This window comes from Niveibacterium sp. (assembly GCF_041909475.1).
Classification (GTDB): domain Bacteria; phylum Pseudomonadota; class Gammaproteobacteria; order Burkholderiales; family Rhodocyclaceae; genus Niveibacterium.
This window is the reverse complement of the sequence record NZ_JAYRDJ010000021.1, coordinates 1-54,200: the sequence shown is the minus strand read 5'-3', so window position 1 is coordinate 54,200 and position 54,200 is coordinate 1. Positions and strand designations below refer to the sequence as shown.

59 protein-coding genes (1 of these 59 running past the window's edge) are annotated in these 54,200 nt (G+C 66.2%); 35 read left to right on the top strand and 24 right to left on the bottom strand.

All coding sequences use genetic code 11. The annotated features are described in order from the left end of the window. On the bottom strand, nt 1-958 hold the 5' portion of the coding sequence (locus tag ACE3P0_RS14355) for an AmpG family muropeptide MFS transporter (RefSeq protein ID WP_374403377.1). 383 nt of this gene lie to the left of the window's left edge; only the first 958 of its 1,341 coding nucleotides appear in the window; its start codon is at nt 956-958; its stop codon lies beyond the left edge, outside the window. A gap of 304 nt (nt 959-1,262) precedes the next feature. Here ACE3P0_RS14355 and ACE3P0_RS14350 point away from each other — a divergent pair, with 304 nt between their 5' ends. From ACE3P0_RS14350 to ACE3P0_RS14340, 3 genes are all read left to right on the top strand, one after another. Next, a complete protein-coding gene (locus tag ACE3P0_RS14350; protein WP_374403376.1) occupies nt 1,263-3,305 on the top strand; it encodes a ribonucleoside triphosphate reductase in 2,043 nt (680 codons plus the stop codon). Between the two features lie 37 nt (nt 3,306-3,342). Beyond that, on the top strand, nt 3,343-3,534 hold the full coding sequence (nrdD, locus tag ACE3P0_RS14345) for an anaerobic ribonucleoside-triphosphate reductase (RefSeq protein ID WP_183636134.1): 192 nt from the start codon (nt 3,343-3,345) through the stop codon (nt 3,532-3,534). A 68-nt stretch (nt 3,535-3,602) separates the two neighbouring features. Continuing rightward, nucleotides 3,603-4,331, top strand: a complete 729-nt coding sequence (locus ACE3P0_RS14340; protein WP_374403375.1) for an anaerobic ribonucleoside-triphosphate reductase activating protein — start codon at nt 3,603-3,605, stop codon at nt 4,329-4,331. A gap of 51 nt (nt 4,332-4,382) precedes the next feature. On the opposite strand, the gene ACE3P0_RS14335 is transcribed toward ACE3P0_RS14340, so the two are convergent. Together ACE3P0_RS14335 and ACE3P0_RS14330 are read right to left on the bottom strand one after the other, a co-directional pair. After that, a complete protein-coding gene (locus ACE3P0_RS14335; protein ID WP_374403374.1) occupies nt 4,383-5,807 on the bottom strand; it encodes a carbonic anhydrase in 1,425 nt (474 codons plus the stop codon). Between the two features lie 78 nt (nt 5,808-5,885). Next, nucleotides 5,886-6,749, bottom strand: coding sequence for a DMT family transporter (locus ACE3P0_RS14330; RefSeq protein WP_374403373.1), 864 nt, complete (start codon nt 6,747-6,749; stop codon nt 5,886-5,888). Nucleotides 6,750-6,822: 73 nt separating this feature from the next. On the opposite strand from ACE3P0_RS14330, the gene ACE3P0_RS14325 reads away from it, so the two are divergent. After that, the gene (locus tag ACE3P0_RS14325; RefSeq protein ID WP_374403370.1) at nt 6,823-7,512 is read left to right on the top strand and encodes a Crp/Fnr family transcriptional regulator; all 690 of its coding nucleotides are present in this window, start codon (nt 6,823-6,825) and stop codon (nt 7,510-7,512) included. Here ACE3P0_RS14325 and ACE3P0_RS14320 read toward each other — a convergent pair. Genes ACE3P0_RS14320 through ACE3P0_RS14310 form a run of 3 tightly spaced genes read right to left on the bottom strand, consistent with a single transcriptional unit; the run spans nt 7,500 to nt 9,457 of the window. Next, a complete protein-coding gene (locus tag ACE3P0_RS14320; RefSeq protein WP_374403369.1) occupies nt 7,500-8,777 on the bottom strand; it encodes a hypothetical protein in 1,278 nt (425 codons plus the stop codon). The genes ACE3P0_RS14325 and ACE3P0_RS14320 overlap by 13 nt on opposite strands. Before the next feature lie 6 nt (nt 8,778-8,783). Further along, nucleotides 8,784-9,005, bottom strand: coding sequence for a DUF2249 domain-containing protein (locus tag ACE3P0_RS14315; protein ID WP_374403367.1), 222 nt, complete (start codon nt 9,003-9,005; stop codon nt 8,784-8,786). Then, nucleotides 9,002-9,457, bottom strand: a complete 456-nt coding sequence (locus tag ACE3P0_RS14310; protein ID WP_374403366.1) for a hemerythrin domain-containing protein — start codon at nt 9,455-9,457, stop codon at nt 9,002-9,004. Before ACE3P0_RS14310 ends, ACE3P0_RS14315 begins: the two co-directional genes overlap by 4 nt. Before the next feature lie 188 nt (nt 9,458-9,645). On the opposite strand from ACE3P0_RS14310, the gene ACE3P0_RS14305 reads away from it, so the two are divergent. The 5 genes from ACE3P0_RS14305 (at nt 9,646) to ACE3P0_RS14285 (ending at nt 13,434) form a co-directional block, all read left to right on the top strand. Beyond that, a complete protein-coding gene (locus tag ACE3P0_RS14305) occupies nt 9,646-10,071 on the top strand; it encodes a cytochrome c (protein ID WP_172203302.1) in 426 nt (141 codons plus the stop codon). Between the two features lie 12 nt (nt 10,072-10,083). Beyond that, a complete protein-coding gene (locus ACE3P0_RS14300) occupies nt 10,084-11,472 on the top strand; it encodes a cbb3-type cytochrome c oxidase subunit I (protein WP_374403364.1) in 1,389 nt (462 codons plus the stop codon). 284 nt (nt 11,473-11,756) lie between these two features. After that, nucleotides 11,757-12,371, top strand: a complete 615-nt coding sequence (locus ACE3P0_RS14295) for a cytochrome c oxidase subunit 3 (protein ID WP_374403363.1) — start codon at nt 11,757-11,759, stop codon at nt 12,369-12,371. Further along, nucleotides 12,368-12,682, top strand: a complete 315-nt coding sequence (locus ACE3P0_RS14290) for a cytochrome C oxidase subunit IV family protein (protein ID WP_374403361.1) — start codon at nt 12,368-12,370, stop codon at nt 12,680-12,682. Before ACE3P0_RS14295 ends, ACE3P0_RS14290 begins: the two co-directional genes overlap by 4 nt. 65 nt (nt 12,683-12,747) lie before the next feature. Then, nucleotides 12,748-13,434: an alpha/beta hydrolase gene (locus tag ACE3P0_RS14285; RefSeq protein ID WP_374403360.1), complete on the top strand. Its 687-nt coding sequence runs from the start codon at nt 12,748-12,750 to the stop codon at nt 13,432-13,434. Between the two features lie 49 nt (nt 13,435-13,483). On the opposite strand, the gene ACE3P0_RS14280 is transcribed toward ACE3P0_RS14285, so the two are convergent. From ACE3P0_RS14280 to ACE3P0_RS14265, 4 genes are read right to left on the bottom strand one after another with little or no spacing between them, the layout of a single operon-like run. After that, nucleotides 13,484-14,479, bottom strand: coding sequence for a TIGR00266 family protein (locus ACE3P0_RS14280; protein ID WP_374403359.1), 996 nt, complete (start codon nt 14,477-14,479; stop codon nt 13,484-13,486). A 17-nt stretch (nt 14,480-14,496) separates the two neighbouring features. Then, complete coding sequence (locus ACE3P0_RS14275) at nt 14,497-15,177, bottom strand: TIGR00266 family protein (protein ID WP_374403358.1); 681 nt, start codon at nt 15,175-15,177, stop codon at nt 14,497-14,499. Nucleotides 15,178-15,188: 11 nt separating this feature from the next. After that, a complete protein-coding gene (locus ACE3P0_RS14270) occupies nt 15,189-15,851 on the bottom strand; it encodes a TIGR00266 family protein (protein WP_374403357.1) in 663 nt (220 codons plus the stop codon). Further along, nucleotides 15,826-17,022: a M48 family metallopeptidase gene (locus ACE3P0_RS14265; protein ID WP_374403356.1), complete on the bottom strand. Its 1,197-nt coding sequence runs from the start codon at nt 17,020-17,022 to the stop codon at nt 15,826-15,828. Before ACE3P0_RS14265 ends, ACE3P0_RS14270 begins: the two co-directional genes overlap by 26 nt. Before the next feature lie 444 nt (nt 17,023-17,466). Here ACE3P0_RS14265 and ACE3P0_RS14260 point away from each other — a divergent pair, with 444 nt between their 5' ends. The 5 genes from ACE3P0_RS14260 (at nt 17,467) to ACE3P0_RS14240 (ending at nt 22,598) form a co-directional block, all read left to right on the top strand. Then, nucleotides 17,467-18,273 (top strand): PEP-CTERM sorting domain-containing protein, encoded by an 807-nt coding sequence (locus ACE3P0_RS14260; RefSeq protein WP_374403355.1) that lies wholly within the window; start codon nt 17,467-17,469, stop codon nt 18,271-18,273. Between the two features lie 88 nt (nt 18,274-18,361). Further along, nucleotides 18,362-19,177, top strand: coding sequence for a CbbQ/NirQ/NorQ/GpvN family protein (locus ACE3P0_RS14255; RefSeq protein ID WP_374403353.1), 816 nt, complete (start codon nt 18,362-18,364; stop codon nt 19,175-19,177). After that, a complete protein-coding gene (locus tag ACE3P0_RS14250) occupies nt 19,170-19,556 on the top strand; it encodes a hypothetical protein (protein WP_374403352.1) in 387 nt (128 codons plus the stop codon). Before ACE3P0_RS14255 ends, ACE3P0_RS14250 begins: the two co-directional genes overlap by 8 nt. A gap of 6 nt (nt 19,557-19,562) precedes the next feature. Beyond that, nucleotides 19,563-20,606, top strand: a complete 1,044-nt coding sequence (locus tag ACE3P0_RS14245; protein ID WP_374403350.1) for a 4Fe-4S binding protein — start codon at nt 19,563-19,565, stop codon at nt 20,604-20,606. Nucleotides 20,607-20,609: 3 nt separating this feature from the next. Continuing rightward, nucleotides 20,610-22,598 carry a nitric oxide reductase activation protein NorD gene (locus ACE3P0_RS14240; RefSeq protein WP_374403349.1) on the top strand — a complete coding sequence of 663 codons (1,989 nt, stop codon included), beginning with the start codon at nt 20,610-20,612 and terminating at the stop codon, nt 22,596-22,598. A 294-nt stretch (nt 22,599-22,892) separates the two neighbouring features. Here ACE3P0_RS14240 and ACE3P0_RS14235 read toward each other — a convergent pair whose 3' ends face one another. After that, entirely contained in the window at nt 22,893-23,723 is an 831-nt protein-coding gene (locus ACE3P0_RS14235; RefSeq protein WP_374403348.1) for a hypothetical protein, read from the bottom strand. A 168-nt stretch (nt 23,724-23,891) separates the two neighbouring features. Next, nucleotides 23,892-24,590, bottom strand: coding sequence for a glutathione S-transferase N-terminal domain-containing protein (locus ACE3P0_RS14230; RefSeq protein WP_374403347.1), 699 nt, complete (start codon nt 24,588-24,590; stop codon nt 23,892-23,894). Nucleotides 24,591-24,763: 173 nt separating this feature from the next. Here ACE3P0_RS14230 and ACE3P0_RS14225 point away from each other — a divergent pair, with 173 nt between their 5' ends. From ACE3P0_RS14225 to ACE3P0_RS14190, 8 genes are all read left to right on the top strand, one after another. Further along, on the top strand, nt 24,764-25,180 hold the full coding sequence (locus ACE3P0_RS14225) for a YciI family protein (RefSeq protein WP_374403346.1): 417 nt from the start codon (nt 24,764-24,766) through the stop codon (nt 25,178-25,180). A gap of 88 nt (nt 25,181-25,268) precedes the next feature. Next, the gene (locus ACE3P0_RS14220) at nt 25,269-25,754 is read left to right on the top strand and encodes a VOC family protein (RefSeq protein ID WP_374403345.1); all 486 of its coding nucleotides are present in this window, start codon (nt 25,269-25,271) and stop codon (nt 25,752-25,754) included. An 11-nt stretch (nt 25,755-25,765) separates the two neighbouring features. Then, nucleotides 25,766-26,122: a YciI family protein gene (locus ACE3P0_RS14215; protein WP_374403344.1), complete on the top strand. Its 357-nt coding sequence runs from the start codon at nt 25,766-25,768 to the stop codon at nt 26,120-26,122. Between the two features lie 37 nt (nt 26,123-26,159). Further along, complete coding sequence (locus tag ACE3P0_RS14210) at nt 26,160-26,327, top strand: hypothetical protein (RefSeq protein ID WP_374403342.1); 168 nt, start codon at nt 26,160-26,162, stop codon at nt 26,325-26,327. 6 nt (nt 26,328-26,333) lie between these two features. Continuing rightward, entirely contained in the window at nt 26,334-27,623 is a 1,290-nt protein-coding gene (locus ACE3P0_RS14205; RefSeq protein WP_374403341.1) for an RNA polymerase sigma factor, read from the top strand. A 112-nt stretch (nt 27,624-27,735) separates the two neighbouring features. After that, nucleotides 27,736-29,169, top strand: coding sequence for an alkaline phosphatase (locus tag ACE3P0_RS14200; protein ID WP_374403340.1), 1,434 nt, complete (start codon nt 27,736-27,738; stop codon nt 29,167-29,169). A 29-nt stretch (nt 29,170-29,198) separates the two neighbouring features. Then, entirely contained in the window at nt 29,199-30,575 is a 1,377-nt protein-coding gene (locus tag ACE3P0_RS14195; protein WP_374403339.1) for an alkaline phosphatase, read from the top strand. Between the two features lie 171 nt (nt 30,576-30,746). Continuing rightward, nucleotides 30,747-31,436 (top strand): hypothetical protein, encoded by a 690-nt coding sequence (locus tag ACE3P0_RS14190; RefSeq protein WP_374403338.1) that lies wholly within the window; start codon nt 30,747-30,749, stop codon nt 31,434-31,436. Nucleotides 31,437-31,473: 37 nt separating this feature from the next. Here ACE3P0_RS14190 and ACE3P0_RS14185 read toward each other — a convergent pair whose 3' ends face one another. Further along, a complete protein-coding gene (locus tag ACE3P0_RS14185) occupies nt 31,474-33,486 on the bottom strand; it encodes a methyl-accepting chemotaxis protein (protein WP_374403337.1) in 2,013 nt (670 codons plus the stop codon). 262 nt (nt 33,487-33,748) lie between these two features. Here ACE3P0_RS14185 and ACE3P0_RS14180 point away from each other — a divergent pair, with 262 nt between their 5' ends. Together ACE3P0_RS14180 and ACE3P0_RS14175 are read left to right on the top strand one after the other, a co-directional pair. After that, nucleotides 33,749-34,474, top strand: a complete 726-nt coding sequence (locus ACE3P0_RS14180; RefSeq protein WP_374403399.1) for a uracil-DNA glycosylase family protein — start codon at nt 33,749-33,751, stop codon at nt 34,472-34,474. 84 nt (nt 34,475-34,558) lie between these two features. Beyond that, nucleotides 34,559-35,017 (top strand): acyl-CoA thioesterase, encoded by a 459-nt coding sequence (locus tag ACE3P0_RS14175; protein WP_374403336.1) that lies wholly within the window; start codon nt 34,559-34,561, stop codon nt 35,015-35,017. Between the two features lie 23 nt (nt 35,018-35,040). Here ACE3P0_RS14175 and ACE3P0_RS14170 read toward each other — a convergent pair whose 3' ends face one another. Both ACE3P0_RS14170 and ACE3P0_RS14165 read right to left on the bottom strand, forming a co-directional pair. Then, nucleotides 35,041-36,438: an ATP-binding protein gene (locus ACE3P0_RS14170; protein ID WP_374403335.1), complete on the bottom strand. Its 1,398-nt coding sequence runs from the start codon at nt 36,436-36,438 to the stop codon at nt 35,041-35,043. Beyond that, complete coding sequence (locus ACE3P0_RS14165) at nt 36,435-37,100, bottom strand: winged helix-turn-helix domain-containing protein (RefSeq protein ID WP_374403334.1); 666 nt, start codon at nt 37,098-37,100, stop codon at nt 36,435-36,437. Before ACE3P0_RS14165 ends, ACE3P0_RS14170 begins: the two co-directional genes overlap by 4 nt. 102 nt (nt 37,101-37,202) lie before the next feature. On the opposite strand from ACE3P0_RS14165, the gene ACE3P0_RS14160 reads away from it, so the two are divergent. The 5 genes from ACE3P0_RS14160 to ACE3P0_RS14140 all read left to right on the top strand — a co-directional run bounded on the left by ACE3P0_RS14160 (nt 37,203) and on the right by ACE3P0_RS14140 (nt 41,907). Further along, the gene (locus ACE3P0_RS14160; RefSeq protein ID WP_374403333.1) at nt 37,203-37,610 is read left to right on the top strand and encodes a DUF1924 domain-containing protein; all 408 of its coding nucleotides are present in this window, start codon (nt 37,203-37,205) and stop codon (nt 37,608-37,610) included. A 1-nt stretch (nt 37,611) separates the two neighbouring features. Next, a complete protein-coding gene (locus ACE3P0_RS14155) occupies nt 37,612-38,085 on the top strand; it encodes a diheme cytochrome c (RefSeq protein ID WP_374403331.1) in 474 nt (157 codons plus the stop codon). Nucleotides 38,086-38,101: 16 nt separating this feature from the next. Next, nucleotides 38,102-38,719 carry a cytochrome b/b6 domain-containing protein gene (locus ACE3P0_RS14150; RefSeq protein WP_374403330.1) on the top strand — a complete coding sequence of 206 codons (618 nt, stop codon included), beginning with the start codon at nt 38,102-38,104 and terminating at the stop codon, nt 38,717-38,719. Nucleotides 38,720-38,824: 105 nt separating this feature from the next. Then, nucleotides 38,825-40,552, top strand: coding sequence for a DUF1800 family protein (locus ACE3P0_RS14145; protein ID WP_374403329.1), 1,728 nt, complete (start codon nt 38,825-38,827; stop codon nt 40,550-40,552). Next, the gene (locus tag ACE3P0_RS14140; protein WP_374403328.1) at nt 40,549-41,907 is read left to right on the top strand and encodes a DUF1501 domain-containing protein; all 1,359 of its coding nucleotides are present in this window, start codon (nt 40,549-40,551) and stop codon (nt 41,905-41,907) included. Before ACE3P0_RS14145 ends, ACE3P0_RS14140 begins: the two co-directional genes overlap by 4 nt. Before the next feature lie 27 nt (nt 41,908-41,934). On the opposite strand, the gene ACE3P0_RS14135 is transcribed toward ACE3P0_RS14140, so the two are convergent. From ACE3P0_RS14135 to ACE3P0_RS14095, 9 genes are all read right to left on the bottom strand, one after another. Next, a complete protein-coding gene (locus ACE3P0_RS14135) occupies nt 41,935-42,498 on the bottom strand; it encodes a DUF1415 domain-containing protein (protein ID WP_374403327.1) in 564 nt (187 codons plus the stop codon). Beyond that, on the bottom strand, nt 42,499-43,059 hold the full coding sequence (locus ACE3P0_RS14130; RefSeq protein ID WP_374403326.1) for a hypoxanthine-guanine phosphoribosyltransferase: 561 nt from the start codon (nt 43,057-43,059) through the stop codon (nt 42,499-42,501). A 28-nt stretch (nt 43,060-43,087) separates the two neighbouring features. After that, entirely contained in the window at nt 43,088-43,630 is a 543-nt protein-coding gene (locus tag ACE3P0_RS14125) for an adenine phosphoribosyltransferase (RefSeq protein ID WP_172203339.1), read from the bottom strand. Nucleotides 43,631-43,768: 138 nt separating this feature from the next. Beyond that, nucleotides 43,769-45,781 carry a diguanylate cyclase gene (locus ACE3P0_RS14120; protein WP_374403325.1) on the bottom strand — a complete coding sequence of 671 codons (2,013 nt, stop codon included), beginning with the start codon at nt 45,779-45,781 and terminating at the stop codon, nt 43,769-43,771. 124 nt (nt 45,782-45,905) lie between these two features. Then, complete coding sequence (locus ACE3P0_RS14115) at nt 45,906-47,195, bottom strand: NCS2 family permease (RefSeq protein WP_374403323.1); 1,290 nt, start codon at nt 47,193-47,195, stop codon at nt 45,906-45,908. Between the two features lie 124 nt (nt 47,196-47,319). Next, complete coding sequence (locus ACE3P0_RS14110) at nt 47,320-47,640, bottom strand: YqjK family protein (RefSeq protein ID WP_374403322.1); 321 nt, start codon at nt 47,638-47,640, stop codon at nt 47,320-47,322. Beyond that, nucleotides 47,640-48,026: a phage holin family protein gene (locus ACE3P0_RS14105; protein ID WP_374403321.1), complete on the bottom strand. Its 387-nt coding sequence runs from the start codon at nt 48,024-48,026 to the stop codon at nt 47,640-47,642. The genes ACE3P0_RS14110 and ACE3P0_RS14105 overlap by 1 nt, the downstream gene beginning before the upstream one ends. Nucleotides 48,027-48,067: 41 nt before the next feature. After that, nucleotides 48,068-48,379, bottom strand: a complete 312-nt coding sequence (locus ACE3P0_RS14100) for a YqjD family protein (protein ID WP_374403319.1) — start codon at nt 48,377-48,379, stop codon at nt 48,068-48,070. 96 nt (nt 48,380-48,475) lie between these two features. Further along, a complete protein-coding gene (locus ACE3P0_RS14095) occupies nt 48,476-49,276 on the bottom strand; it encodes an exodeoxyribonuclease III (protein WP_374403318.1) in 801 nt (266 codons plus the stop codon). Nucleotides 49,277-49,353: 77 nt separating this feature from the next. On the opposite strand from ACE3P0_RS14095, the gene pyrE reads away from it, so the two are divergent. From pyrE to ACE3P0_RS14065, 6 genes are all read left to right on the top strand, one after another. Further along, nucleotides 49,354-50,001: an orotate phosphoribosyltransferase gene (gene pyrE / locus ACE3P0_RS14090; RefSeq protein WP_374403317.1), complete on the top strand. Its 648-nt coding sequence runs from the start codon at nt 49,354-49,356 to the stop codon at nt 49,999-50,001. A 61-nt stretch (nt 50,002-50,062) separates the two neighbouring features. Next, the gene (locus tag ACE3P0_RS14085) at nt 50,063-50,614 is read left to right on the top strand and encodes a hypothetical protein (RefSeq protein WP_374403316.1); all 552 of its coding nucleotides are present in this window, start codon (nt 50,063-50,065) and stop codon (nt 50,612-50,614) included. A gap of 72 nt (nt 50,615-50,686) precedes the next feature. Next, nucleotides 50,687-51,949 (top strand): hypothetical protein, encoded by a 1,263-nt coding sequence (locus ACE3P0_RS14080; RefSeq protein WP_374403315.1) that lies wholly within the window; start codon nt 50,687-50,689, stop codon nt 51,947-51,949. 28 nt (nt 51,950-51,977) lie between these two features. After that, a complete protein-coding gene (locus ACE3P0_RS14075) occupies nt 51,978-52,379 on the top strand; it encodes a hypothetical protein (protein ID WP_374403314.1) in 402 nt (133 codons plus the stop codon). A gap of 63 nt (nt 52,380-52,442) precedes the next feature. Next, nucleotides 52,443-53,708, top strand: coding sequence for a hypothetical protein (locus ACE3P0_RS14070; protein WP_374403313.1), 1,266 nt, complete (start codon nt 52,443-52,445; stop codon nt 53,706-53,708). Continuing rightward, entirely contained in the window at nt 53,674-54,147 is a 474-nt protein-coding gene (locus ACE3P0_RS14065; protein ID WP_374403312.1) for a hypothetical protein, read from the top strand. The genes ACE3P0_RS14070 and ACE3P0_RS14065 overlap by 35 nt, the downstream gene beginning before the upstream one ends. Nucleotides 54,148-54,200 lie beyond the last annotated feature (53 nt).

The following is a 54,200-nucleotide window of genomic DNA, read 5'->3' as shown; positions in this document are numbered from 1 at the left end:
CCGGGCCAAGCCATGCGAGCCAGGCGAAACCGAGAATCGCAACCGCCTGCGCCACACCGAACACCCACAGCGCGCGGTTGATGCCAAGCCGGATCATCCATACGCCGCCGAGCAGCCCTCCCGCCACGCTGCACCACAGGCCCGCGTTCTTCGCGACGATGCCGATATCCGTCTTGGTGAAGCCCATCTCCAGATAGAACGGCGTCGCGAGCGCCGTGGCGAGTGAGTCGCCAAGCTTGTAGAAGAAGATGAAACCCAGCACCAGTACCGCGCTGCGCCAGCCATGCCGCTGCATGAAGTCATGGAAGGGTTCGACCACGGCGTCGCGCAAGGTCCGCGGGGCGGAGCGCGCCGCTGCCGGTTCGCTCACCACGAGCGAAAGCAATGCGCCGGGGATCAGGAAGGCGGCGGTGATCGCGAAGACCTCGAACCACGGCAGATGGTCGGCCAGGAACAGCGACAGCGAGCCAGGCACAAGGCCGGCGATCTTGTAGGCGTTGACGAACACCGCGTTGCCGAAGCCCAGTTCCGACTCGGCCAGCAGCTCGCGACGGTAGGCATCGATCGCGATGTCCTGCGTCGCGGACAGGAAGGCGACCAGCGCCGCCAACGCGACGACCGCCGTCAGATTCGCCACCGGATTGAGCGAACCTAGCGCCACGACTGCGCCGATCAAGGCGAGCTGCGACAGCAACATCCAGCCGCGTCGCCGGCCCAGACCCGGCACGCCGAAGCGGTCGGCGAATGGCGCCCAGAGGAATTTCCAGGTGTAGGGGAACTGAACCAGCGCAAAGGCGCCGATGGCCTTCAGCGAAAGCCCTTCTGTCTTCAGCCACGCGGGCACCAGATTGAAGAGCAGGAACAGCGGCAGACCGGAACTGAAGCCGAGCACGATGCAGATCAGCATCTTGCGGGTCAGCAGGGTCTTCCAGATCGACGGAGCGGGCGAGGTATCCATGAACGAATTAGAGCATGGCGCGCACGCGATGCTGGTGTGTGCAAGTGAATCGCGGCCAGGGTCGGGCAGCACCCGCGCGGGAGGGGCCTCTGCCCGCCTCAACGACCGCCGCAGATCACGGACGCCCCACCACCTCATGCGCACCGCATGCAACCGTATGACGTCGCCCCGCAAGCCGGGAAAACGCGCCGATTGACCGCCATCAAGTGCTGACGTCATTTCGGGCGACGACGGGTTTCCTCCTCGACGCATACGACCTATAGTGCGACACACCGCAAAACAACACTATAGGTAGTGCATCAACATGAGCACCCTGTTACCCGCATCGCAGCCGCTTCTCGGCGCATTGCCGGCGCAAGTCCTCAAGCGCGACGGGCGGACGCTACCCTTCGACGTCGCGAAAATCCGCAAAGCCATCGTTGCCGCCGGCGCCGCATCGGGCGAATTCGAGGCCGGCGAAGCAGCGCGGCTGACGGCCACCGTGGGCAAGGTGATCGCGCATCGCTTCCATGGTGAGACGCCGACGATCGAAGCGATCCAGGACATCGTCGAGCAGGTGCTGGTGGCGGCGGATTGGTTCGCCACGGCGCGCGCCTACATCGTCTACCGCGAGCAACGCGCCAAGCTGCGCACCGACCGCCGTGCAGTGGTGGACGCAATCGGTTCGATCAACGAATACCTGTCGCAAAGCGACTGGCGGGTGCGCGCCAACGCCAACCAGGGCTACTCGCTGGGCGGGCTGATCCTCAATGTCTCGGGCAAGGTGATCGCCAACTACTGGCTCAACCATGTCTATCCGCCCGAAGTCGGCGAAGCGCACAAGCAGGGCGATGTGCACATCCACGATCTGGACATGCTGGCCGGCTACTGCGCGGGCTGGTCGCTGCGCACGCTGCTGCAGGAAGGGCTCAACGGCGTGCCGGGCAAGGTCGAATCGACGCCGCCCAAACACCTGCGCAGCGCGGTGGGGCAGATCGTGAACTTCTTCGGCACGCTGCAGAACGAATGGGCCGGCGCGCAGGCCTTCAGTTCCTTCGACACCTACCTCGCCGCCTATGTGCGCCGCGACGCGCTGGGCTACGACGAAGTGCGCCAGTCGATGCAGGAGCTGGTCTATAACCTCAACGTGCCCTCGCGCTGGGGCACGCAGACGCCCTTCACGAACCTGACTTTCGATTGGGTCTGCCCGGACGACCTGAAGGAGCAGATTCCCTACATTGCCGGCGAGGAGATGCCCTTCGCCTACGGCGATCTGCAGGCCGAGATGGACCTGATCAACCGCGCCTTCATCGACGTGATGATGGAAGGCGACGCGAAGGGCCGCGCCTTCACCTTCCCGATACCGACCTACAACATCACGCCGGAATTCGACTGGGATCACGCCAACTGCGTGCCGCTGTTCGAGATGACGGCCAAATACGGCCTGCCCTATTTCCAGAACTTCGTGAACAGCGAGCTGAAGCCGAACATGGTGCGTTCGATGTGCTGCCGCCTGCAGCTCGATCTGCGCGAACTCCTGAAACGTGGCAACGGGCTTTTTGGCTCGGCCGAACAGACCGGCTCGCTCGGCGTAGTGACGATCAACTGCGCACGCTTGGGCTACCTGCACCGCGGCGACGAAGCGGCGCTTTTCGCACGCGTCGACGAATTGGTCGAACTCGCGCGCACCAGCCTCGAGATCAAGCGCAAGGTGATCCAGCGCCACATGGACGACGGCCTCTTCCCCTACACCCGCCGCTATCTGGGCACGCTGCGCAATCACTTCTCGACCATCGGCATCAATGGCGTGAACGAGATGATCCGCAACTTCAGCGACAACGCCGAGGACATCACCACGCCGGCGGGCGAAGCGCTGGCCTTGAAACTGCTCGACCACCTGCGCACACGCATGAGCCAGATCCAGGAAGAGACCGGGCACCTCTACAACCTGGAAGCGACGCCCGCCGAGGGCACGACCTACCGCTTCGCTAAGGAGGATCGCAAGCGCTGGCCCGAGATCCTGCAGGCCGGCACCGAGGACCACCCGTACTACACCAACTCGACGCAGCTGCCGGTCGGCTTTACCGGCGACCCCTTCGAAGCACTGGAGCGCCAGGAGGCGATGCAGTCGAAGTACACCGGCGGCACCGTGCTGCACCTGTATCTGGGCGAACGCATCGACTCCGCCGAGGCCTGCAAACAACTGGTGCGCCGCTCTCTCGAACGCTTCCGCGTGCCCTACATCACCATCTCGCCGACCTTCTCGATCTGCCCCAAGCACGGCTACATCGCCGGCGAACACAAGTTCTGCCCCAAGTGCGATGACGAGCTGCTGGCGAAGAAGCGCGTCGCGTCGGCGATGCACTGAAACACACCGTCTTGAGCCCACACCCGAGGAGCGACCGATGATTCATGAAACCCGTACCGAACGTTTTGCCAGCCACCCCGAACTCGATGACAGCGAGCGCCAGCCCTGTGAGATCTGGACACGCGTGATGGGCTATCACCGCCCGGTCGCGTCCTTCAACCGCGGCAAGCAGGGCGAGTTCTACGAGCGCCAGTACTTCCGCGAAACGGCCTGCTGCGGCAAGGTCTGAGCGATACGCCGATGCGGGCGGCCAACTAGACTCTGGCCCCCGCTCCGCGGCAGGCGCATCCGAAACCGATGACTTCGCACGACGACCTCCCCCGCCCGCCCTGGCAGCAAAGTATCCAGGTCGGCGGTTTCAATCCGTTTTCCACCGTCGATTGGCCCGGCAAGCTCGCGGCCGTGGTGTTCCTGCGCGGCTGCCCGTGGCGCTGCGGCTACTGTCACAACCCGGAACTACAGACGCGCACCGGCCCCGCGCCAATCGCGTGGGACGACGTTGAGGCCCAGCTCGTGCGTCGGCGCGGTTTCATCGACGGCGTGGTGTTCTCGGGCGGCGAACCCACCGCAGACCGTGCGCTGCCGGACGCCATTGCGCGGGTTCGGCAGCTCGGCCTCGCGGTGGGGCTGCACACCGGCGGCGCCTACCCGGAACGGCTGCAAGCCTTGCTTCCGCTGCTCGACTGGGTGGGCTTCGATCTGAAGACCGACCCCGGCGAATACCAAACGGTTACTGGCGTCTCGGGCAGCGGCAGTCGTGCCTGGGCTTCAGCCAGCGCCGTCGCCACATCCGAGGTTGCGCACGAATTCCGGCTCACCTATCACGGCGCGCTGGTGTCACCAGCCGCAGCCCAGCGCGTAGCGCAGCTCAGCGCGCACCTCGGCGTTGAGAACTTCGCGCTGCAGGCCTTCCGCGCCGAGGGCTGCGAGCAAGCGTGGTTGGCGCGCGACGCTGCCCTGCCAGACGAGCTGGTCGCTCGTATTGCGCCGCTGTTTCCCCACTTCAATCTGCGCAGCGCCAGCTAACGCCGCGAAAAAAAGCCCGCACTCGCGGGCTTATTTCGGTGGCAGCGCGCCTCAGCGCGATTCCTTGATGATGCGATCGCCCGCCTGTTGAATCGGCCGCGCGTTGTTGCGGTAGAAGCGCGAGAAGATCGCGATCTGCTCCGGCGACACCTGCACCGGTTGCTTCATCACCATCCACAGCACGCCTTCGGTGCAGGGTGGCGTCGTCAATGAACCCATGTAGGTGATGTAGCCGCGGTCGACCGGCAGCAGATCCGCCGGGTTGATCGCCACGGCAGGCTGGTAGGACTCGTTCTTTTCCAGCGGCAGGTTGTTCCACAGCGTCTGGATCACCGGATGCGCAGTGCCGCGATCGAGCAGCACCGCGATCACCGCAAGCTTGCCGTCCAGATCCTTGTGCACCAGATGCACCACCATGTCGAAGGCGCGGCCGTCGATCCGCTCCTCCGCCGGGCGGTGGAAGTGGAACTGCTGCAGCTCGTAGGTCTTGCCCATCACCGTGATGTTGAGCCCTGGCCCGACGGTGACCTGGATCGTGTGGCCGTTGTCGACGATGCGGAAATAACTCGGCTTGTAGTCGACCTTGATCGGTTCGAGATCAACCTTGATGCCGTCGCGGACATCGATCGGCGACTGGCGGGCGCCGCTCGCACAGGTTGCGAATTCGGGCTTCATGCGGCCCCAGTTCTGCGGCCCGGTCTCGCCCTCGTAGCTCCAGTGCGCATGCGGATTCATCGCCGGCGCCGCCATCTGAACCGGTGGCGCGTCATGGCTTGCTGGCGGTGGTGCCGGGCGCCGCGGCGGCGGGCGGTAGTAGCGTGGCGCCATCGTTGGCGGAGGCGGCGGTGCCGCCTCGGCGTGCGCCGGCTCGGCCGCTTTCGGTGCCGGCTTGGGCGGCAACTGGATCAGCGGCTTGCCGCCGGTGATTGGTTTTTCTGCGGGCGGTTCGGGATGCGCTTCTTCCTTCACCATCTGCAGGTCGGCATGTTGCACCGGCGCGCTCGGCGCAGTGATCCGGGGCGCCGGCGCCATCTGGCTGCGCGCACGCGCTTCCGCCGCTTCGGCGATTTTGGCCAGTTGCTGCAGGGATGCCGGTTTGCAGACTTCCTTGAAGAAGCGGTCGTCCAGCGTGCCGGGCTGGATCGCGATCGGTTTCTGCGTCGCGGCCGGCTCTTCGCGGATCGTCAGGCCCGCACGGTCGAGATACACCCGCTTGACGGTAAGGAAGGTCTGGCTGCGGCAGTCGTAGCGGTTGAGCGCCTTGATCGTCTTGTAGCCGGCCGCTTCCACCTCTTCATCGGTGAGCACCACCCGGCCCCAGGCCACCTTGGTGCCGGCGTCCGAATCCAGCACGCTGGCGCGATCGAGATCGACGCTGCGCCCCTTTTCGCGCGCAACATGCAGCCAGTCCGCCGCCAGCGCGCTCGATGTCGCGGCAAGGCCCAGCAGTGACAGGCAGAAAACAGCGATACGCATGGTGCGACTCCGGCAAACCCTCTACCGGTATTTTCGGCCGCGCCGGCCAATGCTTGAGCGGGATCGCCGCCGCACGCGCTATTCGCGTACCACCAGCACGCCCGCCACGAGGATCAGTGCGCCGCCAACCAGCGTGCCGGGCCCCAGCGGCTGGCCGAGAAAAGCCACGCCGGCCAACGCCGTAACAACCGGTTCGAAGGTCGACAAGGTCGCCGCGCGGGTCGGGCCAAGGCGGCGCAAGCCGGCGAGAAAGCTGCTGACACCGAGCACGGTGGACACCAGCGCCAGCGCGACGACGCCCGCCCAGCCCTGCACTGTGTGCGGCCAGCGCAAACCTTCCGGCAGCGTCAGCAGCGCCATCGCGAGGCAGGCTGCACTGCTGACCACCGCGGCCTGTGCCAGCGCTGGCACGCCATGCGGCACGCGTCGCCCGGCCAGCGTGTAGAGCGCGTACATCAGGCCGGAAGCCACGCCAAGCGCTACGCCCAAGGGCTTCGCGCCGCTCGCGTAGCCGATCGTCAGCGCGCAGCCGCACAGCGCACAGCTCAGCGCGAGCAGGCGGCGGCGATCCGGCCGTTCGCCGTGCAGCAGCCAGGCCAGCACGGTGACGAAAGCCGGGTACAAGTACAGCAGCAGCGCCACTACCACCGCAGGCGCCAGCGTCAGCGCGGTGAAGTAGCACAGCGCAAGTCCGGCATAGCCCAGCGCCCCCATGCCGGCCAGCACCCACAAGGCGCGCCCGCGCGGCACGCCGAGGCCACGCGCGGCGACGATGCCCCACAGGATCAGCGCCGCCAGCGCAAAACGCAGCGTCAGCAAGTCCGCCGGGCGCAGGCCCTCGCGCCAGCCGTACGCGCTGAACAAGGGCATCAGACCGAAACACGCCGCGGCGAGCAGGATCAACAGCACGCCGCCGAAGCGGTCGCGGGTGGGCGATGACATCGAGAAAGCTTCCTGTTTTCGGTGAGGTGGTGCGCTAGTATTCTGCCTTTCCCGCACCGTGATCCCAATTCACATGGAAACCCGTCGCAAGGCCGATATCAACGGACTGCTTTCCCGCCTGCCGCTGTTCGCCCAGGTCGAACCGGAAACCATTGCCACGCTGGCCGCCAACACCGTGGAAGTGAGGCTGGAGAAAGGCAAGCTGCTGTTCCAGCAGGGGGATGCCGCCGATGGCTTCTATGTGGTCGTCTACGGCCAGGTGAAGCTGGGCTTCGCGGCGCAATCCGGCCACGAGAAGGTGATCGAGATCCTCGGCCCGCAGCAGAGCTTTGGCGAAGCGGTGATGTTCATGGGCCGGCCCTACCCGGTATTCGCGCAAGCCTTGTCCGACACGCTGCTGCTGCACATTCCGGGCGACCCGATCTTCTCGCTGATCGAGCGCAACGGCAGCTTCGCGCGCCGCATGCTCGCCGGCCTTTCGATGCGGCTGCACACGCTGGTGCAGGACGTCGAATCCTACTCGCTGCGTTCATCCACCCAGCGGCTGATCGGCTACCTGCTGCGCAACGCGGACGAAGCGGACGGCAACACCGCCGAGATCGATCTGGAAACCAGCAAGCAGGTGCTCGCCTCGCGTCTGAACCTGACGCCCGAGACCTTCTCGCGCATCCTGCACGCGCTGTCCGAATCGAAGCTGATCTCGGTAAACGGCAAGCACATCACGATTCATGACGTCGCAAAGCTCAACGCTTACGAAGGCTGAGCAGCCGCCTTCGCGCGCTTGAGGCGGGTACGGCGGAAGGCCAGCGCAAAGCCCCAGACGTTGCCGGCAAAGCTCAACTGCGCCAGCAACAGGCAGGCCCCGGCAATGCGCGCCAACGCAGGCCACAGCACCGCCACCCCAAGCGCACACACCGCGGCGAGCTGCAGGTAGGCCTGCCAGCGCAAGCGGCGCTCGCCCGGCGGTGCCTCAAGCCTCGCACCCAGCCCGAGCGCGGCAAGATGCAGCGTCGCGAGGAAGGGCAGGATCTTCAACAGCATCGCGCCGATTACGCCGCTGAACACACCGATCGCCAGCACCACCCCGAGCGCCATCGCCGCGCGCTCCGACAGCCAGCCGTCGCCGCCGAACAAGGCCACCGCAAGCAACAGCGCGGCGATCACCAGCGCCGCCATCGCACTGCGCCAGCCGCTGCCGGCGGCATCGCTACGGGTACGGCGCCGCTGCTGGAACAACCGCAGCGTCAGCAGGGCAAAACCCAGCGCGAACGCGGCAATGCCGAGCCCGAGCCATCGCGCCAGATCGATGGCACCGACCAGCGCCGCCGCGCTGATCGTGCCCAGCAGCACCGGCAGTGCTGCAGCCGCCAGTGACAGCGCCGTGACCGGATACGGTGGCGTGATGTAGAACATCGGCACCACCAGCACCGCGACGCCGGCCACCAGCGGCAAGGCCCAGCCCGCCAGTGCCCACAGCGCATGCAGATTGACCAGCGTGACGAAGTGCGAGCCGGCGCCGTGTTCGAGCTGGTGTGCGAGGGCAAAGCCGAGCGCGATGGCCATCGCGAGCCCCGCCACCGCCACGCGCATCAGGCGGCGCGCAGGGTCGCGTGCGGTAGCGCGCAGCAGCCCGGGCGCAATCGCGACGACGAACACGCCGCACGCCGCCGCCAGCAGCGCGGCACCGATGCCGGTGAGGTGACGGCCGGGCAACATGAAACCGGTGATCAGCAGCACCGCGCCGATCACGCTGGCCGGGTGCACCACCGCGGCGAGCAGGCGCGGCCGCGGCACCATGCTGCCGGCCGCCACCGGCAGCACCTGGAACAGCGCGCCGAGCATCGCCTGCAACATCAACCCTGCCGTGAAGCAATGCAGCGCCGCCACCGCGTGCGGGTGCCAGCGGCTGGCGAGCACCGTGTCGGGGTGGATCAGCAGCAGCAGCGCGCCGGCAATGCCGAACAGCGGCGCTCCGACGAAGAAGCGCAGCGGTACCGACAGCGGCGGTGCGTCGCGCACTTCCAGCATGGTGGCTCAGGCGTGGCGAATGTGGATCGACACCGTGCCGTCTTCACCAAACTCGGTGCGGTGAGTGAATCCGTTCTGCTTGAGGATGCCGTACAGCGGCACCGGTTCGCGGTAGAGCAGCAGCACCGCCTCTTCGCCTCGCGGCAGCGTGTCGAGCGCTTCGAGGATCAGGTGCAGGGGTTGCGGCGGTTCAAGGCCGCGTGCGTCGACGATGCGAGGGGCGTTCATTGTGGAATCTCCGGCGTTCCAAGGCGGGCGATCGCATCGGCCACGACTTGCGGATGGGCGCTGAGCACCTGGTCGCACATCGGGTAGAGGATCTGCTCCTCCTTCATGTTGTGGGCTTGCATGATCGAGAACAGCGTGTCGGCAAGGCTGCCCGCCTCGTCGAAATCGCCCGCCATGATCAGGCGACGTACATCCTCGCACAGCCCGAGCATCTCGCCATGCTCGCTGCGCATCACCGCGCTGGGGCCGGCCGACATGCCGGTGGCGGCCTCGAAGGCCGGAAAGATCACGTCCTCTTCGGCGCGAAAGTGTGCATCGAGCAGCAGATGGAAGCGCGCGAAGGCGTCCGCGGCCTGAGTTTGTGCGCGCTGCGCAATCGCCTGCTCGGCACGAGCGAAGACGTCGTCGCAAGCACGGTGGTCCGCCGCAAAATGTTCGATCACGCTCGCCATGACAAGGTCCTTTCAGTCGTGGCGCCCAGTGTCGCGGCGCGGCACCGTCGGCGGCCTTGACTCGCATCAACGCCGCGGCCGCCGCGGCAACGCGGGTGGCCGCTTGATTGCAATCAATGTCGCCGACCGACCCGGATCACGAGAATGCGCCCACCTTGCAAGCTGCATCCACAAAGGGGAGACGCACCATGAGCGGAGGACTATCGACCTCGATGGCGCGGAACGTTTTCTACGGCGGAACGGCGTTCTTCGCCTTCCTGTTCATTGCCTTGACCGTAGATACCAACCGCACATTGCCCAAGCGCGATAACAGCGCAAACATCACGCCGGCCGTCGCGCATGGCAAGAAACTCTGGGAGACCAACAACTGCATCGGCTGCCACAGCCTGCTTGGCGAGGGCGCCTACTTCGCGCCGGAACTGGGCAACGTCTACAAGCGTCGTGGCCCCGAGTTCATCAAGGCCTGGATCAAGGGCCAGCCGACCGGTGCGCCGGGCCGGCGCCAGATGCCGAACTTCCATCTGTCCGACAAGGACCTCGACGACATGGTCGAATTCCTCAAGTACAGCTCTGAAATCAACACGGCGAAGTGGCCGCCGAACATCGAAGGTTGAGGAGAGCGCACCATGCAATACAAATCTCAAGCGGTTGCGAAACCCTACTTCATCGCGGCGATCGGACTCTTCGTTGCGCAGATCCTGTTCGGCCTGGTGATGGGCCTGCAGTACGTCGTGGGTGACTTCCTGTTCCCGGCGATCCCGTTCAACGTCGCGCGCATGGTCCACACCAACGCGCTGATCGTGTGGTTGCTGATGGGCTTCATGGGTTCGGCCTACTACCTCGTACCTGAAGAAGCGGAGACCGAGCTGCACAGCCCGAAGCTGGCGCTGGCGCTGTTCTGGATCTTCCTCGTCGCGGCTGCGCTGACCGTACTCGGCTACCTGATGGTGCCGTACGCAACGCTCGCCAAGATCACCGGCAACGACCTGCTGCCGACGATGGGGCGCGAGTTCCTCGAACAACCGACGATCACCAAGATCGGCATCGTCGTCGTCGCGCTGGGCTTCCTGTTCAACCTGACCATGACCTTCCTGAAAGGCCGCAAGACCGCGATTTCCAGCATCCTGCTGCTGGGTCTGTGGGGCCTCGCGGTGATGTTCCTGTTCTCGTTCTACAACCCGGACAACCTGGTCAAGGACAAGTACTACTGGTGGTTCGTGGTGCACCTGTGGGTGGAAGGCGTGTGGGAGCTGATCCTCGGCGCAATCCTCGCCTTCGTGCTGATCAAGGTCACCGGCGTCGACCGCGAGGTGATCGAGAAGTGGCTGTACGTGATCATCACGCTGACGCTGATCTCCGGCATCCTCGGCACCGGCCACCACTTCTACTGGATCGGCGCGCCGGAATACTGGCAGTGGATCGGCAGCGTGTTCTCGGCGCTGGAACCGATTCCGTTCTTCGCGATGACCGTGTTCGCCTTCAACATCGTCAACAAGCGTCGCCGCGAGCATCCGAACAAGGCGGCCGTGCTGTGGGCGCTGGGCACCAGCGTGATGGCCTTCCTCGGCGCGGGTGTGTGGGGCTTCCTGCACACACTGGCACCGGTGAACTACTACACCCACGGCACACAGATCACCGCGGCGCACGGCCACATGGCCTTCTACGGCGCCTACGTGATGGTGGTGCTGACGATGATCAGCTACGCGATGCCGGTGATCCGCGGCCGTGCGGCCAACAGCGAACGCTCGCAGGTGCTGGAGATGTGGAGCTTCTGGCTGATGACGATCGCGATGGTCTTCATCACGCTGTTCCTCACCGCCGCGGGCATCCTGCAGGTGTATCTGCAGCGCTTCTCCGACACCCCGCAACCCTTCATGGCGGTGCAGGAGAAGATCGCGCTGTTCTACTGGCTGCGCGAATTCACCGGCCTCGTGTTCCTGCTGGGTCTGGTGCTCTACATCGCGAGCTTCTTCGTGAAGCCGTCGCCGCAAACGGCTCTGGCTTCCCAGCATTGAGTGAGCGAAGTGAGAACTGCCTGCGCGCCGCGCAGGCGCCTGGTGAAGGGTGAAGCGCCGGCCACGAGCGGCAAGCTCGCTGGCGCTACGCGATAGAGGAAGGGCTGAATAAGTGAGCGAGACGGATGCAGCGCAAGGCGCGGCGCGCGCAGCGACCAAGACATGTCAAGTGGATAGGCGCGGGAGCGAGCACGCCGCAACGCCGCGATGCGCCGTCGCAGCCACTTATTCGGACCTGACCTAAAGGAGGCGCGGGCGGCCCCCGGTGTCGCCCGCGATATCGAATGTCTGTAGTGGATCTTTGCCCGGCCCCCGCGCCGGGCTTCTTTTTCCGCAAGGCGCGCGAAGCGCACCCGCCGGGCGACCTCGCGGTGTGGATCTTCATCCTCGCCGAGTTGCTGGTGTTTGCGGTGCTCTTCGTCGCCTACGCCTTCGCGCGCGCATCCGACCGCACGCTGTTCGACGCGATGCAGGCCGGGCTGGATCGCCGCGGCGGCGCGATCAACACCGTGCTGCTGATCAGCGCAAGCTGGTGCGTGGTGCGCGCGGTGCGCAGCGTGAACGCCGCACGCCTTGCCGCCGCAAGCCGCTGGCTGATCGCGGCCCTGGTGGGCGGCAGCGGTTTCGTGATCGTGAAACTGCATGAATACGCCACGGTGTTCGGGCAGGGCTATTCGCTGTCGTCCGACCGCTTCCACATGTTCTACATCGGCCTGACCTTCTTCCACTTCATGCATGTACTGCTGGGCATGGTGGTGCTCGTCGTGCTGGTGCTGCAAACCCGCCGCGGCGCCTATCGCAGCGGGCACATGAACGGGCTGGAGAGCGGCGCGGCCTACTGGCACATGGTGGACCTGGTATGGATCGTCCTCTTCCCCCTGGTGTACGTACTGCGATGAAAACACCTTCCATCCATCGCGAGGACGTCGCCTTCGCAGTGCTGCTGCTCGCCACGCTGGTGACCTACGCGCTCGGCGAGTGGGACGGCAAGTACCGCGAAGTCTGCCGCAGCGGGCATGTGATGATCGTCAGCGCGCAAGGCGCCGTGGCCGTCGTGCTCGCGCTCGTCACCCTCGTCAAGGGCACACTGGTCGCGCGCGAATTCATGGTGCTGCGCCACGTCAGCCTGCGCTGGCAAGCTGCGGTGATCGGCTGGCTGTTGCTGGTGATCGCACTGATTGCCTTGGGCTGGCACGCGGGCCTGCGCTGAAGTGTCGCCGTGCTTCAGCAACACGGTAAGCTCTCGGCCAATGCCAACTTGAGCAAGCCGCAACCATGACCAACGTTCTCCCTACCCTCGAAGTGGAAACCGCGCCCGACGCCGACTTCTCGGTGATCTGGCTGCATGGCCTCGGGGCCGATGGCAGCGATTTCGAGCCGGTGGTGCCGGAACTGGGGCTGCCGGGCAGCGCGAAGATCCGCTTCGTGTTTCCGCATGCGCCGGTGATTCCGGTGACCTGCAATGGCGGCTACCTGATGCGGGCGTGGTACGACATCAAGTATCTGGATGGCAGCACCCGCGATGTGGACGAGGCCGGCGTGCGTGCATCCTGCGATGCGGTGCGGGCCTTGATCACCGGCGAGAACGCGCGCGGCGTGCCGACGCACCGCATCGTGCTGGCCGGCTTCTCGCAGGGTGGCGCGATCGCCTACACCGCGGCGTTGTCGCACCCGGAAACGCTGGCCGGCGTGATCGCGCTCTCGACCTATCTGCCCGCGCGCCAGTTGCTGCTCGATTCGCTCAGCGAGGCGAACCGCTCGACGCCGATCTTCGCCGCGCATGGCACGCAGGACGATGTGGTTGGGTTGCGACTTGGCGAAGCGGCGCGTGACACCTTGCAGGCTGAGGGCTACGCAGTGGAATGGCGCACCTATCCGATGCGACACTCGGTTTGCCTCGATGAGATCCGCGCGATCGGCACGTGGCTCACGACGCGCTGGCAGACCGCACAGCGCGCCTGAATCGCGCGCGAGAAGACAGGGCGGGGTCGCCCCCGCCCGCACGGCCAGCTCAGTCCGCGCTCTTCGCCTTACGGAACTGCTGCGCCCAGGTCAGCAGCGCGCCGGAAGTGCGCGTCTGGATCCACACGCGGCCCTTGCCGCGGAAGCGGCAGACGAAGCCTTCGCCAGAGAAGAACAGCGACTTGTAGCCGCCGAACTTTTCCACGCTGTAGTTGAGCCCCTCGGTGAAGGCGACGATGTTGCCGGTATCGACGACGTATTCGCCATCCACATCCTTCGCGATCATGCCGCCGTAGGTGTTGAACCACAGGTCGCCGGTGCCCGAGGCGCGGATCAGGAAGAAGCTCTCACCCGAGAAGAAGCCCTTCGTGAAGCCCTGCCACTTGCTCTCGATCGTGACATCCGGGTCGCAGGCGACGAAGGCGCCGTTCTGCAGGTAGATTACATCGCCGTTCAGGTACACATGGCCCAGATCGCCCGGCGCACCGGGTGCGATGCCGATTTCGCCCGGCACTTTCTCGGCGCTGAACTCGTTGATGAAGATCGATTCGCCGGTGATGAAACGCCCCAGCCCGCCGCCAAGCTTGGTCTTCATGCGGATGTGGGTGTCCATCGTCGCCATCGCCGAGGCTTCCACCTTGATCGTGTGGTTGGCCGGCAGCTTCACGGTCAGGAAGGCGAAGTCCGGCGCACCTTCGATCGTGAATTTGAAGCCGGGCTGCTCCGCTTCGGGCGCCACCACGGCGGCCGGCATAACCGGTGCGGCCGATGCCTGCGCCACCGGCACGGGTGCAGCAGCCGGCACCGGACTCGGCGCCACGGCCGCTTGCATCGGCTCGGCCGCGCTCGTCAGCCCCATCTTCAGCAAGGCATCGCAATAGCGCTGCGCGGTGGCCTGGTCGAGATCGACCTTGATCGTGCGCGGCAACACCGCCAGCAACTCGGCCGCCTTTTCCGGCGTGATCTTGAAGGCCGTCGCGAAGGCCGCGCGTGCAGCGGCCTGGTCGGCCTGCGCGTAACCGGTCACGCTCACTTTGAATGACATCTCGTGTCCCCTTCCTGTTACTTGCGCGGCTTGAGCGTCGGGCGCAGCGACATGCCGAAGCTGCCCGGGTTGTGCGACTGGCACCACACGGTGCCACGCCCCTTGAACTTGCAGACGAGGCCTTCGCCACCCAGCATCGAATGCAGCCAGCTCTTGCCCGCCTTGGTCAGCGAGAACTCCAGCGTTTCCTGGAAGGCGACGATGTGGCCGGTGTCGACGATATGTTCGCCGTCGACCTCGATCGGATAGATCGCCCCAAAGGAACTCAGCACCACCTTGCCGCGCCCGGAGAGCTTGAGCCAGAACAGGCTCTCGCCCGACAGCAGATTCTTGAAACCCTGCCAGGTGGTATCGATCTCGACGCCCTGCTCGCAGGCGACGAAGGAGCCGGCCTGCACCAGCAGCGCATCACCATCGAGCGTGTAATCCATCATGTCGCCAGCGAGCGCGGTGCCCAGCACCACTTCGCCCGGGCCACTGCGCGCGGTGAAATGGTTGAGGAAGAAGGATTCGCCGCCGAACAGGCGCTTGGCAGCCTTCAGCAGACCGCCCTTGCCGCGTTTGTGCGTGGTGGTTTCGATATCGAGCTGGCCGCTCATTGCGATCATCGCGCCCGATTCGGTGGTGCAGCTCTCGCCTGCGGCAAGCAGCAGCGTCGCCGCGGTATTGCCGGGGCGATGGATGAATTCGACTTGCATGCGCGCCTCGCTCAGCTCAGTTTCGGGTTGATCCAGCCGGTAAGGCCGGAGAGGCTGCGCGTCTGGATCACCACGCGGCCCTTGCCGCTGACGCGCGTGACGAGGCCTTCGCCGCCGAACAGGCTGGAGAAGATGCCGCCGGCCAGCTGCAGACGCAGCTTGATGCCCGGTTCGTAGGCAACAAGGTGGCTGTTGTCGACGATGTACTCACCGTCGATCTCCTTATCCAGCAGCGCACCGTAAGCGCCGTACCACAGCGTGCCGCTGCCCTTCACGACGGTGCGGAACAGGCCGTCGCCGGCAATCCACGACACGAAGCCGGCAAAACCGACGCCCAGCTTGAGCCCTTCGGTGCTCGCGAGATACGCGCCGGGTTGCAGGTAGAAGGTGTCGTTGTGCAGTTCCAGCGCACGGATGCCGCCCGGCGTCGGCTGCACCAGCGTCAGCGAGCGCGGCGCCTTCGTGGTGTTCTTGAAGACGTTGACGAACAGCGTCTCGCCGGCGAGGTACTTGCGCAGCAAGCCTGCGAAGAAGCCACCGTTGAAGCGCGCCTGCAGGTCGAGATCCGCCGACATGCTGCTCATCGCGTCGGATTCGGCGACCACGCTGTCGCCGGGCGCGAGCGTCAGGTCGACATAGGAAAAAGCATCACTGCCGCGGATTTCCGCTTTCATCGTCGTCTTTCGTCGTAGTTGTACTTACAAACTGTTGAACTTGCGCCTTCAGCGCCGCAAAGGCCGCGCGGTCGTCGCGCCAGGGGCTTGCCGGCAGCTTCGCCAGCCGCGCCTGCAGCGTGGCGATGCGCTCGTCGGTGTCGGGGTGGGTGCCGAGGTAGGCCATTGCGCCACGCGCGGCACTCTGTGCATCGGCGTCGCCCAGTTGCTTGAGCTGTCTGCGCTCTTCTTCGCGAATCGCGCCGAAGAAGCCGATCAGGCCAGCGGGGTTGATCTGCGCGCGCGTCAGCAGGTCGAAGCCGGCGCGGTCGGCCTCGCGTTCGAAGTCGCGCGAATACTTCTGGTTGATCAGCATCGGTGCCGCACCGGCGACCGCGGCAATCAGGCCGGAGGCATCGCCAATCAGCGCCTGCGCCACCGCATACACGCCAACGCTCTTGATCACCGAACGCAGGCCGTGCTGTTCGGTCACGTGCGAGATCTCGTGCGCCAGCACGCCCTGCAGTTGATCCGGCGACGCCGCCTTCAGAATCAGGCCCGAATGGATCACCACTTCCCCGCCGGGCAGCGCGAAGGCATTGAGGCTGGGGTCGTTTATCACATGGAAGTGATAGCGGTAGCGGCTGCCGGCCTGCGCCACCAGCGGGGCGACGAGGGGCTGCAGCAGCGCATCGGCGGCCTTGTCCGGCATGAAGGTCTTCTGCACGCGGAACTGCTTGATCGCGGTGTCGCCGAGCGACTGTTCCCAGTCCGCCGGCAGGCGCCGCGCCACCACCGCGCTGAGGCCGTCGAGCGACAGGTAGAGCGCGAGCGGCAGCAGCAGGATCAGCGCCAGCACTGCCGCAAGGCTGCCCCAGCCGAGCAGGCGACGCTTGCTGCGGTGTCGCCGCAAGTGCTGCACCGCCGGGTGATCGGCCAGCGCAGGGTGCGTCAGCAGCGCGTGGTCGCTGGTGTAGAACTGCCAGGCCGGCAGCGCCGGGTGGGTGAGGAAGATCAGGCGGTCGCTGGCGCCGCCCAGGCTCAGCTGTAGCCCTTCCAGCGGCAGGTCCACGGCCTGGCCGCCGCCGTTGAAGTGAAGCCGCGCGGCGTCTACGGCCAGTTGCCCGCCGCTGCGCCCGCCGGGCAGTTGCTCGTTGAAGGCTTGCGCTTCGAATGCGCGATCGGGGCTCATCGGGGGAATGGCTTCTCGGTCATCCATAGGTTGTGCCGCGCGCTCGGCCGGCTTGGCAGCCGCGGCGAGAGCACGACAGCTCTTGTGGCAGCACCTTAGAACAAGCGCGGCGAAATCGCAGCGGGCGCGCCGCCTGGGGCGTGCTCAATTTGGGCAAACGCAGGCGATTCCCTGGCGCACGCAGGCAAATCGACAAATTTATCGAAGTCGCATTTTCTTACAGCTTATAGGCTTTGGAAATTACCACCGATCAAGCCGACCAACGGTCGTCCCGACTCCGCCAGGGTTTTTACGTGGCAAATTTCACGGAAGCGGGATCGGAATGTGAATTCGTTCCTGTCGACAAATTTGCCAAATACATTCATGCATTTGCGGCGATCGTCAGATTTGCGGTACTGGCACGTTTGCTGCTCATACAGCGCATCACTTTCAGGTGGATACGCCATGTCTTTCCGACCCGTCGCCCTGCTGTGCCTCGCGCTCGTGTCTCACTCTGCCGCCGCCTACGTCATCGACGGTAATCTGCAATCCGACTGGTCGATCAACAAGGCGACCATGACGCCCGGCGCGAGCGTCAAGGGCTACACGGTCGAGGACTGGACGCGTAACGGCAGCGGCTACCTGACCCCGGGCTACGGCGGGCAGGCCTACGACGCGGAAGCGCTGTATGTCGATTACGACGCCACTTACCTCTACCTCGGCCTGATCACCGGGCTCGACCCGGCGACCCGCATGGGCAACAACACCTACGCGCCGGGCGATTTCCTGATCGACTTTGGCCGCGACGGCAAATTCGAATACGGCTTCACCACCACCGCGATCAAGAACGCCAACGGCAGCCTGTACCGCCCGACGATCCAGGTCGGCTCGCTGTATCGCGTCGGCGACGCTGCGAACGGCTGGTACTTCGGTTTGTGGGATAACCAGAACACCGCGTACGCACACGGGCGCGACCCGGTTGCCGTGAAGGCCGGCACCCAAGTTGGCAGCGGTCAGATCGCCATCAGCGGCCCGGTCACCGGCTACGGCCAGTACAGCAGCGACACGCACTACATGATCGAAGCCGCGATTCCGCGTGCGCTGTTCGGCGCCGACTGGGGCCTGCCCTTCGATGTGCAGTGGTCGATGCTGTGCGGCAACGACGTGATCAAGGCCGACCCGCCGCTGCCGACGCCCGAGCCGATGAGCTTGGCACTCGTCGGTAGCGCGCTCGGCGCACTGGCGCTAAGCCGCCGTCGGCGCGCCACGTAAGGCAGCATCGCGGCCGATTCTCGATCGCGCACGGCGGCCGCCGTGCGCAAATTGCCGCGAATCAAGGAAGCACCGGGGCGCGCAGCCGATGCTGCGCCTCATGAACGCACGCATCGAAACGGAAGCCACGCTTCCCTACTACGCCCCCAGCGGCGACGAGGTCGCACTCTTCGAGCAGGCCTGGCGCAACCGTTTGCCGGTGCTGATCAAGGGCCCGACGGGCTGCGGCAAGACACGCTTCGTCGCGCACATGGCCGCAAAACTGGGGCTGCCGCTCTACACCGTTGCCTGCCACGATGATCTGTCGGCCGCCGATCTGGTCGGCCGCCACCTGATCGGCGACGGCAAGACCGTGTGGTGTGATGGCCCGCTGACCCGCGCGGTGCGCGAAGGCGGCATCTGCTACCTCGACGAAGTGGTCGAGGCGCGCAAGGACACCACCGTGGTGCTGCACCCGCTCGCAGACGATCGCCGCGTGCTGCCGATCGAGCGCACCGGCGAGCAGCTCGAAGCACCGCCCGGCTTCATGCTGGTGGTGTCGTACAACCCCGGTTACCAGAACTTCCTCAAGAGCCTGAAGCCTTCGACGCGGCAGCGCTTCGTCAGCCTCGCCTTCGACTTCCCGGCCGCCGAGCGCGAGGTCGGCATCCTGACTGGCGAAACGGCCTGCGATCCGATGCTCGCGCACCGCCTGGTCTTGATCGCCGGCAGCCTGCGCACGCTGAAGGATGTCGACCTTGAAGAAGCCGTGTCGACACGCCTGCTGGTCTACGCCGCACGCCTGATCGGCGCCGGCGTCGCGCCGCTGGTGGCCTGCCGCGCCGCGATCGTCGAAAGCCTGACGGACGACCGCGAAATCGCCGGGGCCCTGATGGAAGTCGTCGCCGCCACGTTTGGTGTCTGAGCCCAACGTGCCGATGCGCGACGCCGACGACCCCCGCCCGCTCGCCGTCGCCGCCGAGGCGCTGTACCTGATCAACCTGATGCTCGCGCCCGGCCTCGCCTTCCTCGTGCTCGCGTGGCTCTGGTGGCGCCGGCGCGCCGGTGCACATCCGGTCGCGCGGGTGCATCTGGAGCAGGCCTTTCGCGTCAGCCTGGTCGGCGGCGCGCTGATCTTCACCACGCTGGTGATCGGTGCGATCGGCGGCTTTCACGGCCCCGGCGTGTGGGTCGTCGTGATCCTGTACTTCACGGTGGTCCATTCATCGCTGATCCTGCTTGGCGTCGTCGGCCTCGTCAAAGCGATCAACCGCGAAGCCTGGCGCTACCCGCTGGTCGGCTGATACGCCATGTCCGCACCCGCCACCACGCCACGCCGCGTGATCCCCATCGCCAGTGCCAACGCGCCGCGCCGGCAGCACCTGCAGGCACGCCGCACGCTGTTTCAGGCCGGTTTCTTTGTGTTGTTCATCCTCGCGCCGGTGTTCAACCTGCTGCGTTATGACCTCATTGCCGGCCATGCCTGGTTCCTCGGCATGCCCTGGCACATTGGACTGGACGACTTCGCTGCCGGCCGCATCGATGCCGCAGAGGCCGCCACGCAGGTGGTGCTGAAACTGCTGCTGCCTATCCTTGCCACCGCCGCCCTGGTGCTCGGCGTAGCCTGGCGCTGGGGGCGGCTCTATTGCGGCTGGCTGTGCCCGCACTTCTCGGTGGTCGAAACGGTAAATCGGCTGATGCGCCGCGCCAGCGGCAAGCACAGCGTGTGGGACGCCCACCCCGGCCCGCTGCTGCACGACGGCGGCGAGCGCTGGCTGATCCGCCCGAACGGCAGCACCGAGCGGCTCGACGCCCGCTGGTGGTGTGTCGTCGTGCCCTTCGCAGTCGGCTTTGCCTTCATCTGGGCAGTCGTGCTGCTGACCTACCTGCTGCCGCCTTTCGAGATCTATCACAACCTCCTCAGCGGCGCGCTCACCCGCAACCAGGCGCTCTTCATCGGCGTGGCGACGCTGGTGCTGAGCGGTGAATTCCTCTTCGCACGGCATCTGTTCTGCCGCTACGGCTGCGCGGTCGGCATGCTGCAAAGCGTGGCCTGGATCGCCAACCGCCGCGCGATGGTGGTTGGCTTCGCACGCGAGCGCGCCGCCGATTGCGCCACCTGCCCGCAAACGCTGGGCGCCGGTGAAACCGCCTGCGCCGACGTTTGCCCGATGCGGCTGAACCCGCGCGATCTAAAGCGCCGCATGTTCGCCTGCACGCAGTGCGCGCAGTGCGTCGTCGCCTGCGATGCGATACAAGCCGACAACCCGCAGGGCAGCCTGCTCGAATGGACCAGCGGCAAGGCCGCCGCCCGCCGCGAAGGCGGCTTTGCCCACGAGAAACACCGGGAGTAGTCGATGGAAGAAGTCGTAGGCGCCGCATGGCACCGCTTCATCACCCGAATCGCGAACCGCAGCTACCCCGCAGCCGCGGTGCAGCTCGACGAGATCACCACGCTTGCCGGGCCGCTGCTGCGCGCCTTCGGCGGCGAACCGGGGCTACGCGTCGCGGCCGCCGGCGAAACCCGCCACAGCGCGCGGCGCAGCCTGCTCCAACGCGTCGCTGCAAGCGGCGACAAGACGATTCACACCGCGCTCGACAACGAAACGCTGCGCCTGCCCGAAACGATCGCGCTGTTCCCCGATCGCGCGCGCAACCGCGAGCTCTACCTGTGGCTGATCGCACTGGCCGGTGAAGTCAGCCGCACGGGCGGCCACGAAGGACCACCGCAACAGCCCAACGCAGCAACTACGCCCGATCTGGCGCCGCCGCCCTCGCTGTGGGCGCGCGCACGCGACGTCGCCCGCGCACTGGTGCTCAAACGCCCGCTCGAATGGGACAAGGCCGATACGCGCACCCACGCCGCGCGCGATGCCTGGCTGCAGCTGAACCAGCACGCGGTAGCCGCGGTACTCGCGCGCTACCCCGGCCTCGCCTCACGCTACGGCCGCCTGGTCGATGCGCACCTCGCGCAGCGCCCAGACCCCACCGCGCTGCCGGCCGACGAGGCCGCCGCCGAACGTGCGATCCGCAGCGCGCTCGCTGCGCCCGGCAGCATCAGCCAGTTGCCCGCCGCGACGCGCGACCCACACCCGGTGCCGCTGTGGCTGATGCCCGCACTCGACAGCCCGCCCCCGCAGCCGCTGCAGGGCGAAACGGAGGCCGACACCGCAGACGGCGGCGAAACCAAGGCGGAAGTGCGCGAACGCAAACAAGCGCGGCGCGAGGAATTGCCGGACGGTCGCGACGGCTTCGTGCTGCCCTTCCGCGCCGAAAGCCTGCTCTCCTGGGCGGAGTATGTGCGGGTCAACCGCGCCACCGACGAAGGTGATGAAGACGCTGCCGGCGCGGCGCGCGAGATGGATACGCTGGCCGTTGCGCGCGGTGGCGAAACCTCCACCGCCAAGGTCCGCTTCGATCTGGATCTGCCCGCCGCCGCGCAGGACGACCTGCCGCTCGGCCCCGGCATCGCATTCCCCGAATGGGACTGGAAGCGCCGCGCCTTGGTCGACGACCGCGTACGCGTGCAGCCGATGCGCGCCCGCGACGCGCACAACACCGAACTGCCCGAACCGCTGCGCCGCGCCGCGCGCCGGCTGCGCGCCCAGTTCTCTGCGCTGGCGCCACAGCGGCGCTGGCTGCGCGGCCAGCAGGACGGCCCCGAGCTGGACCTCGACGCCCTCGTGCGCTGGCAGGCCGAACGCGCCGCCGGCTGCGTGCAGCCCGAACCCGGTGTGTACGCCGCTCCGGTGCGCGCCGCGCGCGACCTCGCCTGCCTCGTGATGGCCGATCTGTCGCTCTCCACCGATGCGCATGTCAGCGACACCCACAAAGTCGTGGACGTGGTGCGCGAAAGCCTGCTGCTGATGGGCGAAGCGCTCAGCGCCACCGGCGACCCGTTCGCCTTCTACGGCTTCTCGTCACTCAAGCGCAACCATGTGCGGGTGCATACGATCAAGGAATTCGACGAGGCTTACGACGGCGCCGCGCGCGGCCGCGTGCAGGCACTCAAGCCCGGCTACTACACCCGCATGGGCGCCGCGCTGCGCTTCGCCACCAAGGTGCTTGGCGAACGCCCCAACGCAATGCGGCTGCTGTTGCTGCTGACTGACGGCAAACCGAACGACATCGACCACTACGAAGGCCGTTTCGCGATCGAAGACACCGCCGCCGCCGTGCGCGAAGCCCACCGCGCCGGCCTGCGCCCCTTCTGCGTAACGATCGACCGCGAAGGCGCCGACTACCTCCCCCACCTCTTCGGCCCGCACGGTTTCGTCGTGATCCGCGATCCACAGGAGCTACCGCAGCGCTTGCCGCAGCTGTATGCCCAGCTCACCGCGGGTTGAAGGCAGACAACGCGGAGCATTGCGCCGTCGCGGTTTACCGAGTCAGCTGAGCGCGTCGGAATGCACTCAGAACCCACAAAAGCAAGGGGAACCTGCAGTGAACGTGCTTCCCTGCTGAGTCTCGCCGGGTTGGTGTGAATTCCGGGGCAGATAACCTTCGGGTCAGGGCACCGCCGACCACGATGCAAGTCGTGACCAACCGGTCGTATCGGGTCTTTCCTACCACGAGCCGGCCCCGTCGATGAAGGCTCAAGGGAAAACCAAAGGTCAAGGCGACCGATATGTCGCAGCAAACTAGAGTTGGTCTGCTGTTCCGGTCGGAAGCCCAACCCCAACGGCCCGAAAGCCGACCCGACACCCTCCAACTCGTAACCCGTTCGCGAGATCCAGCCCCAAGAACGTTACAGTCCGCCGATTAGGGCCATCACCCGGCTCGATGACTGGTAGCACATGAAAGCCATCAGAGGATGCAACACCGATCTGCACATGACCACCAACATCGTCCTGAATGTTGTCATGCACCATTGCAGCAAGCGTCGTAAGGACGCCAGGATCTGAATGTGTGGCTGCGAGCTGGGAGTGTAAATCTAGGAAGGCCCTCTCTCCGCTACCAAGAAGATGAAAGCGACCGGGTTCGAGCAGCAGTTGCCCGATGACCATCCGCAGAGTGCCATCCGTCTTGTTCGGAGCGATTGCAAAGCCCCGATATTCTCGCGCGACGGGGCAAAAACCAAAGATCAACGCCTCGAACACGACATCTCGGTTCTGGCGGCTCGACATGTCTCGGATGGTGGTCTCACCAATTGAGCGTAGAAGCTCGGCTACCGCCTCAACAGGCACGGAGTACATGCCTTCAGACTCATCGAGGAGATTCTGCGTGCAAGCTGTCAGCACAGCGTGGGAGCTGACAGCAGCAAGAGTCGAGCCGGCGAAAGCGAATCCGAGGCTGTGTCGGTGAACAACGTCAAACTTTGGCCCCCCGACATGCTTGTGGCACAGGATGGGGACCGGAAGGATCTTTGATGCAGCATCTGTTAGCGCAGCAAAGTTGCCAGTGACCCGTGCGTCGGAAGCACACCAGAGTTCCTGATAGCGTTCTCGGTACCACAGCGCAACGATCGTCATCGCTCTACCTGTATCGTCGTAGGACGTAGAGCTTGTCGCCGCTGTCTGCTCTCCGTCTTTGTGTAGGACACTCTTGATTGGCTCGCGAAGCGTCGGTCAACATCGGCGGCGGAAGCCAGTCACAATCGGCGTGACACTCGGCCTCCTCCGAATCACTTCGCGAATCATTCAAGCAGGAACCACCAACCCACGCACCACTGCCGGCCTTGCCAAAAAAGCATCCAGCACACGGCGCACGTTGGCGAAGCGTTCGAACTCGACCAGTTCGCCAGCGCCGTAGAAGCCGATCAGGTTGCGTACCCAGGGCAGGATCGCGATGTCGGCGATCGTATATTCGTCGCCCATGACCCAGTCGCGCCCGGCGAGGCGTTCGTCGAGCACCTTGAGCAGGCGTTTCGACTCGGCCACGTAGCGGTCGCGCGGGCGCTTGTCCTCGTAGTCCTTGCCGGCGAATTTGTGGAAGAAACCGAGCTGGCCGAACATCGGGCCGACGCCGCCCATCTGGAACATCAGCCACTGCAGCGTTTCGTAGCGCGCGGCGAGGTCATCCGGCATCAGCTGGCCGGATTTCGCGGCGAGGTAGATCAGGATCGCGCCGGATTCGAACAGTGCCAGCGGCTTACCGCCGGGGCCGTCCGGGTCGAGGATGGCCGGGATCTTGTTGTTCGGGTTGAGCGACAGGAACTCGGGCGACATCTGGTCGTTGGTCTCGAAGCTGACCTTGTGGGCTTCATACGCGAGGCCGGTTTCTTCCAGGGCGATCGACACCTTCACGCCGTTGGGTGTCGCCAGCGAATAGAGCTGGATGCGGTCGGGATGCCGGGCGGGCCATTTGCGGGTGATGGCGAACTGGCTGAGGTCGTTCATGGGAATTCCTTGATGCGGGGATCGAGGCGTTCAAGTTTGCCACGGGCGGACACGCCCTTGCAGGAACCGGCTCTCCGTTCCGCGGGCGATGTCGCAAATGTCGATTTCGCCACCGTTCGTACGTCGTAGGGGTGTACCCGGCGCGCCGTGTCGGGACTGACCCGGAGCCCGACATGCGCTATCTCATCCTCGTCAAAGCCACGCCCGATTCGGAGCGCGGCGCCATGCCCGACGAATCCCTGATCGCCGAGATGGCCGCCTACCATGAAGACCTGGCGCGCGCCGGTGCGCTGCTCGATGCCTCGGGCCTGTACCCGAGCGCCGAGGGCTGGCGTGTCCGTTACGGTGAAGCCGGCAGCGAACTGCGCGTCGGCCCCTTTGCGCCAGCCGAATCGCTGATTGCCGGCTATACCTTGATTCAGGCCCGCAGCCGCGAAGAAGCGCTCGAATGGGCGCGCCGCTTCCCGAACCCGGCAGGCGGTGGTCGCCCGGCTGAAATTGAAGTGCGTCCGCTGATGGGCCTTGAAGCCTTTCCGCCCTCTGACGCGCTGTCGCGCTTCGAGGCGCTCGGCATCGGCGGCAAGGATTGATCGGCGGATGTCGAATTTCGCGTAGCCCACACGTCGTACACAAGGAGCCCCTCGCGCTCCCGCCCCACCCCCAAGCAAGGAGAGCCCCATGAACACCACGCAGACCGCCGTACAGAAGATCCCCGCCGGCATGCACAGCCTCACACCACACCTTGTCTGCCGCAACGCGGCCGATGCGATCGGCTTCTACGAGCGCGCCTTCGGCGCCGTAACCCTTGGCCGGCTCCCTGGCCCTGATGGCAAGCTGATGCATGCGATGCTGAAGATCGGCGATTCGGCGCTGATGCTCAACGACGAATTCCCGGAATTCGGTGCGCTCGGGCCGCAGGCCGGCGCCACATCCCCGGTAACGATCCATCTGTTCGTCGAGGACGTCGATGCCACCTTCGCGCGCGCCGTCGAAGCCGGTGCGCGCGTCACCATGCCGGTCGCCGACATGTTCTGGGGCGATCGCTATGGCAAGCTGGAAGACCCCTTCGGTCACCAGTGGTCCGTCGCAACGCACATCCGCGACCTCACTCCCGAACAGATCGCCGCCGCCATGCCGCAAGGCTGCCCGGACGCCCAGGCCTGAGGCAGAACACGATGAGCTTTCTACTGATGATCGTGGAGAAACGCGGCGCCCGCGCCGCCAACTCGCCCGAGCGCGCTCGCGAGCTGTACGACAGCATGATGGCCTACGCCGACACGCTACAGCGCGAGGGCGTGCTGCTCGCTTCGCAATCACTTCGCATCGACGACCACGCGGTGCGCATCAGCGCCACTGAAGGTGCGTTGCAGGTGCGCGACGGGCCGTTCGCCGAAGCGAAGGAGATGGTGGGCGGCTTCTTCTGGCTCAACGTGGCAGATCGCGATGCAGCCATCGCGATCGCGCACCGTTGCCCGGCGGTGCACTGGGCTACGGTGGAGGTGCGCGAATGCGCCCCCTGCAATGCCGACTGAGCCCGGCTGCCGCCGCGCATCCGCCCTGAGCCGACGCATGCGTCCGCTGGTGCTTCTGCTTGCGGCCGCTGCGTTGGTTGTGCTCGTCACGGCGCTGCTGGCGCGGGCCGCGTATCGCACCGAAGCCTTCACCGTAGAGCGTGCCGCGTGGCTCATCGGCAACCCGGCAATCCACGACGGCACGCCGCACACGGAAGAGGCTTAGGCGGCAATGCCCGGGCACGATGCACACCGCGCCATCGCCGCGATCTGGCATATCGAAGCCGCCACGGTGATCGGCGCGGCGGCGCGCATCGTGCGTGATCTGGGGCTCGCCGAAGAGTTTGCGCAGGATGCGTTGGTGACCGCGCTGGAAAGCTGGCCGAAGACCGGCATCCCGGACAAACCCGGCGCCTGGCTCACAACCGCCGCAAAACGCCGTGCGCTGGACCACCTGCGCCACGAGCAGATTGCCGCCGGCAAGGCGGCGGACGTGTCACGCGAACTCGACTTTCAACATGCGGTGGCGAGTGAGGAGGCCGCTGCCGCGCACGAAGCCGATCTGGACGACGCGCTTCACGGCGGCGTGGGTGACGACGTGCTGCGGCTGATCTTCACCGCCTGCCACCCGGTGCTATCGCCGGAGGCGCGCTGCGCGCTCACGCTGCGCGTGATGGGCGGGCTGGCCACCGACGAAATCGCGCGCGCCTACCTCAAGCCGGAAGCGACGATCGCGCAACGCATCGTGCGCGCGAAGCGCAGCCTCACCGCGGCCCGCGTGCCCTTCGAAGTGCCGCGCGGCGAAGCGCTCGCGGGCCGGCTCGCGTCGGTGCTGGAAGTGATCTACCTGATCTTCAACGAGGGCTACGCCGCCACCTCGGGCGGCGACTGGATGCGCCCGGCGCTGTGCGAGGAGGCGCTGCGCCTCGGGCGCGTGCTGGCCGAGCTGATGCCGGACGAGGCGGAAGTCTTCGGCCTCGTCGCACTGATGGAGATCCAGGCCTCGCGCTTTTCCGCGCGCCTGTCGCCCAACGGCGAGCCGATCCTGCTGCAGGATCAGGATCGCAGCCGCTGGGATGCACTGCTGATCCGCCGCGGCTTGCAGGCGCTTGCCCGCGCCGAAGCGCTGCACGCCGACGCGGGGCCCTACACCCTGCAGGCAGCCATCGCCGCCTGCCACGCCCGCGCCACGCGGGCGGAAGACACCGACTGGGCACGCATCGTGGCGCTGTACGACCTGCTCGGGCAGCGCACCCCCTCGCCGGTGGTCGCGCTCAACCGCGCCGTAGCGGTTTCGATGGCCTACGGCGCGGCCGCCGCGCTGCCGCTGGTCGACGCCTTGCTCGCAAATCCTCAACTGCAGGCCTATCACCTGCTCCCGGCGGTGCGCGGCGATCTGCTGATGCGACTCGGCCGCCACGACGAAGCGCGCGCCGATTTGGAACGCGCCGCCGGCCTGACGCGTAACGAACGCGAACGCAGCCTGCTGCGCGCGCGCGCCGAAGGCTGCAGCCGCGCCTGATCGCGCCCCGACGCAGCCGCGCCTGTCATCTTGTCGTAACCCAAACGACAGATTTACTGTCATCTGCAGCGCCTACCTTCCGTGCTCCGTTTCATCTCTGGAGCTTTGCGCAATGCGCTTCCACACCCTCACGCTGTCGCTGCTTGCCGCCGCCACCCTGGCGGCCTGCGGCGGCAAGGACAGCACGCCGCCGGAACCGCCGGTGGTTGCGAAACCGACCCCGACCAACGTCATCTTCTTCCTCGGCGACGGCATGGGTATCGCCACGACCACCGCCGCCCGCATCTACTCGGTGGGCGAGGACGGCGAGCTGACGATGGACACGCTGCCCGAAACCGGCTTCGTGAAGACCTTCTCGAACGATGCGCAGGTCACCGACTCCGCGCCGTCGATGGCGGCCTACATGACCGGCGTGAAGATGAACAACGAAGTCATCTCGATGTCGACCGACACCGTCGCAAAGAACCCGAACGCCGACTTCACCAGCAACTGCGGCACCGCCAACGGCACGCCGGTCACCACGCTGCTGGAGCTCGCCAAGGCCGCTGGCCGTGGCACCGGTGTCGTGACCACCACACGCGTCACGCACGCCACGCCGGCTGCAACCTATGCGCATGTCTGCCACCGCGATGCCGAAGCTGACATCGCCGCGGCGATGGTGCCCGCCGGCAAGGGCTACAACGACAAGCTGGCTGACGGCATCGACGTGGTGCTGGGCGGCGGCAAGCAGTTCTTCGTGACCACCGACGCTGGCGGCAAGCGCGCCGACAAGCGCGACCTGACGGCCGAGCTGAAGGCCGCCGGCTACACCGTGGCGACCGACCGTGCCGGCTTCGACGCGATCGACCCGGCCAAGGCGGGCAAGTTCGTCGGCCTGTTCACCTCCAGCCACATGAGCTACGACCTCGACCGCGATCCGGCCAAGGAACCGAGCCTCGCCGAGATGACGGTCAAGGCGATCCAGCGCCTGCAGCGCAACGAGAAGGGCTTCTTCCTGATGGTGGAAGGCGGCCGCATCGACCACGCACTGCACGAAACCACCGCGAAGAAGGCCCTGCAGGACACGATCGCCTTCGATAACGCGATCAAGGCCGCGCTGGACGAAATGAAGAAGACCGACCCGACGCTGAAGAACACGCTGGTGGTCGTCACCGCTGACCACGACCACACCCTGGTGCTCAACGGCTACGCCAAGCGCACCGGCAAGTCCAGCGCCGGCAACCCGGGCGTGCTCGGTCTGCTGCGCAACTACACCGACGGCAGCGTGGCCAAGGATGCCGACGGCAAGCCCTTCACGATCATCGGCTTCGGCAACGGTGAAAACCGCCCAGCCGGCAATCGCAGCACCTTCGCCGATCTGACCGACGACGTGGTCTTCGCCAGCACCTACCACCAGGAAGCTGCGGTGCGCGTGGGTGCAGGTTCGGAAACCCACGGCGGCACCGATGTGTTCATCGGCGCGACCGGCAAGAGCGCCGACACCTTCGGCGGCTTCGTCGAAAACACCGCCGTGTTCGGCCTCGTCAAAGCGGCGGCCGGCCTGTGACCGCCCCAGCATCACCGCAAGGATTCAACATGATCAAGAAAACCCTGATCGCCGCGCTGCTGTGCGCAGCCGGCACCGTGCATGCGGCCGGCGAGGCGAAGAACGTGATCTTCTTCCTCGGCGACGGCATGGGCCCGACCACCGTCACCGCCGCACGCATCTACAAGTACGGCGAGACCGGCGCGCTGAACATGGAAAGCCTGCGCCGCACCGCGCGCATCAAGACCTTCTCCAACGACGCGCAGACGACTGACTCGGCGCCGTCGATGTCGGCCTACATGACCGGCGTGAAGATGAACAACGAAGTGCTGTCGATGAGCAGCGACACCGTTGCCAAGGCGCCTGCTGCAGACGGCAGCAGCACCTGTCCGGCCAGCGGCAACGGCACCCCGGTGACCACGCTGCTGGAGCTGTCCAAGGCTGCCGGCAAGGCCGTCGGCGCCGTGACGACGACGCGCGTCACGCACGCCACGCCGGCCGCGACCTTCGCGCACATCTGCCACCGCGACGCTGAGAACGACATCGCTTCGCAGGCAGTACCCGGTGGTGCCGGCTACAACGGGGCGCTGAAGGATGGCCTCGATGTGCTGATGGGTGGCGGCCGCCGCCACTTCCTGCCGAAGGCCAGCGGCGGCAAGCGCACCGATGGTCGTGACCTCGTCACCGAGTTCAAGACGGCCGGCTATGCCTACGCCGACACCGGCACCGCGCTCGCCGCGATCGACGCCAGCAAGACCAGCAAGCTCGTCGGCCTCTTCCACATGGACCATGTCGACTACGAACTGGACCGCGTGAAGAAGAACCTCGACCAGCCCAGCCTGGCCACGATGACGACCAAGGCGCTCGATGTGCTCGCCAAGAACCAGAAGGGCTTCTTCCTGATGGTGGAAGGTGGGCGTATCGACCACGCGCTGCACGGCACCAACGCCAAGCGCGCGCTGGAAGATGCGATCGCTTTCGACGACGCGATCAAGGCAGCACTCGACGCGATGCAGGTGAAGGATCCGGGCCTGAAGAACACGCTGATCGTCGTGACCGCCGACCACGACCACACGATGACGATCAACGGTTACTCGAAGCGCGGCAACCCGATCCTCGACATCTCGCGTTCGTACAAGGACAACACGCCGAACCTGGATGCCGACGGCAACACCTACACCACGCTGGTGTTCGGTAACGGCCCGACGCGCAAGGATGTGCGCAGCAGCATCGTGTCGGGTTCTGCCGACGCGACGCAGGCCCTGCACGACGACTATCTGCAGGAAACCGCAGTGCGCATGGGGTCTGAAACCCACGGCGGCGGCGACGTGATGCTGATGTCCACCGGCGCCGGCAATGCGAGCTTCAAGGGCACGATGGACAACACCAAGGTCTTTGGCCTGGTGCGCGGAGCGCTCGGGCTCTGATCGTGTAGTGCGGCCCGGCCCGGCCCGCCGGCCGCGCCTGCCACCGTTACGGCAACAGTCCTCCTCTCCCTGTTGCTCAAACCCCCGGCAGGCGCGGCATGCGCAAGGGCCTGATGTAATCCGCCGGCGGTGCTTTGGCACCGTCGGCACTTTCGTTTCGAGTGGAAGCTGATGAACAAATCAATCCTGTGCGCGCTGTTCAGCGCGCTGCCGCTGATCGCCACCGCCGCACCCGCGGCGCCCCTTGTCGCCACGGTTCAGGTGGAATCGCGCTGGATCACCGCCGACGGCGTCGAGAAGACGACACGGTTTGCCGAACGCCTGGTGCGCAGCGACAGCCATGTATGGACCGAGCGCATCAAGCCCGCCGGCACGCCGAGTGGCGAAGCGGCTGAGCACGCGCATGCCGGCGAGGCCCATCTGCACCCGTCTGACCTTGCAGGCGCCGCCAAACTGGTCGGCCGCGACAAGCAGGGCAAGGTGAGCCTGAGCTTCGTGCGCACCGACCTGAAGACGCGCGTCGACATGAGCCCGCGCGACTACGACGCAGTCGGCTTCGATGGGAAATGGGAAAGCGCGTGGTCGCTGATCGATCCGGCGTTGATCACGCGACTTGCACCGAGCAAGCGCGAGAGCTCCGTGGCCGGTGCGCGCTGGTTTGAACAACGCGCCAACGGCGAATACATGCGGGTGCTGTGGTCCGATTCGCTGAAGCTCGCGCTGCGGGTGGAGTCCGGCCGCGACGATGGCAGCCGCGCATCGCGCACCCTGGTGAAGCTTGAGCCGCAGGCTGCAGCAACGCAGCCATGGACTCAACTGTCGGCCTACACCCGCAAGGACTACACCGACCTGCTCGACTGAGCGCCCGCGGCGGGGTGCGAGCCCCGCCCTGCAGCGCTCAGAGCTTGAAGTGGCGGATCTCCGCCTGAAGTTCCTCGGCAAGCACTTCAAGATGCCGCGCCGTGCCGGCGTTATCCGCCACCGACGCACTCGTCTCTTCCGCCATCTGCGCGATCTGCTCGACCCGCTGCGCCAACTCGGTGGCAGCGCTGCTCTGCTCGCGCAGTGCCATCGAGATGTCGGTCACCGCCTGCGTCACCTGCCCTGCGCCGCGATGTATCGCCTGCATCGACACGCCCGCTTCTTCCGTCAGGCCGACGCCCTGCTCCACGCGCTCGACGCCGGTCTTCATCGATTCCACCGCGCTGCGGGTGCCGCGCTGGATCGCGTCGATCATCGTGGTGATTTCCTGCGTTGATTTGGCGGTGCGTTCCGCCAGCTTGCGCACTTCGTCGGCCACCACCGCGAAGCCGCGCCCCTGCTCGCCCGCGCGCGCAGCCTCGATCGCCGCGTTGAGCGCCAGCAGGTTGGTCTGGTCCGCCACTTCCTTGATCACGCCGACGATCTTGCTGATCTCGTCAGAGTGGCGACCCAACTCCTCGACCACTTCGGCCGCGTGGGCCACGGCATCGGCCACACCACGCACCTCACTGACCACGCGCGTGACCACCGCCGCGCCTTCGTTCGACAGACGGCCAGCCTCGGTCGCGACGTTGCCGGCGTCGTCCGCGCTGCTGCTGATGTGCGTGATGCCCACCGTCATCTGCTCGACCGAAGCCGCCATGCTGGAGGCTGCATCCGCTTCCTGCTGCGACGCAACGGAGATCTCGGAGGCCGAACGCGCCATCTCCTGAGATGCCTGCGTCACCCGATCGGCGCCCTCACGGGTCTTTCGGATCAGGGCCGCAAAAGCGTCTGCCATGTCGTTGAAACTACGCACCAGCTGGCTCATCTCGTCGCGCGTGGTCTCCGGCACCCGGGCGGTCAGGTCACCAGCGGCCATGCGGCGCGCCTCGGTCGAGAACAGGCCGATCTGCTCGACGATCGCAAAATAGGCGCCCAGCCAAAGCCACATCGCCAGGGCCAGCAGCACCGCGACGCTCGCAAAATCAAACACGATGGTTCGGTTCATGCGTGCAATGCGGGCATCGATCAGGCTGCTGATGGTCGGCAGCATCACCGTGAAGATCTTGTCGTAGCCCTTGTCGATGGTCCGCGTGGTGAGGTCGAAATAGGCTTTGGGGTCGGTCGCGAAGCTCGCGCTGATGATGTCCTGCCGGATGACGTCGCTCACTTCCTTCACCGCGGCACCGAGCTCGTCGCCCGCCCCGGCCAGCTTGTCGCGCGCGTCGCCGCGCATCGCCTTGTCCAGCCCGATCCGGGCGAGCCGCATCTGCGAATCGATCTGCGCGAGCAGCGCCGCCATCTCGATCTTCTGCTGCTCCGAGATTTCCTTCTTGGTCAGGATCGCGGTGCCGCGGGCGCGGCTCTGCCCCAGGCTTTCGAGGATGCCCGGCAACTTGTTGACGACCGCGTCGATCAGATAGAACGAATCGGGCTCCGGATCGAGCATCAAACCGTAGTCATCCGCCACCGCCACCTGGAACACGATCGCATCGGCCAGCAATTGAGTGTGCGCGACGAGATTGTCCGGCGGCGCCAGCTGCGCCCAGCCGGTACGAAGCTGAGTCCACTTGTCCTTGATCGACTGCCAGGCCGGCCCCTTGCCGATCGGCTGTTCAGCCAGCGCCTTGTCGAGGCTGCCGATGAGTTCGCCGATTTCCTTCTCGCGCCCGGCGCGCGTCTCTTCCAGCGCCTTGTTGCCGGACAGCACCGCGGTGGATGCGCCACGATGGATCTGCAATGCGCGGATCAGCTTCTGCGTTTCCTGCAAGCGCTCGAGGCCGATCAACTCGCTACGGGAGTCCCGGATCGACGCGCTCAAGGACGTGAACAGGTGGAACATCAGGATGACGATCGCGAGCGACGTCATGCTGCCCATCACAAGATACTTTTTCGGGTAGCTGAGGCGGTTCATCAGCGTGATTGCCGGACCGAACAGGGCTTTCATGACTGGTGCGCTCCCTTCCGAGGCTTCTTCGGATCAATCCAGTAGTCAGCGGCACAGGCAGCTGCATCTTGAGTGCGGAATTTCCACAATGCAGCGGAGGCGATCAATGTGCTTTCCGGCACGCGGCCCCCATCGCACGCAGATCGGCGCGCCCTGCAGCAAGACCTGGCCGTTCACTCTGGTTCACGAACCGCCGCAGTGCAAACCCGGCCCGCACGGCAGGCTTTACACTCGCGCCTTCGCCTTCGCCACACCCTGCACCATGACCCCGTTTGCCACCCGACTCATCAGCGCTGCCGACTCTCTTGCCGACGCTTGCGATGCCATGCACTTCGCAGCGCCGATCAGCCATGTTTATAACCCGTTGCGCTATGCGCGCGAAGCCCACGCCGAGTACCTGCGCCGCTTTGCCTCCGGGCGCAAGCGCGTGATCTTCCTCGGCATGAATCCGGGGCCTTTCGGCATGGTGCAAACCGGTGTGCCCTTCGGCGAGATTGCGGCGGTGCGCGACTGGATGGGCATTCACGGCGGCGTCGTGAAACCCGAGCGTGAAACACCGAAGCGGCCGATCGAAGGCTTCGCCTGCGCACGCTCCGAGGTGAGCGGCCGCCGGCTGTGGGGCTTGTTCGCACAGCGCTTCGGCACGGCGGACGCCTTCTTTGCCGAACACTTCGTCGCCAACTACTGCCCGCTGGCCTTCTTCGAAGAGGCCCGCAATGCCACACCGGACAAGCTGCCGGCGGCCGAACAGGCGCCGTTGCTCGCAGCCTGCGATGCCCATCTGCGCACGATGGCGGAAGTGCTCGAACCGGAATGGCTGATCGGCGTCGGCGCCTGGGCGGAAAGCCGCGCGCGCACTGCACTGGCCGGGTTGCCCGTGCGATTCGGCAGAGTGCTGCATCCGAGCCCCGCCAGCCCGGCGGCCAACCGCGGTTGGGCCGAGGCCGCCACGAAGCAACTTCGCGAGCAAGGCGTCTGGCCGGATTGATGCACTGCAAAACTTCGTCTGGCAAACCAACGGAATCACTGCTAGATTTTGCAGTGCACCAATTTTTGTCAGCAGGAGTCCCCGATGCGCAGCGTTTTCTCTCACCGTTTCACCGTGCCCAAGAGCGCGATCGACCTCAACGGCCATGTGAACAACATCGAGTACCTGCGCTGGATGCAGGAGGTTGCTACGGCGCATTCCGCCTTCTGCGGCTGGGATCTCGAGCGCTACATCGAAACGCAGAGCAGCTGGGTCGTTCGCAGCCACCACATCGATTACCTGCGCCCCGCCTACGCCGGCGATGCGCTGACGCTGATCACCTGGATCGCCGGGTTCTCCGGCCAGACCTCGCCGCGCCGTTACGTGCTGCGGCGCGACACGGACGACCAGATACTGGCACGCGCCGAAACGCTGTGGGTGTACGTTGACGGCCGCAGCGGCCGCCCCGCCGAGATCCCGGAGAGCTTCCGCGAGTGCTTCGACGTGATCACCGACGAGGCGCTGGCGCTCGCGATCGCGCGCGGGCGACCCGTGCCCGCCTGAGCAGCCTGAGCGCGCGACAGCGCTCAGGCTTCGATCCGCACCGTCACCTTCAGCCCGCCCTCTTCCGCACGGGAAAAATCGACGGCGCCACCGTGCAGCGCCGCGATCCGCCGCACGATCGACAAGCCAAGCCCGGCGCCGGTGGTGCCGGCCATCGCCTCACCTCGAACGAAGCGTTCACCCAGCTGCGCCATCAGCGCGTCATCGGCGCCGCTGCCGGCGTCCGACACCGATAGCCGTACGGCATCGCCTTCGCGCTGCAGCCGCAGCGTGACATCGGAGCCCGCCGGCGCGTGGCGCACCGCGTTGTCGATCAGGTTACGCAGCAGCGCCCGCATCAGCTCCGGCTGAACCTGGGCGGGCAGCTTGTCGGGTGCTTCCAGTGCCAGCTCCACATCGCGCGTCAGCGCCGCGGCAGCACGTTCGGCAGCCAGATCACGCGCAAGCTGCGCAAGATCCACCGATTCGCGTCGCACCGAATCGAGTGCATCAAGCCGCGCGGCGGCCAGCAACTGCTCGACCAGGCGGGCCATGCGCTGCACACCGGCAAGCGCCAGCTGCAGGCGCGATGCCCGCGTGGCCTCGTCCGGCGCGGTTTCGACCGACTGGATCTGCGCCGCGACCGCCGCAAGCGGGGTGCGCAGTTCGTGCGCGGCGTCCGCGGTGAAGCGGCGCTCGTTCTCAAAGGCGCGCGCAACCCGTGCGAAGAGCCCGTTCAGCGCAGCCACCAGCGCCGCGAGTTCGCGCGGTCGCGCACGATCAGTGAGCGGATCGAGTTGATCCGGCGCGCGTTCGCGCAATTCGCCGGCAAGCCGTGACAACGGCTGCAGACCCAACGCAATCGCGCCCCAGGCGAGCAGGATCACGCCGAGAAAGCCGATCGCCAGCGGCGTGAAACCGTGTTCGCCGATCTCGTGCACCAGGCGCTGTCGCACCTCGGCGTTCTGCCCGACGATCACGATGCAACCGGCCCGCTCAAAGCGGAAGAAACGCCACGCCCCACCCGCCCACCGCGCATCGGTAAAGCCCTCGGCGGCGGCCGGCAGCCATTCTTCCGGCGCATGCGGGCTGCGCGCGAGCTGGCGCGCGTCAGGGCCGGCACTCCACACCTGATACACCAGCACCTGGCGGAAGCGGCGCCCGAAGCGGATCTCCCGCGGGCCGCTCGCACCGCGCTGCGCGGCGTCGTCGTCAGCGTCATGGGCGTGCTGACGCTCGGCCGGCTTGGGTGGCGCCATGTCGCCCTGATGCGCCACGGCCACCAGCATCTCCGCCGTCTGCACCAGTTGCCCGTCGAAGAGTTCAGCGGCCTGGCCGGTCGCTGCGCGGAACACCAGCCAGCCGATGCCCGCGCCGCCGGCGGCGAGCGCCAGCGTCACGATCAGCACGACGCGCGCGGTCAGCGACAGACGCGGTCTCATGTGCGTTCCACCATGTAGCCGATGCCACGCAAGGTGCGGATGAAGTCGGCACCCAGCTTGCGGCGCAGATGGTGGATGTGCACTTCGAGCGCATTGCTCTCGGCACCGCCATCCCAGCCGTACATGACCTGTTCGATGCGCTCACGCGTGACGACTTGCCCGGCGTGGCGCAGCAACAGTTCGGCAATGTCGAACTCGCGCCCCGATAGTTCGACCTCCGCATCGCCCTTCCAGGCGCGACGGGAGGCCGGCTCCAGCGCCACCTCGCGGCAACTCAGGCGCGCTTGGGCGTGGCCGGCCGCACGCCTAACCAGCGCACGCAGGCGGGCTGCGATCTCGCGCAGATCGGCGGGTTTGACGAGGTAGTCATCGGCACCGGCGTCGAGCCCGGCCACGATGTCTTCTGCGCTGTCGCGCGCGGTCAGGATCAGCACCGGAATGCGCAACCCGCGTGCCCGCGCAGCACTCAGCACCGCGAGGCCACCCCGCCCCGGCAGCCCGAGGTCGAGCACGACGGCATCGAGGCTTTCGGCATCGGTCGCCAGCGCGGCGTCGGCCGCCGTGCCATCGCAGACCCACTCGCAGCGCACGTCCAGATCAGCCAGACCGTCGCTCACCGCCTGCCCCAGCGGTTTGTCGTCTTCCACCAGCAGCACCCGCATCGTGCCTCCCGTTCGTTTCAGGCTCCACTGTCGCCGGCGCGGCTTAAGCCGCCCTTAAGGCTGAGGCACTGCAATGGCGCCACCCAACCGAGGAGACCAATCATGAAACCAGCCGCCATTGTCGCGCTGATCGCCGCGACGCTGTTCGGCGCCACCACGGCGTCGGCCGAAGCCCCGCAGGACATTCAGGCCGCCTATGCGGCCCAGGCGGGTGCGGGCTTCACCGCTTCAGCGCAGCGCGGTCGTACCTTGTTCACGGCACGCCACGGCGTCAGTGCGGACTTCCCAGCCTGCACGCAATGCCATGGCAACGATCTCGCCGCCGCCGGCAAGCACGCGATCACCGGCAAGCAGATCGAACCGATGGCGGTGCGCGCAAATCCGCAGCGCTTCACCGACGCCGCGAAAACCGAAAAGTGGTTCCGCCGTAATTGCCGCGAAGTCGTCGGCCGCGATTGCAGCGCCGCCGAAAAAGCGGACGTGATCGCCTTCCTGCGCGCCGGGAGCTGACATGAAGACGACACTCCTGTTCGGCGCACTCCTCGCCGGTGCCATCGCGGCGCCCGTCCACGCCGGCTCCGTCACGCTGCCGAGCGGCGCGCCGCCGGTGTGGAAGAGCGAATGCAGCAGCTGCCATGTGGCCTATCCGCCACAGCTTCTCGCCAAGCAAGGCTGGCAGAACGTCATGAACGGCCTGCAGAAGCACTTCGGCAGCGACGCCAGCCTCGCACCCGCCGATGCCAAGACGATCCTCACTTTTCTCGAGCGCAACGCCGCGCCGGACGGCGAACGCTTCGACGCGACCAGCGGACGCATCACCGACACCCGCTGGTACGGACGCAAGCACCACGAGATCCCGAGCAGCGCGTTTCGCTCGCCCGAGGTGAAAAGCGCGGCGAACTGCCAGGCCTGCCACGAAGGCGCAGACAAGGGCCGCTTCAGCGAACACGCCCTGACGGCCGTCGGCCGTCGCTTTGAAGACTGATCCAAGGAGTCCCGTAATGAACGTTCGTATCTGGGATCTGCCGGTCCGCATCGGCCATTGGGCGCTGGCCGCCAGCGTGGCAATCGCATGGATCACCGCGGAGCAGGAAGCTTGGCGGCGGGTGCATATCGTAGCCGGCAGCGTCGCCGGCGCAGTCGTGCTGTTCCGCCTGCTATGGGGCTTTGTCGGGAGCCGCTCGGCACGTTTCCGCACCTTTGTACGCAGCCCCGCGGCCGCCCTTGCCGAGCTGCGCGACCACCTCGCCGGCCACGCCGCACCGCGCGCCACCCATACCGTGATCGGTGGCTGGGCCGTCATCGGCCTGCTCGGGCTCGCCCTCGGCGCCGCAACCACCGGCGTGCTCAACTACCGTTATGACGAAATCGAAGCGCTTGCCGAGCTGCACGAAGCGCTCGCCGAAGGCCTGCTCGCGCTGATCGTGGTGCACCTCGGCGGGGTGATGGTGATGAGCCTGCTGGAGCGCCAGAACCTGCCGCGCAGCATGCTCACCGGCCGCGCACCCGCGCCCGCCGGGGCCGAAGTCCGCAACTACCCGCTCGCCGCGCTGACGCTGATCGGGTGGACGACCGCCATCGTTTGGGCGCTGCTGGTCTGGCTTGGCATCGCAGCGTAAGCGGCCGACGCGTGCGCGAAAGGGTGACGTCAGCCGATGCCATCCGCATGGTTTTGAATGGCTCGGGTATGCTCGTGAAAAAAATCACCCAACCCGAGCAGACCCATGCAGAGACAACGCCTGCGCGGCCTTACCGCGCTGATCGCGGCCAGTGCTGCGCTGATGCTTGCCGCCTGTGGCGGCGGAGGCGGCGGCAGCAGTACGACAGCCCCGGTCCCCACGCCGCCTCCCGCGACCGGCGAGACGCCGATGACGGCCCAGGAGGCTGTCCGCCTGCTTGACCAGGGCGGCTGGGGCGCCTCGGAGGCTGCCATCACGGAGGCCACCCAACTTGGCCCCAAACAATGGCTGCTGACCCAGTTCGACGCACCGGCCTCCACGTTTGCGAACTATTCGGCCGAGATTCACACCGCGGGCCTCAAGGATTTCTGCACCGAGCGCATGCTCGGCAGCAACTGCTGGCGCGACTACTACTCGGCCGAACCGCTGTCGCGCGAGTTCTACCACCAGGCGCTGAGCGGGCGCGATCAGCTACGGCAGCGTACCGCCTGGGCGCTCTCGCAGATCTGGGTCGTTTCCGGCCACGAGGTGGAGGGCACCTACGGCCTGCGCGACTACCAGCAGATGCTGCGCGACAACGCCTTCGGCAACCTGCGCGAGCTGCTTGGCAAGATGGCGCTGCACCCGGTGATGGGCGCTTATCTGAACATGGTGAACAACGAGAAGGACGCGCCGAACGAGAACTTCGCACGCGAACTGATGCAGCTGTTCACGATCGGGCCCTGTGCGCTGACACCCGGCGGCGAGCTCGACGGCGGTAGCTGTCGCGCGACCTACGACAACACCGGCGTGCGCGAAGTCGCCTACGCGCTGACGGGCTGGACCTACCCGGCGGGCGGTGTCAGCCCGTGGGGCAAGTGGGACTGGACCAACGCCACCTTCCTGCGCGGCGAAATGCTTGCCGACCCAGCCCAACACGACCAGACGCTGCGTAGCCTGCCGGGCGGCGCAACGATCCCGGCGACGCGCACGCCGCGGCAAGCCGCCGATGCCGTACTCGACGCCTTGTTCAACCACCCGAACTTCGCGCCCTTCATCGGCAAACAATTGATCCAGCGACTCGTCACCAGCAACCCGACGCCGGCCTATGTCGAGCGTGTTGCAACCGCCATTGCCAGCGGCAGCTCCAACGGCATCGGCAGCGGCAAGCGCGGTGACATGAAAGCGACACTGGCAGCGATCCTGCTCGACCCGGAATCGCGCGACGTAGCCCGCGCCGACGACCCGGGCTACGGACGCCTGCGCGAGCCGACGCAATTCACGATCAACCTGTTGCGTGCCGCCAACGGCACCACAGACGGCGCCCCCTTCTACTGGTGGATCGGCGCCTTGCTGGGTCAGATGGTCTACACCGCGCCTTCGGTCTTCAACTACTTCCCTGCCGACTATCCCTTGCCGGGCAAGCCCGACCTGGCGCCAGAGTTCGGTGTTGCCAATGCGTCCACGGCAATGACGCGCTACAACCTGGGCGACGGGCTGTTCTACTGGAACAACGGCGGCGGCATTTCGCCCGACAGCTCGATCCCCGGCGCCACCGGTACGCGGACCAACGTCACGTCATTCGAATCTGCAGCCGACGACCCCGCCGCACTCTTCGACCGCATCGATCGCGTGCTGACAGGCAACCGCAGCAGCGCCAGCACCCGCGCAGCGGTGATCGACGCCATCGCCGCCTGGGATGCAAAGAGCTACAAGGACAGCTACCGCCGCGAGCGGGTACGCACCGCCTTCTACCTGCTGCTCGCCTCGCCCGACTATCAGGTGCAACGATGAAGCGCCGCGACTTTCTTCGCTCCGCCGCCCACGCCAGCGGACTCTCCGCCGCTGCCAGCATCGGCCTGCTTGGCAGCCTTCAGGCGCAGGCGCAATCGGCGCCCGGATACAAGGCGCTGGTGTGCGTATTCCTCTACGGCGGCAATGACGGCCTGAATACGATCATCCCGCGCGACACCACGCGCTACGCGCAGTACGCCGCGGTGCGCGCGAAGCTGGCGGTGGCGCAGTCATCCCTTGTCGCGCTCGGCAGCGACTATGGGCTGCATCCGTCGCTTGCGCCGCTGGGCCCGCTGTGGGCCGCGGGTGCGTTGGCGCCCGTGTTCAATGTCGGCCCGCTCGCAGTGCCACTGACCAAGGCCGATCTGAAAACGAAGATGCTGCCGGACAACCTGTTCTCGCATTCCGACCAGCAAACGCTGTGGGAATGCGCCGGGCGCAGCGTGCTGGCCCGCACCGGTTGGGGTGGGCGACTCGCTGCACAGGCGGGCGTCGGGCCGGTGCTTGCACTCGGCAGTGCGGGGCGTTTCGGCAGCAGCGACACCGGCGCGGCGCTGGCGCTGCCAGGCCCCGGCGACGACTTCTCGCCCAGCGGCTGGTTCGGCGGGCCGAACGCGAGCCGACGTGCAGCACTCGAAACGATGGCGCGCGCCAATTACAGCAACCGTCTGATGCAGGCCTACGGCAGCATCCAGAAGAGCGCGCTAGATACGAGCGCCACACTCGGACCAGTACTTAAAACCACGCCCACCAGCGGCTCCTCCGACGCGATCGACCTTGCCTTCGGCAACCTCGCCGGCGCTACCGACACGCCGCTCGCAAAGCAGCTCTATCAGGTGGCCAAGCTGATCCGCTACGGTGCGACGAACGGCAGCGGGCGGCAGGTGTTCGTGGTCGCCCAAGGGGGATACGACACCCACGCCGATCAGCTGACGCGACATCCGAAGCTCCTCGCGGAGCTCGGCGCGGCGCTGGCGGCGTTCCACGACGCCACGGTGCGGATCGGCCAGGCCAGTGCCGTCACCAGCTTCACGATGTCGGACTTCGGCCGCACCTTCCTGCCGAATGCAAGCAGTGGCACCGACCACGCCTGGGGCAATCACCATCTGGTGATCGGCGGCGCCGTGGCAGGCGGCAAGACTTACGGCCGCTACCCCGACCTGGTGCTCGGCGGTGCGGACGATGTCGGCGTGGAGAGCTGGGAACGGCAGGGCCGCTGGATTCCCGCGTCGTCGGTGGAGCAATACGCCGCGACGCTGGCCCGATGGTTCGGGCTCAGCGCCGCGCAGATAGCGGCGACCTTGCCCGGGCTGGCGAACTTTCCACTCAACGACCTTGGTTTCATGAAGCCCTGAGGCGGCGCCGTCGAACGGCGCCTCGGCTCACTTCTCCGGCGCGTCCGGCCCGACGCCGAGCGCCGCCCAGCCCTCGGGCCCCAGCTCGCGCAGCTTTTCCATGTTGCGCTCGTAGATGTCGGCGGCGTCCGGGAAGGCTTCGACGGCACGGTCGATGCTCGCTTCGCGGATCAGGTGCAGCGTCGGATACGGCGAACGATTCGTGGCATTGGTAATGTCGTCCGGGTCAGCGTCGGCGAACTGGAAATCCGGGTGGAAACTCGCGATCTGCAGTTCGCCGTCAAGCCCGAGCTCAGCCAGCGCGATGTCGGCAACGTCGAGGAAGTCGTTGAAGTCGTAGAAGTCCGTCAGCACCTGCGGATGGACCAGCAAGGTGGTGTCAGTCTCTTCGGCAGGCGTGTCGGCCAGCAGTTGCAACTCCGCGACCAGCTCATCGAGCAGCGCATCTGTGGTCTGCGCCTCACTGACGGTGATGCGCACCTGGTTCTTGACCCATACCGACTTGGCGAACGGGCACAGGTTGAGCCCGATCACCGCACGCTCCAGCCAGCGTTGCGTCGCTTCGACAACCTGATCGCGCGTTGCAGGCACTCAGTACCCCTTCAGCGCGTAGATGCCCGGCGCGTTGCGCCAGTAGCCCTTGTAGTCCATGCCGCAACCGAACAGGAAGCGGTCGGCCACGTCGAGCCCGGTGAAGTCGGCACGCATGCCCGGCGAGGCCTTGCGGTCGTGCAGCTTGTGCACGAGCACCGCCGAGAAGACCTGCCCGGCGCCTTCGGCCTTCAGGTATTCGAGAATCGCCGACAGCGTATGGCCCTCGTCGAGAATATCGTCGAGCACCAGAATCGTACGGCCGCGCAGATCCTGCGTCGGGCGCACGCGCCAGTCGAGCAGGTTGCCCTGCAAGGCGTGGCCGTAGCGCGACGCATGCAGGTAGGACACTTCGAGCGGGAACGGCAGGCGCGGCAACAGGCGGCCGGCGAGGATCAGGCCGCCGTTCATGACACAGAACACCAGCGGGTTGGTGTGGCGCAGGCGCGCGGTAATGCCTTCGGCAAGTTGGTCCAACGCGGCTTCGACGCCTTCGTCCGGCACGAGGCAGTCCGCCTCGGCCATCGCGCGCTCGATTTCCTTCATATCGACGACGGACATATGAGTTCTCCTTCTTTCGTATTCAGATTCAGTGACCAGCGAAGTCGACGAGCGTGAAAAGCTTCAGGCCGCCTTCGCGCAGCAGGGCCGAGCCGCCGAGTTCGGGCAGGTCGACGATCGCACAGCCTTCCACGACGACGGCGCCGAGCCGCTCCAGCAGCCGCTTGCCGGCCATCATCGTGCCGCCGGTTGCGATCAGGTCGTCGATCAGCAGCACGCGGTCGCCGGGCTTGCAGGCGTCGCTGTGCATTTCCACCGTCGCGCTGCCGTATTCAAGCTCGTACTCTTCAGAGATCGTCGTGTAGGGCAGCTTGCCCTTCTTGCGGATCGGCACGAAGCCGACGTTCAGCTCATGGGCAAGGATCGCGCCGATGATGAAGCCGCGCGCATCGATACCGGCGATCAGATCGATGTCCTGATCCATGTAGCGGAACACGAATTGCTCCACGAGCACGCGCAGCGTCTTCGGGTCCTGCAGCAGCGGGGTGATATCGCGAAATTGCACGCCGGCTTGTGGCCAGTCGGGCACCGTACGGATACGGTCGCGCAGGTAGTTGGGGTCAAGCAACATGAATACTCCAGCGACGGCCTATGCGGCGTCGTCAAACACAAGAAAGAAAAACTTGAAGACTGGTAAACGGGTCTGGCGGCCGGGTCGGCGCAGCCGCACCGCTTACCTCATGCAGCGAACCCGGCCTATCGGCCGCGCTCAGTTGGGCGAATAGTTGCGGCCTCCGAACGGGATCACTTTGTCGACCAGGCTTGCGCCGCCGCGGCAGGCATCGGAAATCACCAAACCGTTCGCGATCACGCTGTCGAAGCTCTCCGCCAGACCTCGCCGCACTTCGCCCCAGGGCGCAACGAGCGCCAGCACACCGAAGCCGGCGTTGCGGCCGCTGCCCTTGGCGCGGTACAGCGCCTGATCGGCGATCGCCAGATGCCCCTCCCAACCCTCGTCGACTGCTTCCGGATCGAGCGGGAAGGGGGCGAAGCCCATCGACGCCGTAACCGGCACCGGGCCGATCGATGTGCCGAATGGGGTGTCCGAAATGCTGCGCAGGATGCGTTGCGCGAGCGCCGGCAGCTGATGCGCGGATACGCCGCGCAACACCACGAGAAATTCCTCGCCCCCCCAACGCGCAAGGCGGTCACCATCGCGCAGCAAGGCCTGCACCCGCTGACCGAATTCAATGATGATCTCGTCGCCAATCGCGTGGCCGAGCCGATCGTTGATGCCCTTGAAGTGGTCGATGTCGAGCAGCAGCAAGGCCATCGGCGAGACGTCGGACGACACGGTCTGCGTCTCGATCCATGCGCGCATCGCGCGGCGATTGAACAACCCGGTCAGCGAGTCGCGCTCGGCAAGGAACGCGAGCTGACTGTTTGCCTCGATGAGGCGTGCGTTGACGCGTTGCGTGCGGCGGAACATCAGGCCGATCACAAACCCTGCGACGATCGTGATCGCGGCGACGATGCTCCAGAACATCGCGCGCTGCCGCTGGGTTTCGGCCGCCGCAGTGGTGCGCAGGTTGTCCTCGCGCAGCCGCAGGATCTCGGTCTGCTTGCGCTCGGCATCGAAGCGTTCCTGCATCTCCGCGACCAGCCGCGCACGCGAGCGCCCCTCGTTGGCATCGCGCACCGCGCGGTAGTCGCGGTACGCAGCGGTCGCGTCCTTCATGCGGCCGACGCGCTCGTAGGCTTTGGCGACCTCGTAGATCGCGTTGGCGAGGAAGGCATCCTCACCGGAACGACGGAACACCGCGATCGCTTCTTCAAGCTGGCGGATGCCCTCCGGCGCGCGGTCGCCACCGATCAGCGCGAGGCCGTAGTTCATGAAAGCGAGCCCGCTGTGCTCGGGCTCGTCGAAACGCATGGCGACTTCCACCGCCTGTTTCGAGACCTCGATCGCACGTGCCCATTCCTTCTTGTTGAGATACCAGTCCGACAGGTTGACGAGCGAGATCTCCTCATCGAAAGCGAGTTCAAGGCGCTCGGACATTCGATGCGCACGAATCAGCATCGACAGGTCCGATGTGTTGTCCTCCACCGGCCCCGACACGATCGCCCGCAGGATTTCGATCTCGGACAGCAGCCACTGGTCGCCCGTCGGCTCGATCGTGCGGAGGGCCTCCTCGATGTATTGCCGCGCACGCGCGATGTCCGGCACATAGGTCTGGACGACCGCGAGTGACTTCAGGATCAGGCCGCCAAGCGGTACATCGCCCGCCTTCTTCGCGGTATCAAGCGCCGCCAGCAATGTGCGCATTGCGTCTTCATTGCGCCCGAGCCGGACATACGCCATGCCGAGCACCTGCTGGGCCTGCGCCAGCAGGGTCTGCACTCCGAGCGGCTCGGCCACCGAGACGGCGCGCCTTGCCGCCTCGTATTGCTGTTCCGGCTGCCCGCGGTAGTAGGCGAGCCGCGCCTTGAGCACCAGCGCGCGGATCAGCATCTGGTCGTCGTGTACCGCCTCGGCGTTGGCCTGCAACTGCGCGAGCTGCTCGCTCGCGGCACGGAATTGGCCGCGCTCGATCAGGACCTCGGCCTGAAGCCGCTGCGCCTCACGGCGCACGGTTGCCGGCGCGCTCGTAAGTGCGCTGCGCATGGCGTCGAGCTGGTTCTGCACATCGCGCGTCGACACATCGCGGCGCGCGGCGAGTGCCTGCACATCCTCGCCAATGCCGGCCTGGGCGGCACCGGCGACGAGCGCGCAGGCCAGCACACAGCAAGTCAGGAGATCCTGGAGTCTTGCCGCGCCCTTCCGCTTCGTTTCGTTCGCCGTGCTCACACCCAGTCTGCCTGACCCGGAGGGCCGGCACATGCGCCGCCCCCCGATTCCACGCTGCTCAGAGCAACGCGAACTTGCCTACGAATACCGCGGCAATCACCCACACTGCCACCGGCACTTCCTTTGCGCGCCCAGCCAGCAACTTGATGCCGGCGTAGGCGACGAAACCGAAGGCGATGCCATGCGCAATCGAGAAGGTAAAAGGCATCGTCACCGCGCACACCACGGCCGGCGCTGCTTCGGTGAGGTCTTCCCAGTCGATCTCGGCAAGGCCGCGCGTCATCAGGATCGCAACATAAATCAACGCCGGGGCGGTTGCATAGGCCGGCACCGCACCCGCAAGCGGCGCGAGGAACAAGGCGGCGAGGAACAGCAGCGCCACGGTGACTGCGGTGAGGCCGGTGCGGCCACCGGCCGCCGTGCCCGCAGCACTCTCGATGTAGGCAGTCGTCGAAGACGTACCCATGACGGCGCCAGCGGCAATCGCGGTGGAATCGGCCAGCAGCGCGCGGTTCAGGCGCGGCAGACGGCCGTCCTTGTCGAGCAGGCCGGCACGATGGCACACGCCGATCAGCGTGCCCGACGCATCGAACAATTCAACCAGGAAGAAGGTCAGCACCACGGTCACCAGGCCGGCGTTGAGTGCGGCACCAATGTCGAGTTGGCCGAAGGTCGGTACCAGCGATGGCGGCGCCGAGAACACGCCGGAGAACTTCGAGTAACCAAGCGCGATCGAAGCGACCGTCACCGCGAGGATGCCAAGGATGATGCCGCCAGTGATGCGCCGAGCTTCCAGCGCAACGATCAACAGGAAACCGCCGATCGCGAGCAGCGGGCCCGGCTGATGCAGGTCGCCGAGGGTCACCAGCGTCGCCGGATTGCCTTGGATCAGGCCGGCGTTCTTGAGGCCGATGATCGCGAGAAAGAGGCCGATACCGGCCGAAATCGCCAGCTTCAGCGAATGCGGGATCGCATTGACGATCCACTCGCGCACCTTGAACAGGCTGACCAGAATGAACAAGCAGCCAGAGATAAACACCGCGCCGAGCGCAGCCTGCCACGTAAAGCCCATGCCTTGCACCACGGCAAAGGCGAAGTAGGCGTTGAGCCCCATGCCCGGCGCCATCGCGATCGGATAATTGGCGTACAGGCCCATGATCATCGAACCGAGCGCCGCCGCAAGGCAGGTCGCTGCAAACACGGCGTCGTGCGGCATGCCGGCTGCAGACAGGATGCTAGGGTTGACGAAAATGATGTAGGCCATCGTCAGGAAGGTCGACAGGCCTGCGAGAAGTTCAGTGCGCACCGTGGTGCGGTGTTCGCTCAACTTGAAATACGATTCGAGCATCGTGGGCTCCGGGGGGGTCAAGAATCCGCGATTCTAGCGCCCAGACCCGTCAAACCACAGGCCCGCGAATCAGGACGGATGCGCTGGATCAAGGCCGACCCGCCGCTTGCCCGCGCCGCAGGCCTCAGTGCCGTTCGATTCGATCAATCAAACCGTCGATGCGGTCGCGATAGCCACGGTAAACCTGCCATAGCGACCAAGCCTGGCCGGCATACTTCACAAGCCTGGATGGGCGACGCACAGCCAGCACTGCGGCAGCGACAAGCACGATGACCGGCCCGTGCCGCCGCGCCCAGTTTGCCGCGACGACGAGCTTGTCCGCAGCACCGAAGGCTGGCGCAAGCGCACCAAGATCGGCGGCGAGCCGTGCCCGCTCCCGCCCCGAGCGCTCGACGAGCGCGGCGCGGCGTTCGGCCAGCCGCTCAGCGAGCCGGACTTCAGCCATCAGTCGTGCCGCCCGCGCAGCGCGTTGCGATCGCGCTCAAGCTCCGCAATGCTGTCCTTGAACATGCGGGAACCACTGGCAAGTTGCCGATGCGCCTGAGTGGCCGTCCAGGCCGCAAGCCCGAGGAACAGCACGGAATCAAGGCCGAGCGCCAACAGACGATGGCTGTCCCACAGCCACACGGTCACGAACACCGCCAGTGCGAGCAAGCCGAAGCCTGTAAATAGGGCAGCGAGGATCAGATGGAACAGCGCCGTGCCGAGCCGCAGCCCTTCTTCCTCAACCTCGACTGCGAGCAGCGCAAGCCGCGTCTGCGCGGTACCGAGTGCGGCGTCGCCGAGCCGCCCGAGCCGCTCGGCGATACCGCCGCCCTCATCGCCCGCCATGACCGGCTCCAGTGTGCGTCGTTCGCCGCGGCATCATGTGATCAGCGACGACCGGCCAGCAGTCCGACAAGGAAGCCGACGCCGGCAGCAATACCGATCGACTGCCATGGATTCTCGTGGACATAGTTGTCGGTGGCTTTGGCGACTTCCTTGGCCTTTGCAACCGCCGCCGCTTCGAGCTCGCTCATTTGCGTACGCGCCGCTGCGAGGCGCTCGCCAAGGCGGCCGCGAACATCGGAGAACTTGCCCGAGGCGTCGTCGGCGGTCAGTTTCAGGAGTTGCTCGGCGTCGCTGATCACCAGCTTGAAATCCGCGATCATCTTGTCGCGCGTGGCTTGCGTCATCTCGCTCATGGCTGTCTCCGGTAGCAGGAACAAGGATTGCGGCGCCCGCCGCAACCCTGCCCCAGCTTACTCCCGGCGGCTCATGCGCGGCAATCGCCGGGCACATCAGCCCTGCAAGGCAAGCTCATAGTCGATGGTCAGCGGTGCGTGGTCGCTGAAACGCTGATCCTTGTAGACGCTGGCGCTGCGCGCAAGCGCGGCGATGCCCGGCGTGGCGATCTGATAGTCGAGACGCCAACCGACGTTCTTGGCCCAAGCCTGGCCGCGGTTCGACCACCATGTATAACAGGCGTCAGTGGTGTCCGGATGCAGACGGCGATACACGTCGACCCAGCCCTGCTCGTCAAACAGACGGCTCAGCCAGGCACGTTCTTCCGGCAGGAAGCCGGAGTTCTTCTGGTTCGACTTCCAGTTCTTCAGATCGGCCTCGCGATGTGCAATGTTCCAGTCGCCGCACACGATCACCTCGCGCCCGCTCGCCCGCAGCGCCGCCATCTGCGGCAGGAAGAGGTCCATGAAGCGGAACTTCGCCGCCTGGCGCTCCTCTGAGCTGGAACCGGACGGCAAGTACAGCGAAACGACGGACAAAGGACCAATCGCGGTCTGCAGATCGGCCTGCAGATAGCGGCCCTCGGCATCGAACTCGGCGTGGCCGAGCCCTTCGACCCAGCCCGCGGGCTGCGGCCGTGCAAACACGCCGACGCCGCTGTAGCCCTTCTTTTCCGCGCAGTGCAGACGTGAATGCCAGCCGGCCGGCGCACGCAGCGCCTCGGTCAGATCGGCCTCTTGAGCCTTGATTTCCTGCAGGCACACCAAGTCGGCACGCTGTTCCGCCAGCCATTCGTAAAATCCTTTGCTGGCAGCGGAACGGATGCCGTTGAGGTTGAGAGTGATGACGCGTAACATCGGCAGGGCCATTTGTCGGAATATTTTACGAACTGACAGGCGCGGCAAAAGCGCCAAAAACTGTACTTAGGACAACTGTGGATTTTAGCCGCGATTTCCTCGCTCTCGCCGTCGCAAAAGGCGTTCTGCGTTTCGGTGAATTCAAGACCAAGGCGGGCCGCCTGTCCCCCTACTTCTTCAACTCGGCGCTGTTCGATGATGGAGCCTCCTTCGGCCAGCTTTGCGGCTACTACGCCGATGCGGTCGCCAGCTCCGGAATCGCGTTCGATACCCTGTTCGGCCCGGCCTACAAAGGGATCCCGCTCGTAGCGGGCACCGCAATCCGGCTCGCCGAGCGCGGCCATAACGTGCCGTTCTGCTTCAACCGCAAGGAAGCCAAGGATCACGGCGAAGGTGGCACGCTGGTCGGGGCGCCGCTCAAGGGCCGCGTCCTCGTGCTCGACGACGTGATCTCCGCCGGCACTTCGGTGCGCGAGTCCGTCGAGATCATCCGGGCTCAGGGCGCGGAACTGGCCGGCGTGGTGATCGCGCTTGATCGCATGGAGCGCGGCACCGGTGCGCTGTCCGCGGTGCAGGAGGTGCGCAGTCAGTTCGGCGTCCCGGTCGTCGCCGTCGCGACCCTGCTCGACCTGATCACGTATCTCGGCAGCAACCCGCAACTGGCTTCGCACCTTGATGCCGTCCAGGCCTATCGTGCGCAATGGGGCATTGGCGATGCGGCCTGACCGGCTGCTGCTTCTGCTCGCTTGCTTCGCAGCCACTGCCGCCCATGCGGCAGGAGAGCGCGTGTTCTGTTGCGAGGATGCGTCAGGCCACAAGGTGTGCGGCGACCCGCTGCCACAGGCCTGCTACAACCGCGCCTACAAGGAGATGTCGCGCAGCGGCGTGACGCGGCGAGACGTCGAAGCGCCGCTGACGCAGGAAGAGCGCGCGCGGAAAGCGCTTGAAGAGAAAGCCAAGCGCGATGCCGAAGCACGTGTCGCCGAACGTCAGCGGCGTGACAAGGCGCTGCTCGAAAGCTACAGCTCTGCAAGCGAGATCGAAGCGCGCCGCGATCTGACGATGCAGGGCGCGACGCAGGAGATCAACAACCTGCGCCGCCGCGAACGCGAACTGGTTGCCGAGCGCAAATCGCTCGACACGCGCGTCGCCGCCCTCAAGGGCAAGCCCGCCCCGCCCGCTTTGCGCGAAGACATCACCGCAACGGATTCCGAACTCGCCGCGCTGCGCAGCGTGATCGCGCAGAAAACACGCGAGGCAGACCAGATCCGCCAGCGCTTCGACGATGACCGCGCACGCTTCATCGAGCTGACCGGCAGCGCCAATCCGGCTCGCTGAGCCCAGCGCCCTCGGCCTGGGCAGCGGCAATCCGGGCTCAAGTTCCCCGCCAGCCATGCCGTAAGCATCGACATGGCCACGCAGCCTCACGTCCTCCTTCTTGTTTGCGGCATCCTGTGCCCGCTGGCAACGCAAGCTGCCGAGTTCGTCTCCGAGACGGCGGGTGAGTTCCGGCTGAACGGTTTTGCCACGCTGGTCGCGACACAGGCGGACAGCGGCGGCGCGGCGGATTACCGCAGCGCGAACTACCTGAGTGCAGGCTCCGATCGCACCCGCACTTGGGACTTCCAGAACGACTCGATCCTCGGGCTGCAAGCTTTCTGGTCCCCGCCGGTGGAGGGGCTTACGGTCGTAGCGCAGGGCGTCCTTGCAAACGACACGCATGACGACTTCAAGCCCCGCCTCGACTGGCTCTTCGTCGGCTGGCAGCCTTCCGACGCACTGAAGCTGCGTGCGGGCCGAACGCCCTTCCCGGCAATGATGGATTCGGAGGTCCGCTGGCTGGGCCACGCCCGTCTGACCACCACACCGCAGCCGGAGACCTATTTCCACCTGCCGATGACGTCGCTCGATGGCGCATCCTTGCGCTGGCGGCGCGACTTTGACAGTCACTACCTGCAACTACGCGCGGGTGCTGGGCAGACCGATTTCGACACGGCGTCGCGGACCGGCGTCACCTCGGTAGACCTGCGGCGCGTCACCGCGAGCAGCATCGAGTTCGGCGGCGAGGTCTGGCGGGCCTACATTGGCGGATTCCGCGGCGAGGCACGCGTTCAGTCAGCGCCGCTGGCACGGCTGCATGACTCGCTTTCTGCGCTGGCGCCGGGCTCGCCGATTGCCGCGGAGATGGCCGCGGCCTACCCGACCGACTGGTTCCCGGTCTCTCAGCTAAGCCTGGGTTTCGAATATCTCGGCGCCCCCTGGTCATTCAAGACCGAAGCGGTCCGACGCAGTTCCGACACGCTGTTGATCTACGCGGTGCGTGGCTGGTACGCAGTAGGCGGCTACACGATCGGCGCCTTCACGCCCTTCATCACGGCCGGTCGCCAGTGGCAGGACAGTGATCTGTCACCCAAGCAGCTGCCGACCGGCACGCCAGGCGGCGCAGCGCTGTCCGCGTTCTACAACGCCACGCTGATCGGCCTGGCGCAACGCCGCGTCGGCGTTGGTGTGCGCTACGACCTACCCGGTGGCGCAGTGCTGAAGCTGCAGTACGACCGCTTGAAACTCGACGAAGCCAACTCGCGCGGCATGTTCGTCAACCCCCAACCCGGATTCATCGGCCGCACCGACCCGATCAATGTGCTCTCGCTTGCGCTGGACTATCAGTTCTGACTCGCTGCGCGGGCTTCTGCTGGCATGTTTGCTGGCGACCTGCGGGGATGTCGTGGCCGCTGACCCCGCCGCCGTCGGCGCGATCGCGGTCGTCGTGCGCAACGACTCATCGATACGGCTGATGACACGCGACGAGGTGTACGCGATGTTTGTGCTCGACCGGCGCGGCGACTTCCATCCGCTCGACCTGCCGGAAAGCGACCCGACTCGTGCCGCGTTCTACATGCGCCTGGCGCAGAAGAACCTGACGATGATGCGCGCGCTGCGGTCAAAGCTTGTGTTCACCGGCACCGGGCGGCCGCCACAGCAGCTCGACATGCCCACACTGATCGGCCGCCTCGCCGCCGATCACACTGCGGTCGCGTACCTGCCGGCATCCGATTTACCAGCAGGTACGCGCAGCGTGGCCGTGCTGCAGCCCAGCCCGTAAGCCCTGGCCGGCGCCCCCGAAGTCGCAAAGCGCCGTCTTACAGCCTCGCACAGGAGAACCGGCATGCACGGATTTCCGCGAACACCGATCAGCCTCGCCCTTGCGGCAGCCCTGTCCTGCGCCGCAGCGCCGAGCGCGGCGGGTGCAGGCGACTTTGGCGAACTACGCCTGGACGGCTACGCCACGCTGGCCGCAACCCGCGCACTCACCGATGGTGCGGCCGACTTCCGTGCAGCACAGTTCCAGAGCCAGGGCAGCGGCCGATCGCGTGAATGGGATTTCGCCAATGACTCCAACCTCGCGCTGCAACTGAGCTGGGACACGCCGCTGCCGTCCTGGCGGGCCGTCGCCCAGGTCATCGTGGCCAGCGACACCTACGACGACATCAAGCCCCGCGCGGACTGGCTATATGCGGGCTGGGCGCCGCGTGACGATATCGTGCTGCGGCTCGGTCGTTACCCGATGCCCTCGGGGATGCAATCGGAGACGCGCTGGGTCGGCTACAGCCGGCTGGAGGCGCGCGCGCCGCTTGCGGTGTACTTTCCGATGCCTTTGACCTCGCTGGATGGCGCCGACCTCAGCCTGACGAACCGCCTGGGTGGCCTGATGGTGCGTAGCCGAATCGCCTACGGCAACAGTGAGGTCGACCTGCAAACCCGGGTCGGTGACTCCATCGTTACGGTGCGCGACCTCGTCAGTCTGTCGTTCGACGTCTCGCAGGGCGCCTGGCGCGGCTATCTCGGCGCGTTTCATGCCGATGTACGCAATGTGTCGCCCGGCACCCGTCAGCTCTACGCTGCGCTGACACAAGCCGCGGCCAGCTACCCGCCGGCCGCGGCGCTCGCCTTCAACTACAACACCGGCTACAACAGCACATGGCAGTTCGACTTCGGCCTGGAATATCAGGACGCGCCATGGACGCTGCGAACTGAAGCGATCTACCGCAAGAGCCCGACCAAACTGGTGGCGCAGCAGTTCGACTGGTACGCCATCGCGGGCTACTCGATCGGACGCCTCACGCCCTTCGCCGCGATCGCGCAGATCCATTTCGACGACGACTATGCGCCGCAACCGGTACCGGCATCGCCCGCGGCGGCGGTGCCCGCACTCCGCGCCTACAACGCATCGCTGAATACGCTTGAGAGCACGCTTCTGACGGCAGGCATCCGCTGGGATCTAGACCGCGGTTTTGCGCTGAAGGCCCAGTACGACAGGCACGCGCTCGACGCATCCAACTCCCGCGGTGTGTTCGCCAACACTGCCGCAAGCTTCGACGGCCGTAGCGCCCCGATCCATGTCTTCACGCTGGCGCTGGACTACCAGTTCTGAATCGCAGCGCCAAGGCACGCGCCGTTGGGCGGCGTTCGCGCTCGTCGTCGCGATCATCTGCGCGCGGCCCGAAAGCGCGTGCGGCAGTGAGATCGCCATCGTCGTGCGCGCCGACTCCGCGCTGACGAGCCTGACCCGCGACGAAGCCTATGCGATGTTCGTGCTGGACCAGCGTCGTGACTACATCACCTACGATCTCCCGGACACTGATCCGGCGCGCGAGGTTTTCTACCTGCACCTGGCCGGCAAGAACCTGGCGATGATGCGCGGGCTGCGCGCGCGGCTGGTGTTCTCGGGCCTCGCAAAGCCACCGCGACAGCTCAACGCCGCTGAGTTGATCCACATCCTGCAGCAAGACCCCAAAGCGATCGGCTACCTCCCGACGGACCTGGTACCACCCGGTGTGCGCGTGCTGCTGCCATTGGGCGCGGTGCCCTAGCGCACAGAACGCGGCGCCGCACAAACGGGTGTGACTCGCAGCCGCCGGAACAC

Coding starts and splice junctions, on each gene's coding strand:
- ACE3P0_RS14350 (WP_374403376.1), top strand. CDS start 1,263: ATGAGCACCCTGTTACCCGCATCGCAGCCGCTTCTCGGCGCATTGCCG.
- ACE3P0_RS14065 (WP_374403312.1), top strand. CDS start 53,674: ATGTCTTCACGCTGGCGCTGGACTACCAGTTCTGAATCGCAGCGCCAA.
- ACE3P0_RS14140 (WP_374403328.1), top strand. CDS start 40,549: ATGAAGCGCCGCGACTTTCTTCGCTCCGCCGCCCACGCCAGCGGACTC.
- ACE3P0_RS14155 (WP_374403331.1), top strand. CDS start 37,612: ATGAAGACGACACTCCTGTTCGGCGCACTCCTCGCCGGTGCCATCGCG.
- ACE3P0_RS14080 (WP_374403315.1), top strand. CDS start 50,687: ATGGCCACGCAGCCTCACGTCCTCCTTCTTGTTTGCGGCATCCTGTGC.
- ACE3P0_RS14340 (WP_374403375.1), top strand. CDS start 3,603: ATGACTTCGCACGACGACCTCCCCCGCCCGCCCTGGCAGCAAAGTATC.
- ACE3P0_RS14095 (WP_374403318.1), bottom strand. CDS start 49,276: ATGTTACGCGTCATCACTCTCAACCTCAACGGCATCCGTTCCGCTGCC.
- ACE3P0_RS14285 (WP_374403360.1), top strand. CDS start 12,748: ATGACCAACGTTCTCCCTACCCTCGAAGTGGAAACCGCGCCCGACGCC.
- ACE3P0_RS14275 (WP_374403358.1), bottom strand. CDS start 15,177: ATGCAAGTCGAATTCATCCATCGCCCCGGCAATACCGCGGCGACGCTG.
- ACE3P0_RS14150 (WP_374403330.1), top strand. CDS start 38,102: ATGAACGTTCGTATCTGGGATCTGCCGGTCCGCATCGGCCATTGGGCG.
- ACE3P0_RS14170 (WP_374403335.1), bottom strand. CDS start 36,438: ATGAGACCGCGTCTGTCGCTGACCGCGCGCGTCGTGCTGATCGTGACG.
- ACE3P0_RS14300 (WP_374403364.1), top strand. CDS start 10,084: ATGCAATACAAATCTCAAGCGGTTGCGAAACCCTACTTCATCGCGGCG.
- ACE3P0_RS14070 (WP_374403313.1), top strand. CDS start 52,443: ATGCACGGATTTCCGCGAACACCGATCAGCCTCGCCCTTGCGGCAGCC.
- ACE3P0_RS14195 (WP_374403339.1), top strand. CDS start 29,199: ATGATCAAGAAAACCCTGATCGCCGCGCTGCTGTGCGCAGCCGGCACC.
- ACE3P0_RS14160 (WP_374403333.1), top strand. CDS start 37,203: ATGAAACCAGCCGCCATTGTCGCGCTGATCGCCGCGACGCTGTTCGGC.
- ACE3P0_RS14280 (WP_374403359.1), bottom strand. CDS start 14,479: ATGTCATTCAAAGTGAGCGTGACCGGTTACGCGCAGGCCGACCAGGCC.
- ACE3P0_RS14255 (WP_374403353.1), top strand. CDS start 18,362: ATGCTGCGCCTCATGAACGCACGCATCGAAACGGAAGCCACGCTTCCC.
- ACE3P0_RS14200 (WP_374403340.1), top strand. CDS start 27,736: ATGCGCTTCCACACCCTCACGCTGTCGCTGCTTGCCGCCGCCACCCTG.
- ACE3P0_RS14245 (WP_374403350.1), top strand. CDS start 19,563: ATGTCCGCACCCGCCACCACGCCACGCCGCGTGATCCCCATCGCCAGT.
- ACE3P0_RS14290 (WP_374403361.1), top strand. CDS start 12,368: ATGAAAACACCTTCCATCCATCGCGAGGACGTCGCCTTCGCAGTGCTG.
- ACE3P0_RS14180 (WP_374403399.1), top strand. CDS start 33,749: ATGACCCCGTTTGCCACCCGACTCATCAGCGCTGCCGACTCTCTTGCC.
- ACE3P0_RS14325 (WP_374403370.1), top strand. CDS start 6,823: ATGGAAACCCGTCGCAAGGCCGATATCAACGGACTGCTTTCCCGCCTG.
- ACE3P0_RS14270 (WP_374403357.1), bottom strand. CDS start 15,851: ATGAAAGCGGAAATCCGCGGCAGTGATGCTTTTTCCTATGTCGACCTG.
- ACE3P0_RS14210 (WP_374403342.1), top strand. CDS start 26,160: ATGCGTCCGCTGGTGCTTCTGCTTGCGGCCGCTGCGTTGGTTGTGCTC.
- nrdD (WP_183636134.1), top strand. CDS start 3,343: ATGATTCATGAAACCCGTACCGAACGTTTTGCCAGCCACCCCGAACTC.
- ACE3P0_RS14100 (WP_374403319.1), bottom strand. CDS start 48,379: ATGAGCGAGATGACGCAAGCCACGCGCGACAAGATGATCGCGGATTTC.
- ACE3P0_RS14110 (WP_374403322.1), bottom strand. CDS start 47,640: ATGGCTGAAGTCCGGCTCGCTGAGCGGCTGGCCGAACGCCGCGCCGCG.
- ACE3P0_RS14315 (WP_374403367.1), bottom strand. CDS start 9,005: ATGAACGCCCCTCGCATCGTCGACGCACGCGGCCTTGAACCGCCGCAA.
- ACE3P0_RS14145 (WP_374403329.1), top strand. CDS start 38,825: ATGCAGAGACAACGCCTGCGCGGCCTTACCGCGCTGATCGCGGCCAGT.
- ACE3P0_RS14115 (WP_374403323.1), bottom strand. CDS start 47,195: ATGCTCGAATCGTATTTCAAGTTGAGCGAACACCGCACCACGGTGCGC.
- ACE3P0_RS14130 (WP_374403326.1), bottom strand. CDS start 43,059: ATGTCCGTCGTCGATATGAAGGAAATCGAGCGCGCGATGGCCGAGGCG.
- ACE3P0_RS14215 (WP_374403344.1), top strand. CDS start 25,766: ATGAGCTTTCTACTGATGATCGTGGAGAAACGCGGCGCCCGCGCCGCC.
- ACE3P0_RS14320 (WP_374403369.1), bottom strand. CDS start 8,777: ATGCTGGAAGTGCGCGACGCACCGCCGCTGTCGGTACCGCTGCGCTTC.
- ACE3P0_RS14175 (WP_374403336.1), top strand. CDS start 34,559: ATGCGCAGCGTTTTCTCTCACCGTTTCACCGTGCCCAAGAGCGCGATC.
- ACE3P0_RS14230 (WP_374403347.1), bottom strand. CDS start 24,590: ATGAACGACCTCAGCCAGTTCGCCATCACCCGCAAATGGCCCGCCCGG.
- ACE3P0_RS14190 (WP_374403338.1), top strand. CDS start 30,747: ATGAACAAATCAATCCTGTGCGCGCTGTTCAGCGCGCTGCCGCTGATC.
- ACE3P0_RS14105 (WP_374403321.1), bottom strand. CDS start 48,026: ATGGCGGGCGATGAGGGCGGCGGTATCGCCGAGCGGCTCGGGCGGCTC.
- ACE3P0_RS14125 (WP_172203339.1), bottom strand. CDS start 43,630: ATGTTGCTTGACCCCAACTACCTGCGCGACCGTATCCGTACGGTGCCC.
- ACE3P0_RS14330 (WP_374403373.1), bottom strand. CDS start 6,749: ATGTCATCGCCCACCCGCGACCGCTTCGGCGGCGTGCTGTTGATCCTG.
- ACE3P0_RS14165 (WP_374403334.1), bottom strand. CDS start 37,100: ATGCGGGTGCTGCTGGTGGAAGACGACAAACCGCTGGGGCAGGCGGTG.
- ACE3P0_RS14205 (WP_374403341.1), top strand. CDS start 26,334: ATGCCCGGGCACGATGCACACCGCGCCATCGCCGCGATCTGGCATATC.
- ACE3P0_RS14260 (WP_374403355.1), top strand. CDS start 17,467: ATGTCTTTCCGACCCGTCGCCCTGCTGTGCCTCGCGCTCGTGTCTCAC.
- ACE3P0_RS14225 (WP_374403346.1), top strand. CDS start 24,764: ATGCGCTATCTCATCCTCGTCAAAGCCACGCCCGATTCGGAGCGCGGC.
- ACE3P0_RS14310 (WP_374403366.1), bottom strand. CDS start 9,457: ATGGCGAGCGTGATCGAACATTTTGCGGCGGACCACCGTGCTTGCGAC.
- ACE3P0_RS14240 (WP_374403349.1), top strand. CDS start 20,610: ATGGAAGAAGTCGTAGGCGCCGCATGGCACCGCTTCATCACCCGAATC.
- ACE3P0_RS14265 (WP_374403356.1), bottom strand. CDS start 17,022: ATGAGCCCCGATCGCGCATTCGAAGCGCAAGCCTTCAACGAGCAACTG.
- ACE3P0_RS14295 (WP_374403363.1), top strand. CDS start 11,757: ATGTCTGTAGTGGATCTTTGCCCGGCCCCCGCGCCGGGCTTCTTTTTC.
- ACE3P0_RS14235 (WP_374403348.1), bottom strand. CDS start 23,723: ATGACGATCGTTGCGCTGTGGTACCGAGAACGCTATCAGGAACTCTGG.
- ACE3P0_RS14305 (WP_172203302.1), top strand. CDS start 9,646: ATGAGCGGAGGACTATCGACCTCGATGGCGCGGAACGTTTTCTACGGC.
- ACE3P0_RS14220 (WP_374403345.1), top strand. CDS start 25,269: ATGAACACCACGCAGACCGCCGTACAGAAGATCCCCGCCGGCATGCAC.
- ACE3P0_RS14335 (WP_374403374.1), bottom strand. CDS start 5,807: ATGCGTATCGCTGTTTTCTGCCTGTCACTGCTGGGCCTTGCCGCGACA.
- ACE3P0_RS14185 (WP_374403337.1), bottom strand. CDS start 33,486: ATGAAAGCCCTGTTCGGTCCGGCAATCACGCTGATGAACCGCCTCAGC.